General features: G+C 68.2%; 42 protein-coding genes and 2 tRNA genes (1 of these 44 running past the window's edge). 25 read left to right on the forward strand and 19 right to left on the reverse strand.

The window, feature by feature from the left end:
* Nucleotides 1-121 precede the first annotated feature (121 nt).
* The gene (locus ACE3N9_RS13365) at nucleotides 122-1369 is read right to left on the reverse strand and encodes an MFS transporter (protein WP_374284364.1); all 1248 of its coding nucleotides are present in this window, start codon (nucleotides 1367-1369) and stop codon (nucleotides 122-124) included.
* Between the two features lie 185 nt (nucleotides 1370-1554).
* Nucleotides 1555-3270: a DEAD/DEAH box helicase gene (locus tag ACE3N9_RS13370; protein ID WP_374284366.1), complete on the reverse strand. Its 1716-nt coding sequence runs from the start codon at nucleotides 3268-3270 to the stop codon at nucleotides 1555-1557.
* A 281-nt stretch (nucleotides 3271-3551) separates the two neighbouring features.
* Here ACE3N9_RS13370 and ACE3N9_RS13375 point away from each other — a divergent pair, with 281 nt between their 5' ends.
* Nucleotides 3552-4889 carry a M20/M25/M40 family metallo-hydrolase gene (locus ACE3N9_RS13375; protein ID WP_374284368.1) on the forward strand — a complete coding sequence of 446 codons (1338 nt, stop codon included), beginning with the start codon at nucleotides 3552-3554 and terminating at the stop codon, nucleotides 4887-4889.
* A 62-nt stretch (nucleotides 4890-4951) separates the two neighbouring features.
* Here the strand turns inward: ACE3N9_RS13375 and ACE3N9_RS13380 are convergent, their stop codons facing one another.
* Entirely contained in the window at nucleotides 4952-5437 is a 486-nt protein-coding gene (locus ACE3N9_RS13380; RefSeq protein WP_374284369.1) for an MmcB family DNA repair protein, read from the reverse strand.
* A gap of 62 nt (nucleotides 5438-5499) precedes the next feature.
* Nucleotides 5500-5931, reverse strand: a complete 432-nt coding sequence (locus ACE3N9_RS13385) for a hypothetical protein (protein ID WP_374284371.1) — start codon at nucleotides 5929-5931, stop codon at nucleotides 5500-5502.
* Between the two features lie 112 nt (nucleotides 5932-6043).
* On the opposite strand from ACE3N9_RS13385, the gene ACE3N9_RS13390 reads away from it, so the two are divergent.
* Together ACE3N9_RS13390 and ACE3N9_RS13395 are read left to right on the forward strand one after the other, a co-directional pair.
* Nucleotides 6044-6120, forward strand: a tRNA-Arg gene (locus tag ACE3N9_RS13390).
* A 29-nt stretch (nucleotides 6121-6149) separates the two neighbouring features.
* Nucleotides 6150-6223, forward strand: a tRNA-Gly gene (locus tag ACE3N9_RS13395).
* Between the two features lie 33 nt (nucleotides 6224-6256).
* Here ACE3N9_RS13395 and ACE3N9_RS13400 read toward each other — a convergent pair.
* The 5 genes from ACE3N9_RS13400 to ACE3N9_RS13420 are packed head-to-tail and all read right to left on the reverse strand — an operon-like array spanning nucleotide 6257 to nucleotide 11393.
* Nucleotides 6257-7363, reverse strand: a complete 1107-nt coding sequence (locus tag ACE3N9_RS13400; RefSeq protein WP_374284373.1) for a Gfo/Idh/MocA family protein — start codon at nucleotides 7361-7363, stop codon at nucleotides 6257-6259.
* Nucleotides 7360-8181, reverse strand: a complete 822-nt coding sequence (locus ACE3N9_RS13405; RefSeq protein WP_374284375.1) for a sugar phosphate isomerase/epimerase family protein — start codon at nucleotides 8179-8181, stop codon at nucleotides 7360-7362. Before ACE3N9_RS13405 ends, ACE3N9_RS13400 begins: the two co-directional genes overlap by 4 nt.
* Nucleotides 8178-9401: a hypothetical protein gene (locus ACE3N9_RS13410; RefSeq protein ID WP_374284377.1), complete on the reverse strand. Its 1224-nt coding sequence runs from the start codon at nucleotides 9399-9401 to the stop codon at nucleotides 8178-8180. The genes ACE3N9_RS13405 and ACE3N9_RS13410 overlap by 4 nt, the downstream gene beginning before the upstream one ends.
* The gene (locus tag ACE3N9_RS13415; protein WP_374284380.1) at nucleotides 9401-10636 is read right to left on the reverse strand and encodes a sulfotransferase; all 1236 of its coding nucleotides are present in this window, start codon (nucleotides 10634-10636) and stop codon (nucleotides 9401-9403) included. Before ACE3N9_RS13415 ends, ACE3N9_RS13410 begins: the two co-directional genes overlap by 1 nt.
* Complete coding sequence (locus tag ACE3N9_RS13420; protein WP_374284382.1) at nucleotides 10629-11393, reverse strand: SDR family NAD(P)-dependent oxidoreductase; 765 nt, start codon at nucleotides 11391-11393, stop codon at nucleotides 10629-10631. Before ACE3N9_RS13420 ends, ACE3N9_RS13415 begins: the two co-directional genes overlap by 8 nt.
* A gap of 67 nt (nucleotides 11394-11460) precedes the next feature.
* On the opposite strand from ACE3N9_RS13420, the gene ACE3N9_RS13425 reads away from it, so the two are divergent.
* Nucleotides 11461-12129, forward strand: coding sequence for a TetR/AcrR family transcriptional regulator (locus tag ACE3N9_RS13425; RefSeq protein ID WP_374284384.1), 669 nt, complete (start codon nucleotides 11461-11463; stop codon nucleotides 12127-12129).
* A 43-nt stretch (nucleotides 12130-12172) separates the two neighbouring features.
* Here ACE3N9_RS13425 and ACE3N9_RS13430 read toward each other — a convergent pair whose 3' ends face one another.
* The 3 genes from ACE3N9_RS13430 to ACE3N9_RS13440 are packed head-to-tail and all read right to left on the reverse strand — an operon-like array spanning nucleotide 12173 to nucleotide 16331.
* Nucleotides 12173-13750: a DHA2 family efflux MFS transporter permease subunit gene (locus ACE3N9_RS13430; protein ID WP_374284387.1), complete on the reverse strand. Its 1578-nt coding sequence runs from the start codon at nucleotides 13748-13750 to the stop codon at nucleotides 12173-12175.
* Entirely contained in the window at nucleotides 13747-14892 is a 1146-nt protein-coding gene (locus ACE3N9_RS13435; RefSeq protein ID WP_374284389.1) for an HlyD family efflux transporter periplasmic adaptor subunit, read from the reverse strand. Before ACE3N9_RS13435 ends, ACE3N9_RS13430 begins: the two co-directional genes overlap by 4 nt.
* Nucleotides 14889-16331, reverse strand: coding sequence for an efflux transporter outer membrane subunit (locus tag ACE3N9_RS13440; RefSeq protein ID WP_374284391.1), 1443 nt, complete (start codon nucleotides 16329-16331; stop codon nucleotides 14889-14891). Before ACE3N9_RS13440 ends, ACE3N9_RS13435 begins: the two co-directional genes overlap by 4 nt.
* 85 nt (nucleotides 16332-16416) lie before the next feature.
* Between ACE3N9_RS13440 and ACE3N9_RS13445 the strand changes: the two genes are divergently transcribed.
* Nucleotides 16417-17031: a TetR/AcrR family transcriptional regulator gene (locus tag ACE3N9_RS13445; RefSeq protein ID WP_374284393.1), complete on the forward strand. Its 615-nt coding sequence runs from the start codon at nucleotides 16417-16419 to the stop codon at nucleotides 17029-17031.
* Here ACE3N9_RS13445 and ACE3N9_RS13450 read toward each other — a convergent pair.
* Entirely contained in the window at nucleotides 17019-18518 is a 1500-nt protein-coding gene (locus ACE3N9_RS13450; protein WP_374284395.1) for an MFS transporter, read from the reverse strand. The two genes, ACE3N9_RS13445 and ACE3N9_RS13450, sit on opposite strands and share 13 nt — an antisense overlap.
* Before the next feature lie 92 nt (nucleotides 18519-18610).
* A complete protein-coding gene (locus ACE3N9_RS13455; RefSeq protein ID WP_374284397.1) occupies nucleotides 18611-19645 on the reverse strand; it encodes a LacI family DNA-binding transcriptional regulator in 1035 nt (344 codons plus the stop codon).
* Nucleotides 19646-19796: 151 nt separating this feature from the next.
* Here ACE3N9_RS13455 and ACE3N9_RS13460 point away from each other — a divergent pair, with 151 nt between their 5' ends.
* The 9 genes from ACE3N9_RS13460 (at nucleotide 19797) to ACE3N9_RS13500 (ending at nucleotide 34973) form a co-directional block, all read left to right on the forward strand.
* Nucleotides 19797-20828 (forward strand): acyl-CoA dehydrogenase family protein, encoded by a 1032-nt coding sequence (locus tag ACE3N9_RS13460; protein WP_374284399.1) that lies wholly within the window; start codon nucleotides 19797-19799, stop codon nucleotides 20826-20828.
* On the forward strand, nucleotides 20828-22036 hold the full coding sequence (locus ACE3N9_RS13465; RefSeq protein ID WP_374284402.1) for an acyl-CoA dehydrogenase family protein: 1209 nt from the start codon (nucleotides 20828-20830) through the stop codon (nucleotides 22034-22036). The genes ACE3N9_RS13460 and ACE3N9_RS13465 overlap by 1 nt, the downstream gene beginning before the upstream one ends.
* A 242-nt stretch (nucleotides 22037-22278) precedes the next feature.
* Nucleotides 22279-25002, forward strand: a complete 2724-nt coding sequence (locus ACE3N9_RS13470) for a TonB-dependent receptor (RefSeq protein ID WP_374284404.1) — start codon at nucleotides 22279-22281, stop codon at nucleotides 25000-25002.
* Nucleotides 25003-25097: 95 nt separating this feature from the next.
* Nucleotides 25098-26621, forward strand: a complete 1524-nt coding sequence (locus ACE3N9_RS13475) for a tryptophan halogenase family protein (protein WP_374284406.1) — start codon at nucleotides 25098-25100, stop codon at nucleotides 26619-26621.
* Nucleotides 26618-28438 (forward strand): alpha-amylase family glycosyl hydrolase, encoded by a 1821-nt coding sequence (locus tag ACE3N9_RS13480; protein WP_374284408.1) that lies wholly within the window; start codon nucleotides 26618-26620, stop codon nucleotides 28436-28438. Before ACE3N9_RS13475 ends, ACE3N9_RS13480 begins: the two co-directional genes overlap by 4 nt.
* Nucleotides 28439-28459: 21 nt before the next feature.
* Entirely contained in the window at nucleotides 28460-30085 is a 1626-nt protein-coding gene (locus tag ACE3N9_RS13485; RefSeq protein ID WP_374284411.1) for an alpha-amylase family glycosyl hydrolase, read from the forward strand.
* 5 nt (nucleotides 30086-30090) lie between these two features.
* Nucleotides 30091-32133 (forward strand): glycoside hydrolase family 97 protein, encoded by a 2043-nt coding sequence (locus ACE3N9_RS13490; protein WP_374284413.1) that lies wholly within the window; start codon nucleotides 30091-30093, stop codon nucleotides 32131-32133.
* Nucleotides 32134-32259: 126 nt separating this feature from the next.
* Nucleotides 32260-33807: an acetolactate synthase large subunit gene (locus ACE3N9_RS13495; protein ID WP_374284415.1), complete on the forward strand. Its 1548-nt coding sequence runs from the start codon at nucleotides 32260-32262 to the stop codon at nucleotides 33805-33807.
* A complete protein-coding gene (locus tag ACE3N9_RS13500; protein ID WP_374284417.1) occupies nucleotides 33807-34973 on the forward strand; it encodes an L-lactate dehydrogenase in 1167 nt (388 codons plus the stop codon). The genes ACE3N9_RS13495 and ACE3N9_RS13500 overlap by 1 nt, the downstream gene beginning before the upstream one ends.
* Here the strand turns inward: ACE3N9_RS13500 and ACE3N9_RS13505 are convergent.
* Both ACE3N9_RS13505 and ACE3N9_RS13510 read right to left on the reverse strand, forming a co-directional pair.
* The gene (locus tag ACE3N9_RS13505) at nucleotides 34970-36355 is read right to left on the reverse strand and encodes an FAD-binding oxidoreductase (protein ID WP_374284419.1); all 1386 of its coding nucleotides are present in this window, start codon (nucleotides 36353-36355) and stop codon (nucleotides 34970-34972) included. The two genes, ACE3N9_RS13500 and ACE3N9_RS13505, sit on opposite strands and share 4 nt — an antisense overlap.
* 45 nt (nucleotides 36356-36400) lie before the next feature.
* Nucleotides 36401-36706, reverse strand: coding sequence for an ArsR/SmtB family transcription factor (locus tag ACE3N9_RS13510; protein ID WP_374284421.1), 306 nt, complete (start codon nucleotides 36704-36706; stop codon nucleotides 36401-36403).
* 144 nt (nucleotides 36707-36850) lie between these two features.
* Between ACE3N9_RS13510 and ACE3N9_RS13515 the strand changes: the two genes are divergently transcribed.
* The 6 genes from ACE3N9_RS13515 to ACE3N9_RS13540 are packed head-to-tail and all read left to right on the forward strand — an operon-like array spanning nucleotide 36851 to nucleotide 43812.
* Entirely contained in the window at nucleotides 36851-37768 is a 918-nt protein-coding gene (locus tag ACE3N9_RS13515; protein ID WP_374284423.1) for an SDR family NAD(P)-dependent oxidoreductase, read from the forward strand.
* A gap of 10 nt (nucleotides 37769-37778) precedes the next feature.
* Nucleotides 37779-38945, forward strand: coding sequence for an acyl-CoA dehydrogenase family protein (locus ACE3N9_RS13520; protein WP_374284425.1), 1167 nt, complete (start codon nucleotides 37779-37781; stop codon nucleotides 38943-38945).
* Nucleotides 38946-38952: 7 nt separating this feature from the next.
* Nucleotides 38953-40155, forward strand: coding sequence for a CoA transferase (locus ACE3N9_RS13525; protein ID WP_374284427.1), 1203 nt, complete (start codon nucleotides 38953-38955; stop codon nucleotides 40153-40155).
* Nucleotides 40152-41363 (forward strand): acetyl-CoA C-acetyltransferase, encoded by a 1212-nt coding sequence (locus tag ACE3N9_RS13530; RefSeq protein ID WP_374284429.1) that lies wholly within the window; start codon nucleotides 40152-40154, stop codon nucleotides 41361-41363. The genes ACE3N9_RS13525 and ACE3N9_RS13530 overlap by 4 nt, the downstream gene beginning before the upstream one ends.
* A gap of 2 nt (nucleotides 41364-41365) precedes the next feature.
* Nucleotides 41366-42961 carry an acyl-CoA dehydrogenase family protein gene (locus ACE3N9_RS13535; protein ID WP_374284431.1) on the forward strand — a complete coding sequence of 532 codons (1596 nt, stop codon included), beginning with the start codon at nucleotides 41366-41368 and terminating at the stop codon, nucleotides 42959-42961.
* Nucleotides 42961-43812 carry a MaoC family dehydratase N-terminal domain-containing protein gene (locus tag ACE3N9_RS13540; protein ID WP_374284433.1) on the forward strand — a complete coding sequence of 284 codons (852 nt, stop codon included), beginning with the start codon at nucleotides 42961-42963 and terminating at the stop codon, nucleotides 43810-43812. The genes ACE3N9_RS13535 and ACE3N9_RS13540 overlap by 1 nt, the downstream gene beginning before the upstream one ends.
* A gap of 164 nt (nucleotides 43813-43976) precedes the next feature.
* Here ACE3N9_RS13540 and ACE3N9_RS13545 read toward each other — a convergent pair whose 3' ends face one another.
* From ACE3N9_RS13545 to ACE3N9_RS13555, 3 genes are read right to left on the reverse strand one after another with little or no spacing between them, the layout of a single operon-like run.
* Nucleotides 43977-44723, reverse strand: coding sequence for a sulfite exporter TauE/SafE family protein (locus tag ACE3N9_RS13545; RefSeq protein WP_374284435.1), 747 nt, complete (start codon nucleotides 44721-44723; stop codon nucleotides 43977-43979).
* Between the two features lie 2 nt (nucleotides 44724-44725).
* Complete coding sequence (gene thrS / locus ACE3N9_RS13550; RefSeq protein WP_374284437.1) at nucleotides 44726-46717, reverse strand: threonine--tRNA ligase; 1992 nt, start codon at nucleotides 46715-46717, stop codon at nucleotides 44726-44728.
* Between the two features lie 32 nt (nucleotides 46718-46749).
* Nucleotides 46750-48393 (reverse strand): alkaline phosphatase, encoded by a 1644-nt coding sequence (locus ACE3N9_RS13555; protein WP_374284439.1) that lies wholly within the window; start codon nucleotides 48391-48393, stop codon nucleotides 46750-46752.
* 108 nt (nucleotides 48394-48501) lie between these two features.
* Here ACE3N9_RS13555 and ACE3N9_RS13560 point away from each other — a divergent pair, with 108 nt between their 5' ends.
* The 5 genes from ACE3N9_RS13560 to ileS all read left to right on the forward strand — a co-directional run.
* The gene (locus tag ACE3N9_RS13560; RefSeq protein WP_374284441.1) at nucleotides 48502-49242 is read left to right on the forward strand and encodes an alpha/beta fold hydrolase; all 741 of its coding nucleotides are present in this window, start codon (nucleotides 48502-48504) and stop codon (nucleotides 49240-49242) included.
* 12 nt (nucleotides 49243-49254) lie between these two features.
* The gene (locus tag ACE3N9_RS13565) at nucleotides 49255-50088 is read left to right on the forward strand and encodes a hypothetical protein (protein WP_374284443.1); all 834 of its coding nucleotides are present in this window, start codon (nucleotides 49255-49257) and stop codon (nucleotides 50086-50088) included.
* Entirely contained in the window at nucleotides 50088-51068 is a 981-nt protein-coding gene (locus ACE3N9_RS13570) for an LLM class flavin-dependent oxidoreductase (protein ID WP_374284445.1), read from the forward strand. The genes ACE3N9_RS13565 and ACE3N9_RS13570 overlap by 1 nt, the downstream gene beginning before the upstream one ends.
* A 133-nt stretch (nucleotides 51069-51201) precedes the next feature.
* Complete coding sequence (locus tag ACE3N9_RS13575; RefSeq protein WP_374284448.1) at nucleotides 51202-55884, forward strand: NAD-glutamate dehydrogenase; 4683 nt, start codon at nucleotides 51202-51204, stop codon at nucleotides 55882-55884.
* Between the two features lie 57 nt (nucleotides 55885-55941).
* Nucleotides 55942-57671, forward strand: the 5' portion of a protein-coding gene (gene ileS, locus ACE3N9_RS13580) for an isoleucine--tRNA ligase (protein ID WP_374284450.1). 1288 nt of this gene lie beyond the right edge of the window; 1730 of the gene's 3018 nt are visible here — the first part of the coding sequence; the start codon lies at nucleotides 55942-55944; its stop codon lies off the right edge, out of view.

Here is a 57671-nt window from a genome sequence, read left to right on the forward strand (position 1 = left end):
CCGGCCCAACCACCCGTTTAAGGTACCCTGTGGGTGGTTGGGCCGGGGGAGCGGGCCGGCCAGGCCAGGAAAAGCCGGATGGCTTTTCCGCACCGCCGTGAGGCGGACAAAAACATCCCCCCTAAACCCGCCCCTCGTCCCGTCCGGGCATCGGCGCGAGCCAGCGCAGGGCCAGGCTGGCGAGCAGCAAGGCGGCCGACAGTTGCACTGCCCCGCTCAGCCCGATCAGGTCCGAGGCCAGACCCATCGCATAGGCGCCCAGCGCCATGCCGCCAAAGGTCACCGCCTGGTAGATCGCCAGGCAGCGTCCCAGGATCGCCTCGGGCGAGCGCAGCTGCATTGCGACGTTCAGGCTGGTCAGCACCGCCACCCAGGCCCCGCCCGCGACCAGGGTCAGTGCCAGCAGCGCCGGCAGGCTGGTGACGCGGCTGATCGGCAGCAGCATCATCGCAAAGATCAGCGTGGACATGCCGACCACCGCTTCACCGCCAAAGCGCCGCCGCACCGGGGCGATCCACAGCGCGACCACGATCGAGCCGATTCCGAACGCGCCCAGCGACAGCCCGAACTGGGTTTCGGTGCCGTGCAACTGTTCGCGCACCAGCAAGGGTTGCAGCCCGAGGTATCCGGCCGCGCCGAAGCCAAAGGCAAAGCCGCGCAGCAGGATCCGCCGCACCGGGCTGGAACTGGCGCAAAAGCGGATCCCCGCCAGAATCGAGGCGAACATCGGCTGGCGCTCGCGCACGGCTTGTTGAGGGTGCCAGCGCAGCAGCACCACGATCAGCGCCAGATAGGACAGCGCGTTGAGCGCAAAGGCCGTGGCCGTGCTGGCCAGCGAAATCAGCAGGCCGCCCAGCGCCGGGCCAACGCTGCGCGCCAGGTTATAGGCAATGGTGTTGAGCGAGATCGCCTGCGGCAGGTCGGCCGGGCCAACCTGCAAGCGCACCGATGCCTGCCAGGCCGGGCCGTTCAGCGCCGTGCCGCAGCCCACCGCCAGAGTGAAGGCGAGCAGCGAAAGCGGCCCGATCAGCCCCTGCCAGGTCAGCACGGCCAGCGCTGCCGACAGCACCAGCATCACCCATTGCGCCGCCAGCATCACCCGGCGGCGATCGTAATTGTCGGCAATCGCCCCGGCGATCACCCCCAGCAGCATCACCGGCAGGGTGACCGAGGCCTGGATCAGCGCGACCAGCTGGTGCGAGGTGGTCAGCTCGGTCATCAGCCAGGCCGCGCCGGTCGACTGGACCATCGAGCCCAGGTTCGAGGCCAGGTTGGCGGTCCAGATCGCGCGGAAGGCGGGAAAACGAAACGGGGCGAGCGGCTTGCCGGGGGCCGTCAGGCCATGGGGAGGGGCAGGCGTTTCGCTCACCCCATCGGGTTAGGCATAAGGGCGCGGGGATGCAAGGCGGGGGGTGGGGTGTGCGGGGGCACGCGCCGCTCTGCCCCGGCCACATAGGAAAAAGGCCACGGCGCTGACACTGCCCGGGGCAGCATCAGCGCGTGGCCTTCGTCATCCTCCGACTGAGCGGAGGTCAGACTTGATGTTCCGCGACGTTAGCCCGCGCGGCCGGTGCGGCCACGGTGCGGGGTGCGGCCGCCCTGCTGGCCTTGCGGACGGCCATCGCGGCGGCCTTCGCCGCGCTGGTCGAAGCGGCGGTTGCCGCGGTCCTGCCCGCCATCGCGGGGTGCGGCGCTGCGTTCACCGCCCCGTTCGCCGCTGCGCGGCTGGGCGTCGCGGCGGGGCATTTCGCCGAAGGCGCGTTCGCGGCGTTCGCCGCCGCGTTCCGGGCGGCCCTGGGCACGGTCGTCGCGGCGCGGGGCGGCGTCGCGGCGGGGCGCGTCTTCCACCCTGCCGCGGCCTTCATCGGCCAGCGGGTTGAACACGGGGCCGCGCGCGGGGGCACTGCCCTGGCGGTCGTTGCGCAGCCAGGTGTCGCGCGGCTGGCCGTTGCGGCCCTGCCCGCCCGGGCTGCGGTTGCCGGCGTTCGGACGGCGGCGTTCACCGCCGCGTTCACCGCCACCGCGCTGGCCGCCCCGGCCGCGCGCGTCGCGTGCTTCGCGGCGGGCGTCCTGTTCGGCTTCGGCGGGCTTGCGGCTGGGCAGCGGCAGCTGCGCGGCCTGCTTCTGGAAATCTTCCGGCAGCGGCTGGGTATCCAGCTTGACCCCGGTCAGCCGCTCGATGTCGCGCAGGTAGGGCTTTTCATCGGGCGCGCAGAAGCTCTGCGCCACGCCGTCGGCACCGGCGCGCGCGGTGCGGCCGATGCGGTGGACGTACTGTTCGGGCACGTTGGGCAGTTCATAGTTGAACACGTGGCTGACGCCGGTCACGTCGATCCCGCGCGCGGCGATATCGGTCGCCACCAGCACCGGGCACGAACCGTTGCGGAACGCCTGGAGCGCGGCGGTGCGCTGGGCCTGGCTCTTGTTGCCGTGGATCGCGAAAGCGCTGACCCCGGCGGTCGCCAGGTGGCGCACCACGCGGTCGGCGCCGTGCTTGGTGCGGGTGAACACCAGCGCGCGGTCGATGCTCTTGTCGGCCAGACCGGCGCGCAGACGCAGGGTCAGCAGCGCCTGCTTTTCCGCCTGGTTGAGGAAAGTGACATACTGTTCGACGCGTTCGGCGGTGGTCGCCTGCGGGGTCACTTCGACGCGCACCGGGTTATGGATGAACTGCTTGCCCAGGTCCGCGATCGCCTTGGGCATGGTCGCGGAAAAGAACAGGCTCTGCCGTTCCTTGGGCAGCATCGCGGCAACGCGCTTCAGCGGCACGATGAAGCCCAGGTCCATCATCTGGTCGGCTTCGTCGAGCACGAAGATCTCGACATGGCGCAGGGTCAGCGCACGCTGGTCGATCAGGTCGAGCAGGCGGCCCGGCGTGGCGACCAGCACGTCGCAGCCGGGCACCAGCGCGCGCGACTGCTTGCCCACCGGCACGCCGCCGAACACGCACTGGACCGACAGGTTCAGGTACTTGGCATAGCCGCGCATGTTCTCGGCGATCTGGGCGGCCAGCTCGCGGGTCGGGCTCAGCACCAGCATCCGGCAGGCCGCGTTCTTGCGGGGCTGCGGATTGGCGGCGAGGCGGTGGAGCGAGGGGAGCGAGAACGCGGCGGTCTTGCCGGTGCCGGTCTGGGCGATGCCCAACAGGTCGCGCCCTTCGAGCAGCGCGGGGATCGACTGGCGCTGGATCGGGGTGGGATCGGTATAGCCCTTGGTGGCAAGCGCACGGATGAGAGGCTCGGCCAGGCCAAGGTCGGTGAAATAGGTCATTTTCAAATTCCAAATATGAAGCGGCGCAGCCCACGGACACGGGTCCGCCAGGCGCGAAGCGAGGGTTCGTTTCGATGCGACCCTGCGTGAAGAAGGTGGCTTCAGCGATAAACGCGCAACCGCAGGTCCGGGGCGGTTGGGGTGGAAACGCCCAACCTCACGCTGCGCCGGATTGCGTCGGATCTGGGCCGATGCGCCGGTTGCTGGACAAGCCCTTTAGTATGCATTGCAGCAAAAAGCAAGAATATTGCGCTTCGCCGCCGATGGGCTAGGCTGGGGGGATGAACCGCACGCTGATCCTCGCCGCCGCCCTGCTTGCCACCAGTGCCCCCGCCCTGGCCGCCCCCACCCTTGCCGCTGCGCCCAGTCGGCAGGAGCAGGTGATGATCCAGACGGTCGATGCCGAACAGGGCCGCCATGTCGATCTGCTCGAACGGCTGGTCAACCAGAACAGCGGCAGCCGCAACCTCGATGGGGTGCGCAAGGTGCGCGACATGCTGGCGGGCGAATTCCAGGCGCTGGGCTTTGCCGTGCGCTGGGTGGACCAGGCTGCGGTCGGCCGCGCCGGGCACCTCATCGCGACGCACAAGGGCAAGCCCGGGCGCAAGCGGCTGCTGCTGATCGGGCATCTCGACACGGTGTTCGAACCCGACCACCCGTTCCAGAAGTTCGAGCGGCTGGGGCCGGACAAGGCGCGCGGCCCCGGCGCGGCGGATGACAAGGGCGGCGATGTCGCCATGCTTGCCGCGCTGCGGGCGATGCACAAGGCGGGCACGCTGAAGGACGCCAACATCGAAGTGGTGCTGACCGGGGACGAGGAAGACGCCGGGCTGCCCTTGGAAGCAGCGCGGGCCGATCTGGTCGCGGCGGGCAAGCGCGCCGATGTGGCGCTCGACTTCGAAGGGTTGGCGCGCGACGGCGGCAAGGACATGGGCTCGATCGCGCGACGCTCGGCCGGGGGGTGGAAAGTCACCGTCACTGCGAAAAGCGGGCATTCCAGCGGCATCTTCTCGGCCAGTGCCGGGGAAGGGGCGATCTATCCGCTCGCCCGGATCCTCACCGCCTTCCGCACGGAGCTGCCGGAACCCAACCTGACGTTCAACGTCGGGCTGATTACCGGCGGGGCCAGCGCGGAAATTGCCGCCAACGATGCCAATGCGAGCGCCGCGGGCAAAAGCAACATCATCCCCGGCGTGGCGATCGCTAGCGGCGATCTGCGCGCGCTGACCCCCGAATCGATCGCGCGGGCCGAAGCGAAGATGCGCGAAATCGTCGACCGCCCGTTCAACGGCGGCTCTGCCACGCTGACTTTCGATGGCAAGTATCCGCCGATGGCGCCCACGGCCGGCAACCGCGCGCTGCTGGGCAAGCTGAACGCGGTCAACGCCGTGCTGGGGCTTGAGCCGATGGGCGAGCTCGACCCGCTCAAGCGCGGGGCGGGGGACATCAGCTTCGTCGCTGCCGATGTCGACAGCCTGGTTGGCCTTGGTCCGGCGAGCGAGGGCGACCACACCAGCGCCGAGGTGGTGGACCTCGCCAGCCTGTGGCGGCAGGCGAAACGGGCGGCCTTGCTGATGACGCGGCTGTCGCGTGAACCTCAGGGGCGCCTCACCCGCTGATCAGGCGTCCCTAGGCCGGCTGGTGCGCGGTTTGTGCGGGCTGGTGCCTCCGTGCTGCGGTGTCAGATCAGACCGGCCAGACCGGGGTCGATCAACCCGTGGTGGCGGCGCAGCGCGGCGCGGGCAAGTCGTTCCATTTCCACCTTTCTGCGCGCCGCCGCCAGCGGCACCGTGGCCGCCGGACGCAGGATTTCGGCGTCATAGCCATCGGCCACGATCAGCCCGCAGCGCTCAGGCAGGAAGGCCGCGTCCTCCATGCAGGAACGGTCCAGGTGCGGGGCCAGGCCCCAATAGAACCGGTCACAATAATCCAGGTAATCCAGCCACTTGGCATCGCCCAGCAGGTCTCCCCGGGCCACCTTGATCTCGACGATCACCAGTTGCCCCTTGCCGTCGATCCCCATCAGATCGGCCCTCCGCCCATTGCGCAGCGGCATTTCCGGCAGGCACCAGATGTCATTGCGCGCAAACAGCCGCCCGATCCCCCGCGCCACAGCCTGCGCCTCGCGGGTGAAACTCTCGGCGGGAATCGGCGGATTGGCTGGCATTCCGCCAGTCTAGGAACGAAACAGGAACTTTGCAAGCCGGCCCGCTCGGGCCGCCCGCCGCGCTACATGAAGCGGCGCGGCTGAGCCGATTCGGCCGGCGGGCTGAAAGTCAGCAAGGCACTGCGCGCGGCGTGGAATTCCTGCCACAGCGCCAGCGCCGCCGGGGCCGGATTGACCCCCCGCGCATTGACCGCGAGCAGCGCCGCCAGCCCCGGTTCCATGATCGCCGACAGATCGTCGATGCCCTGTTCGGCCAACTCGCGCCGCCAGCCGCCGATATCACGCATCAGCGCCGGGAAATTGCGCACTTCAGGGCGCATCGGCTCGGCCGCGATGCCTGCCAGCATGGCGACGACATTGGCCGCATCGTGCAGCGCGGACCACTTCATGCTCATCGCGCTGGCCGAGGCCTGGCCGAATTCGGGCCGCCCCGATCCGGGCAGCGCCCCGCCGCTTGCCGCAAGGTTCGGGCCGAAGGTGGTTGGTGCGTTCATGCCGCGGGGATAGGCCGATTCGGCTTGCCAAATCGCTAACCGGGCCATTTGCGCGATGAAATAAGGGACTGGCGCAGCGGCGCGCGCGCTGCTAACCGCTCCCCTCCGGCAAGCACCCGTAGCTCAGCTGGATAGAGCGCTGCCCTCCGAAGGCAGAGGCCACAGGTTCGAATCCTGTCGGGTGCGCCAGCCGGGGCGAAAGCCGGCGCCTGCCGCACGCGGGTATAGCATAGTGGTAATGCTCCAGCCTTCCAAGCTGGCTAGAGGGGTTCGATTCCCCTTACCCGCTCCAAGCCCCCTCAAATAAGAACAAGCTGCAGGCCGTCTAGTCGACCGTCTGCCATTGCCTGGTCCTGGCCGATTCCCGCACGGCATCAAGCACGGCCTGCCCGCGCACGGCATCATCGAAGGTTGCGGCGCGCTCGGGAATGGCCGGTTCGCGGCCTTCGATCCGGGCCTTCATTTCGGCGAACAGCCGGGCGTAGGGCGGCACGTCGAAACCCATGGTGTGCCAGCGGTCCATCTCGGTCTGGATCAGATCGCCGATCGGGAAGGGCGTGGGCGGCGGATTGACCAGGTCGGCCGGCATCGGCACCTGGCGCATGCCCGCTGCGTCATGGATCCAGACTTCCTCAGGATCGCCATAGTTCGCGCCGCTCTGGATCCACACCCCGCCGCCGGTGCCGGTTACCTTGGTGCACATGGCAAAGCCGCTGCGCGATTCCTGCGCGGCGACGATCGTGCCCAGCACGCCGTCGCCGGCCTCGAACTGGACCGAATAGCAATCGTCGGCGCTGCGCCAGGGGCGTCCGGGGGCCAGGGTCTGGAGCTGGCCCGAAACCCGCGTGATCGGTCCGAACATGTAGTCGACCTGATCGAACATGTGGCTGCCGAACGCGCCCAGGAACCCGCCGCCCTGGGCCGCGTCCTCCCACCATGCGGCCATCGGTTCCTCGGGCGTGAGCGTGCCGGGCTGGTGGTAGATTCGCAGGAAGTGGCGCGGCGCCCCGATCGCGCCCGATTGCGCCACCCGCCGCAGCAGCGCCTGCGCGCTGTCGAAGCGGAATTCGGCGCCCAGCATGTGCAGCACCCCGGCGGCCGTGGCGGCATCACGCATCGCGCGCGCTTCGGCGGCATCCCTGGCAAAGGGCTTTTCCGACACGACGTGCCGCCCGGCGGCGATCGCTTCCATCACGAAGGGATAGTGTGCGTGCGGCGGCGTCGCGACGGTCACCAGCTGGATCGATGGGTCGGCCAAGGCCTCGGCGAGGCTGTCGGTCGCGAGGGGAATGCCGAGCGGCGCGGCGCGTTCGGCAACTCGCGCCCGGTCGCGCCCGACGATCGCCTGCACTTCGAACCCGGCCTCGCGCAGCGCGCGGGTGTGGGTGAACAGGCCAAAGCCGGTGCCGACTACAACTGCGCCAATCGTCATTTCGCCATCTCCAGACATAGATCCAGCGCAGCGGCGCAGCGCGCCAGCGCGGCTTCGGTATCGAGCGCGTCGAGTTCGGGGCTGAACACCTCGATCCCGATTGGCGCTGTGGTGCCGGTGGCGGCCAGCGCCTGCATGAAGCCCTGCAGATCGAGCTCGCCCGCGCCGGGTAGCAGGCGCCGCATCATGCCGGCGTTGAGGTCCGCCTCGGGCGCGGCCAGCGCATCGTTGAGCTGGACCGACAGGATCAGCTCGCCCGGGCACCGCGCCAAGTCGTCGAGCGATGAGCCCGAGCGGAAGAAATGCCAGGTATCGAGCATGATCCCGGCATTGGCGCGCTCGCTGCGCTCGACCAACTCGCGCGCCCGGGCAAAGTCATGGACGGCGCCAACGGGCACAGGCTCGATCGCCACGGTCAGGCTGTGTTCGGCGGCGCGGTCGCAGATTGCGGCAAAGGCGCGGGCCTGCGCGGCTGGATCCCAGTCCATGCCCAGCAGTTCGACCACCGAAGCGGTGTGCGCGCCGATTTCCGCACCCAGCGCGATAAACTTTTCGGGCGTTGCCCCGCGCACCGCGTCGGCCCAGCCGCCCGTTGCCTGGGCATGGCCGGGCAGCCAGTTGCCGATGCATTCCATGTCGGTCACCACCAGCCCCGCCTCGCGCACCGCCGCTGCCAGCGCGGAACGATCCGCGCCGGCCACATCGCCATGCCAGGCCGTGACGGCGGTAAAGCCAGCGGCGGCGGCCGGGGCGAGCCGCTCGGCCAGCGGCGTGCCCTGGCGGGTCCCGGCGAACAGGACGCGCTGCGACGGGTTCATCCGGCCACTTCTCCGCTGACCACTGGCTCGACGCCGTCAATTGCCGCTGCGCCGCGTGCCTTGAGGTCGGCCAGGGGCACTCGGCGCAGGCTGACCTGCGGCGGCTCGGCCCCGGCCTCAAGCCCGATGAACCGCAGGCTCATTCCGCCGTGGACATGATCGAATGGCGAGACGTGGTTGCCGCCGATCCCGGGGTCCTCGCTCGCGATCACCACCCGCACCGAGCCGTCGCCTTGCAGGCGGCAGGTGTACTTGGTGATGAAGCCCTGCCCGTCCTCGTAATTGTCGAGGTTCTCCTGCCAGATCGAACAGAGCTGGAAGATCCAGTAGGAACAGGGACTGGGCAGGAAATCGATCACCAGCGCCTCGTGCGCCTCGCACTGCCAGGTGCCGAAGCCGTGGTGACGATCGGGCACGCCGCCGTTGGACAGATAAACCGCGCGGTCGAACCGGATGCGGTTGGGGCGCTGTGCCAGGTTGTCCTGCCACCAGCGCCGGACCAGTTCGCCATAGCCGAGCACGGTCTGCGCGGCCTTGGCCAGCCCATCGGCCACTTCGCCGGGGCTGACGGCGCGCGGCCGGGCCCCATCGAGACGGCGGATCGAGAACTGCGGCGGCGCCGTCTCGTCGCGGTCATGATAGAGTGTGCGGACCAGCAGGCCGATGCATTCGGGCTGGATCGGCAGCCAGTCGGCAATGCCCGCGATCCGCTGCTGGCTGACCGCGATGGTGAAATTGCCCTGCGCATCGAAGTGGACCTGGTCCGACGTGATGAAGCCGGTGGTCTGGTAGGCGGTGGGGTCGAAGGTCTTGAGGCCTTCGATCCCCTCCGCGGTCCAGTCTCGGTCGCCGGGATGGGCCGGCTGGGATGAGTTCCAGCTGGCGATCACGAAATAGGGCAGGCCGCCCCGGTTGCCGGTGATTACATAGTCGTGACTGCCATCGACGAATTCGGCCAGCAGATGGTCCTGGTCGGGCGACTGGAAATTGATCGACTGCCGCCACGGCACGTCGCGCAGGCGCGGCCGTTCCGGTTCGCAATTCTCCAGGAAACGTTCGAGCCCGTTGCGCGTCAGGCGGGCCATGAAGCGGTACCATTCCGCCCGGTCCAGCTCGTCCACCTCGTTGCCGAAGTGCCCGACGATCCGGCCCGCCAGCTTGAGCTGGTCGCAGAATTCGTCCCATGCCGCCCCCGCGAGCAGCCTTTGCCTGGCTTCCATCAGAACACCTCCCGCTTGATCCCGAACCGCTGCGTGTAGAAGCCGAACCGTTCCCACAGGGCATCGGGGTCAAGCCCGAACTGCCCGCGCAGGTCATAGGCCGCGCTGCCATGCTTGCCGCGCGGGTTGGCCTGCATGTACCCCTCGATCCGCATGCGGGCGGCGGGGGTCAGTTCCAGTTCGGCCAAGTCGTAGACCCGCTCGATCGTGCCCATCTGGTCGGCCATGTATTCGTGGAACCGCACGTCGATCGCGCGCGGCAGCACATCGCGCTGGGCGACACAGCGGCGCAGCAGCACCTCGATCCGGTCGGTCCAGTAAGTGGCGAGCTGCGCCAGGTCGACCGTGCGGCGGATGCGGTCGCCATAGGCGATCATGGTAATCGCTGATTGCAGCACCGCCAGCGGATCGCGGTGGGTGACCATTACCGTGGCATCGGGGTGCACAGCGTTGAGCGCGGCCAGGTTTTCCATGTGCGGCGGCGATTTCAGCACCCAGCGATTGGGGCCGCGCACCCAGGTCAGATATTGCAGCAGCCGCCGGGCATAGCGGTAGTGCGGGGTCTGGTCGTGGCTCAGGTAATAGTCGCGCCAGCGGTAGGGGCGGCTGACCCATTCGCACAGATAGCCGCTGAAATCGGGGCCGTGCAGCTCGATATCCTCGTGGATGCCGTCGGGCGCCATTTCGTGCATGGTCGGCATCAGCGGCAGCATGGTTTCGAATTGCCCCCACATCGCCGTGCAGTCATGGCGGCGCGGATCGTCCTGCGGCGGCGGGGCGGGTTCGCTGCGCGCGACCGGCTCCATCGATTCCCACAAGGGCAGGCTGCGCATCCGATCATCGGCGGCGAGCAGATTGACGAGGTGCGTCGTGCCCGAACGCGGCAGCCCGGCGATCATGATCGGGCGGTCGATCGCGATTCCGGCGATTTCGGGATGGCGTTTCCACGCATCCTCGAAACGCAGCCGGGTGCTGGCCTGGCGGACGCAATCGGCCAGCAGGTTGGCCCGGCCCAGGGCGTTGAGCCCCTTGTCCTCATCGAAGCTTTGCAGCCAGACTTCGAGCCGTTCGACGAAATCCATCGCGCCAAAGTCGCTGAGGCCGGTCGCCACGCGCGCCGCGTCGAGCACGCCTTGGGCCGAATAGCTGACCGGCGGCGTGGCCGCGATCGCGCCTTCGATCATCGGCGTCAGCACCGGCTGGGCCAGATCGTCGATCCGCACGGCTTCAGCCATTGATCGTGTAGCCGCCGTCGATCATCAGCGTCTGCCCGGTGATCCAGGCGGCGGCGTCGCTGGCCAGGAACAGCACTGCACCGGAAATGTCATCGACCTTGCCCAGCCGGCCCAGCGGCGTGCGTTCCAGCGTCGGCCGCTGCCAGGCTTCGCCGCCCGGCGAGAACACCCCGGCGGTCATCGCGGTTTCGACCATGCCGGCGCAGACCACGTTGAGCCGTATTCCGCGCGGGCCTAGGTCGACCGCAAGGCCGCGCGTCATGCCCAGCAGGCCGGTCTTGCCCGCGCCGTAACCCAGCGTCACCGCGATCCCCATGAAGCTGGTGATCGAACCGAGCCCGACCACGCAGCCGCCGCCTGGCAGCTTGCTGGCCGCCAGCTTGTCGGCCAGCCGCGTCGCCAGGCGGAACGGGGCGGCGAGGTGGATCGTCAGCGCGCGTTCGAACACGTCGGGGTCATGCTCGTCCTGGCCGAGCGAGTAGAAGCTGAGCCCTGCGTTGTTGACCAGCACGTCGCAGGCGGTGGTCGCCGCGGCCAGCTCCTCAAGCGAATCGCGGCTTTCCAGGTCCAGCTGGCGGTACTGGTAGCGCGACAGGTCAGCCTCGTAATCGCTTGCCGTTGCCCTGGTGCCGGTGATCGTCACCTGCGCGCCGGCATCGGCAAAGGCCGCCGCCGTGGCCGCGCCAATCCCGCTGGTGCCCCCGGTAACCAGGACCTGGGCCCCCGCAAAGTCATAGGCAACATTCGACCACGCCATGGCTCATCCCTCCGCATGCCTGGTTCGTCCCTTGACCGGGATCGAACATTATGACTAAACATCATGTATGGTCAGTTTGAGTCAAGCGCCAATCGCGCTTCAGGCGAAATCGGCGGCGTCAGAGGGGGCGCGGCCCAACCGCGCCAATGCCCGTCAGCGCGCCCAGCGCGCGGAAACGCGGGACAAGCTGATCGAAGGCGCCAGCCGCGTGTTCACGGCGCTGGGCTATGCCAATGCCACGATCGAACACGTGCTGGCCGAAGCAAAGGTCAGCCGGGCTTCGTGCTATGCCCATTTTGCCGGCAAGGCAGAACTGGTCGCGGCCATTGCGGAACGCTTTTCGCCGGTCTGGCAGCCGCTCTATGCCGAACTGGCGGCGATGCAGGATCCCGCGCCGGCCGCCCTGCGGTCATGGTGCGAACGTCATGTCAGGCTTTACCGGGAACACCACGACACCTGCATCATTCTGACCCAGGCAGCGGCCATCGAACCGGAGCTTTATTGGCAACTGGCCCGCTACCAGGAGGAGATCATCGATCTGCTGGCCCGCTCGAATCCGCGGCTGGCGCATCTGGCGACTGACCGCGACGCCCGCACCCGCGCGGCGCTGGTCCTGTCGAACATCGACCACACCTGCTATTTCCTTGCGGTGCGCCGCTGGGCGGACGATCCATCCGCCGGAATTTCCGCCATTGCCGACGCCCTGGGGCGTTTCCTGGACGAAGAAGCGCGGTAGCGCCCCGGCCAGCCCTGATCGGCTCATTCCGGGGAGCGCAGGTTCAGTGCGCCATCGGCCCACCGCTGTTTGGCGGCGCGGGGCGCGGGGTCAGCCACACCAGCCAGGCGGCGACGAACAGGATCACCGAACTGATCGCGAAAACGTGGTTCGAACCGATCGTGGCGGCCTGGGCTTCGACCAGCCGTTCGATCACCACGCGGGCCTGCCCTTCGCTCATCCCTTGCGCCTGGAGCTGCGCCAGGGTGCCGTCCGCCCCGTTGAGCGTGCCGGCCAGCTGAGCGCGGGTCTCGCGGCTGGCATCGTCCCAGATCGAGGTCGACAGCGCGGTGCCCGCCGCGCCGCTGACTGTGCGCATGAAGCTGAGCAGGCCGGCGGCCGAAGCGACCTCGTGCATTGGCACCGACGTCAGGGCCAGAGTCATCAGGCCGATGAAGAAGAACGGCATCCCGAAGCCTTGCAGCAACTGCGGCAGGGCCAGGTCCCAGAAGGTCATGTCGGTGTGCCACTGCGTGCGCCACAGCGAAATCAGCACCAGCCACAGCATCCCGCAGGTGATCAGCAGGCGCATGTCGACCTTTTCAAACAGCTTGCTGGCCACCGGCCCCATCAGCACGGCAAAGATCCCGACCAGCGCCATCGCGTGCCCGGCCTCGCTGGCGGTATAACCCATCACCGACTGCATCCACAGCGGGATCAGCACGATCATCGCGAACAGCCCGCCAAAGCCCAGCGCCATGGCGATCAGCCCGACCCACAGGCTGCGGTGCCGCAGCACCCGCAGGTCCACCACGGGGTGCGGGTCGGTCAGCTCCCAGATCACGAAGGCACCGAACGCGACCACCGAGGTCACCGCCAGGGTCACGATCATCGCCGAGCCGAACCAGTCATGCTCGCGCCCCAGGTCCAGCACCAGCTGCATGCAGCCGACGAACAGCACCAGCAGCACCAGGCCGATCACGTCGATCCGTTCCAGCCGGGTCGGCGTTTCATAGCGCGCCACCAGCCGGACGATGATCGTCACGCAGACCGCCACGATCGGCAGGTTGATGAAGAAGATCCACGGCCACGACCAGTTGTCGGAAATGTAGCCGCCGACCACCGGGCCCAGGATCGGCGCGAAAATGGTGGTCACCCCCCACAGCGCGTTGGCGGCGGTCATCTTGTCGGGCGGGAAGATGCGCAGCAGCAGTGTCTGGGTCAGCGGCATCAGCGGACCGCCGCACAGCCCCTGCAGCACCCGCAGCACCACCAGCAGCTCGATCGTCCGCGCGATCCCGCACAGCACCGAAAAGGCTGCGAACCCGCACAGGCTGAACAGCAGCGTGCGATAGGTCCCGAACCGCGCCGCCAGCCAGCCGGTCAGCGGCACGGTGATCGCCTCGGCCACGGCATAGGACGTGATCGTCCAGGTCCCCTGCGAGGGCGAGATCGCCAGCCCGCCCGCGATGTGCGGGACCGAGACGTTGGTAATCGTCGTGTCGAGGATGACGATGAAATTGGCCAGCGCCAGCCCGAAGGCGGCCAGCCACAGCGCGCCGCCGCTCAGCGGCTGGGTGACCGGTTCAAGCGCCGGACCGGCGGACGGCGCGGCGGCGGGGCTGGCGGCGGGCGCGCTCATGGCTCGCGGGTATCGATCACCACGTTCATCGACAGGCCGACCCGCAGCGGGTGGGCCTTGATATCGGCCTGATCAAGCGCGATGCGCACCGGCAGGCGCTGCACCACTTTCACCCAGTTGCCGGTCGCGTTCTGCGCCGGGATCAGGGCAAAGGCCGCCCCGGTGCCGCCGGCAAAGCCCTTGACCGTGCCGTGGAACACCACGCCGCTGCCATAGAAGTCGCTGGTCAGTTCCACCTTCTGCCCGGGGCGGACCTTGCGCAGCTGGCTTTCCTTGTAATTGGCATCGACGAACACGGCGTCGAGCGGAACCAGCGTCATGATCGGGGTGCCCATTTGCAGGCGTTGCCCCACCTGGACGTTGCGGTTGGTCACCACCCCGGTGATCGGCGCGCGGATCACGGTGCGTTCCAGCGCCAGCTGGGCGGCGGCGACGCGCGCTTCGGCGGCGCGAACCTCGGGCGCGGTATTGACGCTGACCCCGGCGGTCACGGCCTGGCTCGCCTGCAGTTCGCCCAGCGCGGCCTGGCGGGTCGCCCCGGCTCCGGCGGCGGCGGCATCGGCCTGGTTCAGCTGGGCGCGCGCGGCTTCATAGGCGGCGCGGGCGCTGTCGAGTTCTTCCTTGCTGACCGCGCCGCTGCCGACCAGGCCGCGGCGGCGCTCATAGGCTTCGCGCGCGCGGTCGAAATCGGCCTGCGCGGCGGCGCGGCGGGCGGCGGCCTGGCCGGCATCGGCCCCGCGCGCCGCAACCATTGCCGCAGCCGCGCCGGTGCCGGCTTCGGCCTGGCGGAAGCCCTGGCGGGCGCGGGCCAGCTGCGCTTCGGCGCTGGCCAGTTCGATCCGGGCATCGGCATCGTCCAGCACCACCAGCACATCGCCCTTCTGGACCAGCTGGGTGCCGCCCGCCTTCACATCGCGTACCGCGCCCGAGGTGAGCGGGGTAACCACGGCGATGTCGGCGCCGACATAGGCGTTGTCGGTGTGGACGCGGTCGCGCTGGGTGATCACCCACCACACCGCCCACAGCGCGGCGATCACTGCCAGGATCAGGGCGAACCGGCCCAGCAGCTTGCGCCGGCGGTCGGACTGGTCGGCGCTGGCGACCTCACTTTGCGTTTCGGGGATGGCGGCCGGTTCGGTCATGGCAGGGGTTTCTCCGCGGCGGAGGCGGGGGCGGCATATCCGCCGCCCAGCGCCTTAACCAGCATCACGTCAATCTGAAAGCCGCGCGTCTCAAGCTCGGCCACAGCCAGGCTTGCACTGCGGGCGCTGTCCTCGGCGGCAAGGACCTGGAGCAGGTTGGCCAGCCCTGCGCGATAGCGCAGGCGGGCAAGGTCGGCCGCTTGCCGGGCCGCGGCGGCGCCGATGCGGGCCTGGGCCAGCTGTTCGCGCTGGGTGCGCTGCTGGGCCAGGGCATCGGCCACTTCGCGGAACGCGCCGACCAGTGCGCCGTTATACCGCGCGACCGCTTCGTCATAGCCCGCGCGGGCGGCATCGTGCCTGCCCTTGAGCTGGCCGCCAGCGAACAGCGGCAGGCTCAGCGCCGGGCCGAAATTGGCAAAGCTTGACCCGCCGTCCAGCAGCTGGTCGATCCCGAGCGATTGCAGCCCGGCCACGGCGGCCAGGTTGATGTCCGGGAAGAAGGCGGCGCGCGCGGCGCGGACCCGCTGGGCGCCGCTTTCGGCGCGCAGGCGGGCGGCGGTCAAATCCGGGCGGCGGGCCACCAGGCTGGCGGCCAGCGCATCGGGCGCGCGCACAGCGCGGCCCAGGTCAGGTGCTGGCTGGGGCAGGCGTTCGGCCCGGCCCGGCCCGGCGCCCAGCAGCGCAGCGATGCGCCCCCGCACCAGCAGTCCGGCCTCATCCAGCGCGGCCACGGCGCGGGCCGATCCGGCGCTGCGGGCCCGGGCCAGGGCGAGGTCGGCCTGGTTGTCCAGCCCCTGGCGCTGGCGCTGCGCGGTCAATTCCTCAAGCTGGCGGTCGGCATCGAGCGTCGCCAGCGCGATCCGGCGGCTGGCTTCGACCCGGGCGAGGTCACCCCAGGCGAGCGCAACGCCGCTGGCCAGCAGCAGCCGGGCCTGGGCCAGATCGGCGCGGGCGGCCTGCGCCTCGCCCCGGGCGGCGGCCAGCTGGGCGCGGCCCTTGCCCCACAGGTCAAGGTCCAGCCCCAGGCTGAGCGCCAGCTTGCCGGTATCAAGCACGCCCTTGGGCACGAAGGCCGGGGGGATGCCCAGATTCTCGCTCTGCTTGGTGCCGCCAATGCTGGCTTCGGCGCCTATTGCCGGCAGCAGCGCGCCGCCTGCCTGCGCGGTCATCGCATCGGCCGCGCGCACCCGCGCGGCGGCCACGGCCATGTCGGGCGAGTTTCGCAGGGCTTCGTCGATCAGCTGGTCCAGTGCCGGATCGCCCCAGCCGCGCCACCAGGCCTCGGCCGGAAAGTCCGCCCCTTCGCCCGCGAGCAGGGCCGAATCGGCCTGCGGCGGGGCACTGGCGAGCGGCGTGCTGGCCAATGGCGGCGGCGCACCGCAGGCCGACAGGGCCAGCGCCGAAGCGAGGACAGCAAGAGTGCGCGAACCGTACTGCATGGTACGGCCCGTGCCCCGGATCGCCCCAGCTTGTCAACCGGAATGATACTGCGTAGTACGGTTGAGGAGCTTTTCGGGAGGAACTGTGGCAGGCAAGGTGCAGACCAGCAGCGAGGCACGGCGGCGCGCAATCGTCAGCGCCGCGCGCGCCGCGTTCCTGCGCCATGGCTATGGCAATACCAGCATGTCCGCGATCGCCGCCAAGCTGGGCGGATCGAAGACCACGCTGTGGAGCTATTTCCGCAACAAGCGCGAATTGTTCGACGCGGTGGTCGACGATCTGGTCGAACGCTATGGCGATGCCCTGCGCTTGCCGCTGCGCGCCGAAGCAGACCCGCGGGAAACGCTGCACGCCTTTGCAGTGTCGATCATCACCACGGTCACGCGGCCGCAGATCGTGGCCTTGCACCGGATGGTCACGGGTGAAGCCGGGCGCTTCCCGGAACTGGGCCGGGCGCTGGTCGAACGCGGGATGCGGCGCGGTCAGGCGCGCTTGGCCGAATGGATCGCGCAGCAGATGGATCGTGGCACGCTGCGCCGGGCCGATCCCTTGCTGGCGGCGACCCATTTTGGCGGGCTGTGCCAGTCCGGCGCGTTCCAGCACTACCTGCTGGGCGCGAGCGAGCGCCCCACTCCCGCCGAAATCGCGGTCGAGGCAGAGGCGGCAACCGACGTGTTCCTGCGCGGCTACGCGGCCTGAGCCTGCTCGGCGCGCAGCGTCAGGGTGACCAGCGCGGCCAGCACCAGCGTTCCGGCGGCAAAGGCCATGGTCCAGATCGGCTCGCCCGGAAAGAACGCGCGCATGATCGATCCCAGCACGGTTGCCACCAGCAACTGCGGCAGCACCACGAAGACGTTGAACAGCCCCATGTATATGCCCAGCTTGGCCTGCGGCAGGTTGGACGCCAGGATCGCGTAGGGCATGGCCAGGATCGACGCCCAGGCCATGCCGATGCCAACTTCGCACAGCAGCAGCTGTTCGGGCGTGGCGGCCAGGAAGAACCCGGCAAAGCCCAGCGCCCCGGCCAGCAGACACAGCGCATGGGTGCGCAGCTGGCCCATCCGGCGCGACAGCCACGGCAGGACCAGCAGCGCGGCCACGGCCGCCACGCCGTTATAGACCGAGAACAGCACGCCCACCCAGTTGCCCGCGTCCTGGAAGGCGGCGCTGGCGGCATCGGCGGTGCCGAACCAGCGCTGTGCCACCACCGGCGTGGTGTTGATCCACATGATGAACAGCGCCGACCAGCTGAAGAACTGGACCACAGCCAGGCGGCGCATCAGCCGGGGCATGCCGGCGAAATCGCCGACGATGCTGGCGAGCATCGCCTGGCCGCGTCCGGCGCGGGCCAACAGGATCGCGGCGATCGTCGCCGCGCCATAGGCGGCGAGCAGCGCGGCCAGCAGGTAGACTTCCTTTTCCAGCGACCATGCTTCCACAGCGCCGGCCACCAGCGCGCCCGCCATGATCCACACGGCTCCGCCCAGCGGGCTGCGCGCGGCCAGCGCGGTGCTGGCTGGCGCGGCGATCCCGGCATGGGCTGCGCCGAAGCCGGCCAGCTCGGTCGGCGAATATTCGCGCGTCGTCAGCACCGTCCAGGCGACAGCGGCAAGCAGCGCCGCGCCGCCCGCCCAGAACGAATAGCGCACCGTATCGGGGATCGTGCCGGCGGGCGCCTGGTTCGCCACGCCCAGGTGATCGAGCAGGAAGGGGAACAGCGATCCTGCCACCGCGCCCGCGCCGATGAAGGCGGTCTGCACCCCGTACCCCACGGTGTGCTGATCGGGCCGCAGCATGTCGCCCACGAAGGCCCGGAACGGTTCCATCGAGATGTTGAGGCTGGCATCCAGCGTCCACAGCAACAGCGCCGCCATCAGCAGCGTGGCGCTTTGCGGCATCAGCACCAGCGACAGCGCGGCCAGCAGCGCGCCTGCCAGGAAATAGGGCCGCCGCCGCCCCAGCCGTCCCAGCCAGGTGCGGTCCGACAGGTGGCCGACGATCGGCTGGACCAGCAGCCCGGTCAGCGGCGCGGCCACCCACAGCGCGGGCAGGTCATCGAGGCTTGAGCCGAGGGACTGGAACACCCGGCTCATGTTGGCGTTCTGCAGGGCGAAGCCGATCTGGATCCCGAAAAAGCCGAAGCTGATGTTGCACAGCCCGGTCCAGCTTTGGCGCGGTTTTTCCATCGCGTGTCCTCTTCCCCCTCGCGTGGGGGCACGGTTTGCACGCCGCCGCGCAGGCGGCAACACGCATACGAATACGCAAACGGGCGGGCCGCTCAGCCCGCGGCGCTTTTGCGGATCACCAGGCTGGCGGGCAGGGTGCGCGGCGGCGGCGGGCGGTCCTCGATCTGCGCCAGCAGCGTTTCGACCAGCAGTTCGCCCGCGCCTTTGAGGTCCTGCATCACCGTGGCCAGCGGGGGGTTGGTCATGCTGGCGGCGGGCAGGTTGTCGAACCCGATCACCGCGACATCCTCGGGCACGCGGCGGCCAGCCTCGGCCAGGGCGCGCAGCGCCCCGATCGCGATCAGGTCGCTGGCGGCGAAAATGGCGTCGAACTGGTGCCCGGCGCCCAGCAGCGCGGCGGCCGCCGCCTCGCCCGAATCCTCGTGGCTGATCGCATCGGCCTGCAGCGCCGGATCGGGCGCGATCCCCGCATCCTGCAAGGCCGCGCACAGCCCGCGGTACCGCTCTGCGAATTCGGGATAATGCTCGTCCGCCTGGCCCAGGAAAGCGATCCGCCGCCGCCCCAGCGCCAGCAGGTGCTCGCCCGCCATCCGCCCCGCGCCGATATTGTCGGACCCCACCGTGGCGCCGACATTGTCATCCCCGACCGATCCCCAGCGGACGAACTGGGTGCCCTGTTCGACCAGGCCAGCGAGGCGGCTTTCGTAAAGCGTATAGTCGCCATAACCGAGCAGGATCAGCCCGTCGGCACGGTGGCTGTCCTGGTAGCGGACGTGCCAGTCATCCTCCATCTTCTGGAACGAGATCAACAGGTCCAGCCCGCGGTTGGCGCATTGCCGGGTGATCGATCCCAGCATGGCCAGGAAGAACGGATTGATCTTCGAATCGTCCGGGGTCGCCTCCTCGAAAAACAGCAGGGCAATCGTGTTCGAGCGCTGCGAGCGAAGCGACGAGGCGTTCTTGTCGACGGAATAGTTCAGCTCGCGCGCGATCGCCTCGATCCGCTGGCGGGTCGCCAGGCTGACCGATTTCGACCCGCGCAGTGCGCGGCTGACCGTTGGCTGCGACACGCCCGCGCGATAGGCGATGTCGAAACTGGTCGGCTTGTTCGACCGCTTGCGCCCCATGCTCTCTCCCTGCCCGGTCCTTGCTGGGCAGTTATCCCAGCAGCCTATGCCACCGCTTGCGGCGGGGCAAGCAGGGGCGGGATTCGCCGCCGATTTAATCGCGCGCTTAAACCCGATTGAAATTCTTGCGCAGCCCCGGCACAAGCAGGGCATGGACTTCGATCTTTCCGAAACGCAGCAGCTGTTCCGCGACACCACCTTGCGGTTTTGCGGCCCTGGCGATACCGCCGCCCGTCACGCCGCCCGGCGCCAGCCCGGCGGGCTCGACCGCGCCCGCTGGCAGGAACTGGCCGGGCTGGGGCTGATCGGCCTGGCTGCGGGCGAGGGCGATGGCGGACTGGACGGATCGCTGGGCGATTGCGCCACCGTGGCCCAGGCCCTGGGCGAAGGGTTGGCAGTGGAACCCTGGCTCGAATGCGGCTTCATCCCCGCGCGCCTGCTAACGGGCAATGCGCTCGCAGCCGGAGTGATCGCGGGCACTGCGCTTGCCACCCTGGCCTTTGCCGAACCGGGACGCCGCTTCCGCACCGATCCGGCGCTGGAAACGGCGGGAGGCAAGCTATCGGGCGCCAAGACCTTCGTCCCTTGCGGCGGCGCGGCCGACCTGTTCCTGGTCACCGCCCGGCATGAAGGGCGCAGTGCCGTGTTTGCCGTACCGCGCGATGCGGCGGGGCTGACGGTGCAAAGCTATCCGGTGGCTGATGGCTCGCACGCGGCCCAGCTGGTGCTGGACGGCGTCGCCCACGGCGAACCGCTCGCGGCGGACATTGACGCCGTGATCGACGAGGCGCGGCTTGTTGCCGCCGCCGAACTGGTCGGCCTGGCGCGGCGGCTCCTGGCCGATACGCTGGAATATGTGAAAACGCGCGAACAGTTCGGCCAGCCGATCGGCCGTTTCCAGGTGATCCAGCACCGGCTGGTCGATGCCTATGCCCGGGTCGAGGCGGCGCAGTCTGCGCTTTACCGCGCGCTGCTCAAACCCGGCGCACCGCCAGCGGCGGTCAAGGGCTTCATTGCCGATGCGGCGCAGTGGGTCGGCCAGCAGGCGGTGCAGCTGCACGGCGGCATGGGCATGACCGATGAACTGGCAATCGGCCACGGGCTCAAGCGCATCGTGCTGCTGGGCAAGCTATTTGGCGATGCGGCGGGCGGAATTGCCGCCTATGGACGGGAGGCTGCGTGATGGATCTCGATTTCACGCCCGATGAACTGGCCTTCCAGGCCGAAGTGCGCGCCTTCCTGGCCGAGCGGCTGTCACCCCGCCTGCGCGAAGCGGCGGCCAACACGCCTTCGGTCTTCGTCGAACCCGACATTACCCGCGAATGGCAGGCGGAACTGCATGCCAAGGGCTGGCTCGCCACGCTCTGGCCCCGCGAATTCGGCGGTCCGGGCTGGACGCCGGTGCAGAAATACCTGTTCGAAAAGGAATGTGCCGATGCCGGCGCGCCGGCCCTGCCGGTGCAGGGACTGAAGCTGGTCGGCCCGGTGATCTGCAAGTTCGGCACGCCGGCACAGCAGGCCCGGTTCCTGCCGCGCATCCTGTCGGGCGAGGATTACTGGTGCCAGGGCTACAGCGAGCCGGGTGCGGGCTCGGACCTGGCCAGCCTGGCCTGCCGGGCGGAACGGCGCGGCGACAAGTACGTGATCAACGGCACCAAGATCTGGACCACCCACGCGCACCACGCCAACTGGATCTTCGCGCTGGTCCGCACCGATGCTTCGGCGCGCAAGCAGGACGGGATCTCGTTCCTGCTGATCCCGATGGACCAGCCCGGGATCACCGTGTCGCCGATCGTCTCGATCGCCAACGACCACGAACTGAACCAGACCTTCTTCGACAATGCCGAAACCGGGGTGGAAAACCTGATCGGCGCCGAAGGGCAGGGCTGGACCATTGCCAAGTACCTGCTGGAAAACGAACGCGGCGGGTCCTGCGCGGCCCCGTTCCTGCTGGCCGAACTGGGCCGGATCGAGCGCGCGGCGCGCGATGTGCCGGCCGATCATGGCGGAACGATGCGCGATGATCCGCACTTCGCCCAGCGCCTGGCGCAGCTGCGGCTGGAGGCGGAAGCCTTTGAAATCACCGAGCTGCGCATCCTGGCCGATCTGGCCAAGGGGCGTCCGGCCGGGCCGCAGACTTCGCTGATCAAGCTGGTTGGCGCGAACCTGCGCCAGGCGGTCGATACGCTGGCGGTCGACCTTTATGGCTACGAGGCGATGCAGCTGCCCACCGCCCGCCCGCTCTATGGCAATGCCGCGCCCGAACCGATCGGTTCGCGCGAGGCGCAGCTGGCCTTGCCCAGCTGGCTGAACGACCGGGCCTGGACCATCTTCGGCGGGTCGGACGAAGTGCAGAAGACGATCATCGCCAAGCAGGTGCTGGGGCTCTGACCCACATCGGTGCGGGATCAATCGATTGTAAGTGACGCTTACGAATTGCGTGACATTCGTGTCACAGCGCTCCCCTTCGCATATTATGCGTATACGTATGCCTTCTTCCAGTGCGGCTCCGCAGGCTTCTATTCCCGCGCCCCAGCAGGACGAAACCGGGCCAGATCCCGGATCGTCGGCCAGACAGGGGGTTGGGCACCGGGGCCTTTTCACAAAGCCGGTGCGTTTAGGGAGAGTGCACCGTGACACTTCGCACCAAGATTTCCAGCGGGCTGGGCGTTTCCGTCCTGGCCCTTGCGGTCAGCGCCGTGGCGCTGCCGACCATCGCCCAGGCGCAGGACGCCGCTGCCGGCAACCAGGACGATGCCATCGTCGTGACCGGCTTCCGCGGCTCGCTCGATTCGTCGGCGGCGCAGAAGAAGGCCAGCAGCTCGATCGTTGAAGTGATCGCGCCCGAAGACCTTGGCAAGCTGCCCGACCTGTCGATCGCCGAATCGCTGTCGCGCCTGCCGGGCCTCGCCACGCAGCGCCTCGATGGCCGCGCCAACGTCGTCTCGATCCGCGGCCTGGCCCCGGATTTCACCACCACGCTGCTCAACGGGCGCGAACAGGTCAGCGCCGGCAACAACCGCGGGGTCGAACTTGACCAGTATCCGACCGAACTGCTCAACGGCGCGGTGGTCTACAAGACCCCCGATGCCAAGCTGATCGGCCAGGCGCTGGGCGGCACTGTCGACATGAAGACCGTCCGTCCGCTGGCCTATGGCAAGCGGCAGGTCGTCGTCGGCCTGCGCGGCGAGCTGAACGATCTGAACAAGCTCAACCCCGACGTGTCGAACAAGGGCTACCGCGCCAACGTGTTCTACGTCGACCAGAACGACGATGAAACGATCGGCTGGGCGATCGGCTATGCCCGCATGCAGTCGCCGACCCAGGAAGAACGCTGGAACGCCTGGGGCTACCCCGACCTCAATGCCTCGACCAAGGTGATCGGCGGCGCCAAGCCCTATGTGAAGTCAAACGAGCTGAAGCGCGACGGCCTGATGGGCGTGCTCGAATTCAAGTCGGATGACGCCTTCCACACCACGTTCGATGGCTACTGGTCGAAGTTCAAGGACGACCAGCGCCTGCGCGGCATCGAACTGCCGCTGCAGTGGTCGGGCGCGCAGCTCCAGCCGGGCTACAGCTCGTCGGACGGCCTGGTCACCGCCGGCACCTACAAGGGTGTCGAAGCGGTGATGCGCAACGACGTGGTGCACCGCGATGCCGAAATCTGGGCGATCGGCAACAACACCCAGTTCCAGGCCAACGACACGCTGACCTTCGACCTCGACCTCAGCTATTCGAAGCTGAAGAAGACCGAAGAAAACCTCGAAATCTACCTCGGCACCGGCCGTGGCGGCGGCGTCGGGGCGACCGACACGCTGGGCTTCACCATGCCGGCCAGCGGCGGCGTGATCAGCTTCAAGCCGACCATCAACTATGCCGACCCGGCCCTGTTCACCATCACCGACCCGCAGGGCTGGAACAGCTGCGGCGGCGCGGTGCCGAACTGCCAGGACGGTTTCGTCAATCGCCCGACGATCAAGGACCGGCTGCAGTCGATCCGCCTTCAGGCCGTGCAGGCGCTCGATGGCGGCCTGATCGACAGCATCACGGTCGGCGCGAACTATTCGGACCGCCGCAAGCAGCTGATCGACGAAGGCTTCGTGCTGACCAACAAGAACTACCCGGCCAGCCCGGCGGTTCCGTCGAGCTACCTGTTCCAGCCGACCAGCCTGGATTTCATCGGCATCCCGGGCATGGTCTCGTTCGATTCGTGGAAGTACTACAACGACGGCAACTACAAGCTGACTAGCGAAGCGTTGTGGACGCCGGGCCGCCTGACCAACAGCTATGTCGTGCGTGAAAAGGTGCTGACCGGCTTCGTCCAGGCCAGCATCAACAGCGGCGGGCTGAAGGGCAATGTCGGCGTGCAGGTGGTTCACACCAACCAGCAGGCCGATGGCTTTGCCGCCACCAACCCGGGCACCGGCACGATCTCGAAGCCGATCACCGACGGCGCGAAGTACACCGACTTCCTGCCCAGCCTGAACCTGTCGTATGAAGTCGCCCCGCAGACCCTGGTGCGTTTCGGCGCCGCCCGCATGCTGGCCCGCGCCCGCATGGACCAGCTGAACCCCGGCGTCGGCTACAGCTTCAACGCGGCCAACAACGTTGCCGGTGCCAGCATCACCCGTTCGCCCTGGTCGGGCACTGTGGGCAACGCCAAGCTGCGTCCGCTGATGGCCGACACCGTGGACATGGCGGTCGAAAAGTACTTCGGCCGCGGCGCCTACGTCTCGGTTGGCGGGTTCTACAAGCATCTCGAAAACTGGATCTACCGCCAGGATTCGACCTTCGACTTCACTGGCACGCCGACCCCGGGCAACGTCACCCCGACGTTCAACCAGGGCCTCGTCTCGCAGTGGCAGAACGGCAAGTCGGGCAAGGTCTATGGCTTCGAAGGTTCGCTTTCGCTGCCGTTCAGCACCTTCTCGACCGCGCTTGACGGCTTTGGCTTCCTGGCCAGCGCGTCCTACACGGACAGCAAGGTGACCGAGGGCGGCGCCAAGCCGATCTCGATGCCGGGTCTGTCGCGCTGGGTCGTCAACGGCACGGTGTTCTATGAAAAGAACGGCTTCCAGGCGCGTGCTTCGGGCCGTTACCGCTCGAAGTTCCTGGCCGAAGTCTCGGGCCTCAGCCTGGCCCGTGACCGGGTGATGGCCGCGCAGGAATTCGTGGTCGACGCGCAGGTCGGCTACACCTTCCAGAGCGGTTCGCTCGAAGGGTTGGGCGTGCTGCTCCAGGTCAGCAACCTGACCAACGAGCGGTTCCTGACCTACTACAACGACGATGTCCGCCAGGTGCGCGACTATCAGAACTATGGCCGCAACTTCATGCTTGGCGTTACCTACAAGTTCTGATCGGAACGGCGGGTCCGGCGCCTTGCCGGACCCGCCATTTCCAGCACCGCCAATTTGCGTCACTATCGCGGCGCTGGAAGCAAGGGGGATGGCCGATGAGCGATAATCGCCTGCGCGAAGTGGTGATCGTCGGTGGCGGAACGGCCGGCTGGATGGCCGCCGCGGCGCTTGCCGCGACCATGGGCGAACAGCTGTGCATCCGCCTGATCGAAAGCGACGAGATCGGCATCGTCGGCGTGGGCGAAGCGACGATTCCCGCGATCCGCCTGTTCAACGGCCTGGTCGGCATCGACGAGGACGAATTCATCCGTGCCACCCAGGGCAGCTTCAAGCTGGGGATCGAATTCCGGAACTGGGGCCGGATCGGCGACAGTTACATGCATGCCTTCGGCCAGATCGGCCAGAGCCTCGACCTGATCGAGTTCTGGCAATACTGGCTGCGCGGCCGCCATGAAGGCGTGGCCGGGCCGCTGGGGCACTATTCCTTCAACGAAACGGTGGCGCGCGACGGGCGCTTTGCCCGCGTGCCGCGCATTCCCAATTCGCAGCTGGACGGCCTGTCCTATGCCTTCCATTTCGATGCCGCGCTCTATGCGCGGTTCCTGCGCGGCCGGGCCGAACGCGCCGGCGTGGTGCGCACCGAAGGCCGCATCACCCAGGTCAATCGCGACGGCGAAAGCGGCTTCGTCCGCTCGGTCACGCTGGCCTCGGGCGAGGAAATCGGCGGCGAACTGTTCATCGATTGCTCGGGCTTTCGCGGCCTGTTGATCGAGCAGGCGCTGGAAACCGGCTACGTCGACTGGAGCCATTGGCTGCCCTGCGACCGGGCGATCGCCGTGCCGACCGCCAATGCCGGTCCGCTGCGCCCCTATACCCAGTCGATCGCCCATCCCGCCGGCTGGCAGTGGCGCATCCCGCTGCAGCACCGCACCGGCAACGGCCACGTCTTTTCCAGCGCCTGGATGGACGAGGACGAAGCGACGCGCATCCTGCTCGACACGGTCGAGGGCGAGCCGCTGGCCGAGCCGCGCACCATTTCCTTCCGCACCGGGATGCGCCAGCAGGCGTGGAATCGCAACGTGATTGCGCTCGGGCTGGCCTCGGGCTTCCTCGAACCGCTGGAATCGACTTCGATCCACCTGGTCCAGAACGGGATCGCCCGGCTGATCTCGCACTTCCCGGACCGCAGCTTCGCCCAGGTCAACATCGCTGCCTACAACCGCCGGATCGCCTACGATTACGAGCGGATCCGCGACTTCATCATCCTGCACTATACCGCCAACCAGCGCGACGAGCCGTTCTGGCGTCATCTGCGCGAAATGGACCTGCCCGACAGCCTGCGTGACAAGATCGAGCTGTTCAAGGCGACCGGCCGGGTGTTTCGTGAACAGGAAGAGTTGTTTACCGAAGTGGGCTGGTTCCAGGTGCTGGTGGGGCAGAACATCCTGCCCGAGACCTGGCACCCGCTGGCCGATGTCCTGACGTGCGAGGAGCTGGCCGGGTTCCTGGCCGATCTGCGCACGATCATCACCGCGCCGGTCTCGCGCCTGCCCAGCCACGACCAGTTCCTGGCGCACCTGCGCGCCGCCACCCAGCCGCAAGGGGCTTCCGCCGCATGATCAAGGCCCTGTTTCATGCCGCAGCCGCCATGGCGCTTGCGGCCCCCGCCCTGGCAGCGCCGCCCGCGCCTGCCCCCGCCGCATCTGATTTCCGCGCCCGCCAACCGGAACAGGAAGTGGTCTATTTCGTCCTGCCCGACCGCTTCGAGAACGGCGATCCCGCGAACGACAAGGGCGGCCTGACGGGCGACCGGCTGAAGACCGGTTACGACCCGACTGCCAAGGGGTTCTACCACGGCGGCGACCTCAAGGGGCTGACTGCCCGGCTCGACTATATCCAGGGCCTCGGCGCCACGGCGATCTGGCTTGCCCCGGTGTTCCAGAACAAGCCGGTGCAGGGGCCGAAGGGCGATGAAAGCGCGGGCTATCATGGATACTGGGTGACCGATTTCACCCGGGTCGATCCGCACTTCGGCAGCAACGCCGATTTCAAGGCCTTTGTCGATGCTGCGCACGCGCGCGGGATGAAGGTCTACATGGACATCATCATCAACCACACGGCAGACGTCATCCAGTACCGCGAAGGCGGCGACTATGCCTATCGCGGCAAGGCCGACTATCCGTTTTCGCGCAAGGGCGGGCTGAACGGACCGGCGATCAACCCCGGCTTCAACGGCGATGCCGATCCCCGCGCCGAGAACTGGGTCAGGCTGACCGATCCATCCTTTGCCTATACCCCCTTCGTCCCCAAGGGCGAGGAACGGGTCAAGGTCCCGGCATGGCTGAACGATCCGATTTACTACCACAACCGCGGCAATTCGAACTGGGTCGGGGAAAGCTCGACCTATGGCGATTTTGTCGGGCTGGACGACCTGGCGACCGAGCATCCCCGCGTGGTCCAGGGCATGATCGAAATCTACGCCAGCTGGATCGACCGGTTCGGGATTGACGGCTACCGCATCGACACCGCGCGGCACGTCAATCCGGAATTCTGGCAGGCGTTCGTTCCGGCCATTCTGGAGACGGCGCGGCGGCGCGGCATTCCCAACTTCCATATCTTCGGCGAAGTGGCCACCGGCGAGGTCGATCCGGCGCTGACCGCGCGCTGGACGCGCATCGCGGGCCTGCCAAGCAATCTCGACATGGCCTTTGCCGCCGCCGCGCAGCGCATCGTCTCGGGCAAGGCCGGGACCGATGTGATGGCCCGCCTGCTCGAAGACGATGCCCTGTACGAAGGCGGCGCGCCGGCCGCGAACCGCCTGCCGACCTTCCTCGGCAACCACGATTTTGGCCGCTTCGCGATGTTCGTGAAGCAGGCCAATCCCGCTATCGGGGACGAGGAGCTACTGGACCGCGCCGTGCTGGGCCACGCGATGATGCTGACCCTGCGCGGCGTACCGGTGATCTATTACGGGGACGAGCAGGGCTTCATCTCCGATGGCAACGACCAGCTCGCGCGCGAGGACATGTTTCCCTCAAAGGTCGCGGTTTATAACGACAACAAGCTGATCGGCTCTGCGGCCACCACGGCGCAGGCCAATTTCGATCCCGCGCACCCGCTCTACCGGCTGATCGCCGAACTGGCCGAAGTGCGTAAAGCGACGCCCGCGCTGACCCTGGGCCGCACGGTGATCCGGTCGTTCTCGGACCAGCCGGGGCTGCTGGCGGTGTCGCGCTTCGATCCGCAGACCGGGCGCGAAGTGGTGCTGGCCTACAACACCTCCACCCGGCCGCTGTCGCAGGCAGTGGCAATCGAACCGGCCAGCATGGCCTTCACCGCGCTGGCCGGACAGTGCCCGGTCGCGGTCAATGCGCCGGGATCGATCACTATCACCCTTCCCCCGCTGGGTTTCGCCGTTTGCGCGGCCCGCGATTGATCCCCGTTTCGAGTAGCCTTGATGAACCGCCTGTCCCGCCAGCAAGTCCAATCGCGCGAAACCACCGATCCGTGGTGGCGCGGGGCGACGATCTACCAGGTCTATCCGCGCAGCTTTGCCGATGCGGACGGTGACGGGATCGGCGACCTGCGCGGGCTGACCGCGCGGCTGGACTATATCGCCAGCCTGGGGGTGGACGCGATCTGGCTGTCGCCGTTCTTCACCTCGCCGATGCACGACTTCGGCTATGACGTGGCCGATTACTGCGATGTCGATCCGATCTTCGGCACGCTGGCCGATTTCGATGCGCTGGTCGCCGCCGCCCACGCGCGCGGGCTGAAAGTGACGATCGACCAGGTCTATGCCCATACCAGCGACCAGCACGCCTGGTTCGCGCAGAGCCGCCAGAGCCGCGACAATTTCAGGGCCGATTGGTATGTCTGGGCCGATGCGAGGCCGGACGGTTCGCCGCCGTCGAACTGGCAATCGGTGTTCGGCGGCCCGGCCTGGACCTGGGACGCGCGGCGCGGGCAGTATTACCTGCACAATTTCCTCAGCAGCCAGCCGCAGCTCAACGTGCATCGGCGCGACGTGCAGGACGCGCTGCTCGATGTTGCGCGGTTCTGGCTCGATCGGGGCGTGGACGGCTTCCGGCTCGATGCGCTGAACTTCGCGATGCACGATCCGGCGCTGACCGACAATCCGCCCGCCCCGGACGATGGCACGCCGCGCACCCGCCCGTTCGATTTCCAGCTGCACCGCCATAACCAGTCACATGCCGACATCCCGGCCTTCATCGAACGGATCCGCACGGTGCTGGACGATTATGGCGCGGTGTTCACCGTGGCCGAAGTGGGCGGGGCCGATGCCCTGGCGGAAATGCACGCCTTCACTGCCGGGGATGCGCGGCTCAACAGCGCCTATGGCTTCAACTTTCTTTATGCGAGCCAGCTGACCCCGCAGCTGGTGGCCTCCGCGCTGGGCGAATGGCCCGACCGGCCCGGCACCGGCTGGCCCAGCTGGGCGTTCGAGAACCACGATGCGCCGCGCGCCCTGTCGCGCTGGTGCGCGCCCGAGCAGCGCGATGCTTTCGCGCGGCTCAAGGTCATGTTGCTGGCCGCGCTGCGCGGCAACGTCATCCTCTACCAGGGCGAGGAACTGGGGCTGACCCAGGTCGATATTCCCTTCGACCAGCTGCAGGACCCCGAAGCGATCGCCAACTGGCCGCTGACCCTGTCGCGCGACGGGGCCCGTACGCCCCTGCCGTGGACCGCGCAGGACGAGCATGGCGGCTTTACCAGTGGCCAGCCGTGGCTGCCGCTCGGCGCCGAGAACATGGCCCGCGCGGTTGACCGGCAGGAGGCCGATCCGGCCTCGCTGCTCCACCTCACCCGCCGCATGATCGCACTGCGCGCGGCCCATCCGGCGCTGCGGACCGGCACTTGCGAAGTGCTGCTGGCCGATAGTGCCCGGCTGGTGCTGCGGCGCGCGGCCGCAGGGGAAACCATTCTGGCCGTGTTCAACCTGTCCGACGCCGATGCCGCCTGGCCGGCCGAAGCGGGCGAGGGCGGCGAGTTGATCGAAGGCGTGAACGGGGCACAGCCCGGCCGCCTGCCGCCCTTCGGGGCCGTTCTTGTCGGGAGATGACTGCAATGAAGCCGATCCGTTTCGCGCTGGGCCTGGGCCTGGCGCTCGCCGCCGCTCCTGCCCTGGCCCAGCAGGCCCCGGCCGCACCGGTCTCCGCGACCTCGCCCGATGGCACGCTGCGCGTCACCCTGACCATCGATGGCGATGGCCGCGCCGCCTATGCGATCAGCCGCAAGGATAAGCTGATCCTCGCGCCGTCGCGGCTGGGCTTCCTGTTCACCGATGTCGCCAAGATCGACCGCCGGCTGGTCGTCACTGGCACCGAGGTGCGCGACGCCGATGATGCCTGGACCCAGCCGTGGGGCGAATGGGCCAGCATCCGCAACCGCTTCCGCGAGCTGAAGGTCCACCTCAAGGAAACCAGCGCGCTGGCGCGGGTCTTCACTGTCACCTTCCGGCTTTACGAAGACGGGGTCGGCTTTCGCTACGAATTCCCTGAGCAGCCGAACATGGCCCGCACCAACGTGGCCGAGGAGTTGACCGAGTTCGCCTTTGCCCAGGACGGCACCGCCTGGTGGAAGCCCGCCTTCCTGTGGAACCGCGAGGAATACCTCTACAACAAGACCCCGCTGTCCGCAGTGGGCACGGCGGACACCCCGATCACGATCAAGCTGGCGGACGGCACCCACGTGGCGCTGCACGAAGCGGCGCTGGTCGACTATTCGGGCATGGCCGTGGCCCGCAGCGAAGGCACCACCCTGCGCGCCGCGCTGACCCCCGGTGCGGGCGAGGCCAAGGTGCGCAAGCAGGGCGCCTGGACCACCCCCTGGCGCACTCTGATTGTCGCCGACGATGCCGCCGGGCTCTATCACAGCCACCTGATGCTGAACCTCAACGAGCCGAACAAGCTGGGCGACGTCAGCTGGTTCAAGCCCGGGAAGTTTGCCGGGGTGTGGTGGAACATGATCAAGGGCGAATGGTCCTGGGCGCGCGGGCCAAAGCACGGCGCGACCACCGCCAACGTCAAGCGCTACATCGATTTCGCCGCCGCCAATGGCATTCCGCACCTGCTGGTCGAAGGCTGGAACGTGGGCTGGGACGGCGACTGGTTCGGCAACGGCAACGACATGGACTTCGCCCGGCCGACCGAGGATTTCGACGTCAAGGCGCTGGTCGCCTATGGCAAGCAGAAGGGCGTGCGGCTGATCGGCCACCACGAAACCGGCGGCGCAGCCAGCCATTACGAGAAGCAGTTCGACAAGGCGTTCAAGTTCGCCGCCGACAACGGCTACATGGTTGTCAAGACCGGTTACGTTACCGATGCCGGCCAGATCGAGCGGGTCGACGCCGACGGCAAGGCCTACCGCGAGTGGCACGAGGGCCAGTGGATGTCGAACCACTTCGTCCGCGTGGCCGAGGCTGCCGCGAAGTACAAGGTCGCCTTCGACAGCCACGAACCGATCAAGGGCACCGGGCTGCAACGCACCTATCCCAACTGGGTCGCGCGCGAGGGGATGCGCGGGATGGAATACAATTCGTGGGCCGGCAAGAACCCGCCCGAACACGAAGCCAACCTGGTCTTCACCCGGATGCTCGAAGGGCCGATGGACTTCACCCCCGGCATTGTCAGCCTCAAGGGCGAGAAGGACAGCAACATCCTCTCCACCCTGGCCAAGCAGCTGGCGCTTTACGTGGTGATCTATTCGCCGGTGCAGATGGTGGCCGATACGCCCGAAAACTATGCGAAGTTTCCGGGGCCGATGAAATTCATCCGCGACGTGCCGACCGACTGGCAGGACAGCCGCGTGCTGAACGGCGAGATCGGCGATTTCGTGACCATCGCCCGCAAGCAGCGCGGCGGCGAGGGCTGGTACATCGGCGCGGTGGGCGACGAGCAGGAGCGCGCCAGCGCGTTCAAGCTCGACTTCCTCACTCCCGGCAAGCGTTACAAGGCCGAGATCTACCGCGATGGCGATCAGGCCGATTACCGCACCGACCGGCGCCATGACATCGTGATCGAAAGCCGCCTGGTCACCAGCGCCGATACGATGAACCTGCGCATCGCGCCGGGCGGCGGCTTTGCGATCCGGCTGGTCCCGGTGAACTAGGGTCAGGCCCGGACTGCGCCATCTGGCCTTGCCGTAACGGCAGGGCCAGGGCGCCCGCTGCGGGGGGATTGACAGCGCGGCAGGAGGCTTCAACCTGCGTCCCAAGCCAAAAGCAGGGAGCGGGACATGAACGGGGCCGAAGCATTCATCCAGACGTTGAACACCTGCGGGGTCGAGGTCTGCTTTGCCAATCCCGGCACGTCCGAAATGCAGCTGGTTGCCGCGATCGACCGGCAGGACGGGATGCGCGCGATCCTGGGGCTTTTCGAAGGCGTGGTGACCGGCGCGGCGGACGGCTATGGCCGGATGGCTGACAAACCGGCGGTGACCCTGCTGCATCTGGGACCTGGGCTGGGCAATGGTCTTGCCAACCTGCACAACGCCCGCCGCGCCGCCAGCCCGGTGATCAACATGGTCGGCGATCACGCGACCTATCACCTGCACTATAACGCCCCGCTCACCTCGGACGCCGCCGGGGTGGCGCGGCCGATGTCGGACTGGGTGCGCACCAGCACGTCGCAGCGCGATCTGGCCCAGGCCGGGGCCGAAGCCTTCGCCGTGGCGCAAAGCTATCCCGGCAAGGTGGCGACCGTGATCGTGCCGGCTGACCACGCCTGGAACGAAGGCAGCGCGGCGGTTGCCCCGCCCGCCGTACCGGCCCGGGCGCAGGTCCCTGCCGAAACGATTGCCGAAGCCGCCGCAGCGCTGCGCGATTGCGCCGGTCCCAAGGCGCTGATGCTGGGCGGGCGGGCGCTGCGCGCAGCGGAGCTGGTCCAGGCCGGGCGGATCGCGGCGGCCACGGGCGCGCGGCTGATTGCCGAAACCTTCGCCACCCGCCACCAGCGCGGCGCGGGCCGGGTCGCGGTGGAAAAGCTGCCCTATTTCGGCGAACAGGCCGAAGCCTATCTAAAGGACTTCGAAGCGATCGTCTTCGTCGGGACCGAGCCGCCGGTCTCGTTCTTCGCCTATCCCGGCAAGCCGAGCTTCCTTTCGCCGCCAGGGGCCAGGCTGGTCCGCCTCGCTTCGCTGCGCGAGGACGCGATGCAGGCGCTGTCCGGCCTTGCCGCGGCGCTCGATGCTCCGGCGCAGCCCGCGCTGGTCCAGGACAAGACCAGCTTTCCCGCCGAACCGGGCCGGATCAACAGCGCCAACCTGGGCGCGATCCTGGCCGAGCTGCTGCCCGAAGATGCCATCGTTTCGGATGAAAGCGCGACCTCGGGCGGGGCGGCCTTTGCGATGTGCGCGGGCGCGGCGCGGCATGACTGGCTGCAGCTGACCGGCGGCGCGATTGGCCAGGGCCTGCCGTTGGCGGTGGGCGCGGCGGTGGCCTGCCCGGATCGCAAGGTGATTGCGCTGCAGGCCGATGGCGGCGGGATGTACACAGCCCAAGCACTGTGGACCATGGCGCGCGAGCAGCTCGACGTGACCACGGTGATCCTCAACAACGGGTCCTACGCGATCCTCAACATCGAACTGATGCGGGTGGGGGTGCAGAACCCCGGGCCCAAGGCGCTGTCGATGCTCGATCTCAAGCATCCGGCGCTGGACTGGAGCAGGATGAGCGAAGGCATGGGCGTGCCCGCCGTGCGCGTTACCACGGCCGAGGAATTCCGCGCGGCGCTGGCGGAGGCGCTCCAGCACAAGGGGCCGCGCCTGATCGAAGTCCTGCTGTAATGGGCGATTCGCTCAACCTGCTGCCCGCCAGCTTCGCCGATTTCCGCCGCGACGCTGAAAAGCGCCTGCCGCGTTTCCTGTTTGATTACATCGACGGCGGGGCCGGGGCCGAAGTGACCCTGCGCCGCAACACCGCCGATTGGGAAGCGGTGCAGCTCAACCAGAAGGTGCTGGTCGACGCGTCGAAAATGGACTGCTCGGTCGAGCTGTTCGGGCAAAAGCTGGCCATGCCGCTGGTGCTGGCCCCGGTCGGCATGGGCGGGATGACCGCGCGGCGCGGTGAGGTCCAGGCCAAGCGCGCGGCCGATGCGGCCGGCATCCCGTTCTGCCTGTCCACTGTCGGCATCTGCCCGATGGAGGAAGTGGCGCAGGTCTCGCAACGGCCGTTCTGGTTCCAGCTCTACATGCTGAAGGACCGGGGGATCGTGCAGGAAATCCTGGCGCGCGCGCTGGCGCATGGGGTGACCACGCTGGTCTTCACCATCGACCTCGCCGTGCTGGGCACGCGCTACCGCGACATCCGCAGCGGCATGGCCGGGGGGCTGGGGCCGTGGGGTCGGTTCCGCTCGGGCGCGCTCGACTATGCGCTGCACCCGGGCTGGGCGATCGACGTGGGCCTGCGCGGCGGGCCGCACGGGTTCGGCAATATCGCCATGTATGTGAAGCAATCGAAGAACCCGCGCGATTACCTGCACTGGACCGGCACACAGTTCGACAGTTCGGTGACTTGGGCCGACATCGAATGGCTGCGCCAGGTCTGGCCGGGCAAACTGGTGCTGAAGGGCGTGCTCGACGTTGCCGATGCGCGCCAGTCGGTCGCGGTCGGTGCGGACGGGATGATCGTGTCGAACCACGGCGGGCGGCAGCTTGATGGGGTTGCCTCAACCGCGGCCATGCTGCCGCGCATTGCCGATGCGGTGGGGAGCGAAACCACGCTGCTGGTCGATGGCGGGATCCGCAGCGGGCAGGACCTGGTCAAGGCGCTGGCGCTGGGGGCCAGGGCGGCGCTGGTCGGGCGGCCGTGGGTCATGGCGCTGGCCGCCGGCGGGCAGGCGGCGCTCAGCCGGATGCTGGGCCTCTACAAGCAGGACATGCGCACCGCGCTGGGCCTCACCGGCCTGCCCAACGCGCGCGACGTCGGCCGTTCGGCCCTGCTCGGCGGCTAAGCCAGCACCTTGCCGGGGTTGAGGATCCCCTTGGGGTCCATCGCAGTCTTGAGCGTGCGCATCAGCGCGATTTCCTCGGGCGAGCGGCACAGGTGCAGCCAGTCGCGCTTTTCGAGGCCAATGCCGTGTTCGGCGCTGATCGAGCCGCCCAGCGCGCCGAGCGGGGCATAGACCAGTTCCTCGATCCGGTGGCGCGTCTCGTCCGTGAACGGCTGCGCGCCCAGCATGATGTGCAGGTTGCCATCGCCGATGTGGCCGAACACCACGATCTTGGTCGTCTCGCCAAATTCGGCGCGGGCTTTGGCCTCCAGCTCCGCGGCATAGCGTTCCATCGCGGTGATCGGCAGGCTGACGTCGAATGTCGCTGACGGCATGCAGTAGTGATACAGCCCCTCGATATCGTCGCGCACCTTCCACATCGCCTCGGCCTGGGCCTGGCTGGCGGCGATCACCGCGTCTGCGGCGATGCCCGCCTCCAGCACATCACCCAGCACGCGTTCGAACAGCGCGCCGTCGCCATCGGGATCGTTGCCGCTCATCTCGAGCAGGGCATAGTGCGAATGACCGGCGGGCAGCGGCGCATTGTGGCGCCCGGAATTGACGGCCAGCGGCTCGTAGAAGTTGGCCCACATCACTTCGAACGCGGTCAGGCCGCTGCCCAGCCGCTTGCCCAAGGTGACGAACAGGTCCTGCACCGCGCCGAAGCTGTTCAGCGCGAGCATCGCCGTATTGGTCGATTGCGGCGCGCTGTGCAGCCTCAGCACCGCGCGGGTGACGATCCCCAGCGTGCCTTCGGTGCCGATGAACAGGTGCTTCAGGTCATAGGCGGCGTTGTTCTTGATCAGGGTGTTGAGCGCGCTGACCACCGTGCCGTCGGCCAGCACGGCTTCGATCCCCAGCACGTTGTCGCGCATCATGCCGTAACGGACCACCGAATTGCCCCCGGCATTGGTCGAAATGCCGCCGCCGATCGTCGCCGTCCCGCGTCCGCCCCAGTCGACCGCAAAGCGCAGGCCGAGTTCCTCGGCCGCTTCCTGCGCCGCCTGCACCGGAATCCCGGCCTGGACGGTCATGGTCCGCCCCACGGGATCGACCGCTTCGACCGCGCGCATCCGCTCGAGCGAGATCTGGATGTCGTCTGCCGTGCAGTCCGCGCCGTGGACCAGCCCGGTCAGCCCGCCGGCCGCGACCACGCCCTGCCCGGCGGCGTGGCACAGCTTCATCACCGCGCTCAATTCCGCCGTGCTGGCAGGCCGCACAACGGCCTTGGCCTGGCAGGTGGTCAGGCCCAGCCAGTCGGCCGCGCGCATCGCCGCGTCCTCGCCGGTCAGCAATCCCTTGGGGCCAACGATGGCGGCGATCTGGTCTAGCAACTGGGTCATGCCGCCAGATTAGGCAAATTTGGCGGCCGGTCTAGGGTCCTGACCCTAGCTGTGATCGCAGATCTCGCACAGCGCGTGGATGATCGCGCGGACCTGCGGGTCCTTGAGGCTGTAATAGCGGATCTGCGCCTCGCCCCGCGCAGCGACCACCTGTTCCTCGCGCAGCATGGCAAGATGCTGCGAAACGGCCGATTGCGACAGTCCCGACAGTTCGACCAGCTCGTTCACCGAAGCCTCGCCCTCGTCCATCCGGCACAGCATCAGCAGGCGTTCGGGGTGGCTCATGATCTTGAGCCGTTGCGCCATCGCGCTTGCATTAGCCTTGAGTTCGGAGAGATCAGACGGTTTCATAGCGCAGGAGAACTATTGGATTCGCCGCAAGGTGCAAGACAAACCATTGTTTTTTTCATAATTGTGAAAAATGCTCCGGAATATTGAAATATCGCGGGGCGCGATCTAGGCCGCCGCCAGCTCCAAGAGGAAGAGGATTCGCGGATGTCGGGCATGCTTGAAGGCAAGGTTGTCGCCATTACCGGCGCGGGACGCGGCGTTGGCCGTGAAATCGCGCTGCTCTGTGCGAAGCATGGCGCGGCCGTAGTGGTCAACGATCCGGGCGTGGGCGGCGGCGGCGAAGGCGGCGATGCCGGACCGGCGCAGGACGTGGTCAACGAAATCCTGGCCATGGGCGGCAAGGCCCATGCCAACCTCGCCAGCGTGGCCGATCCGGTCGGCGCGGCCAGCATCATCGAGGATGCGGTCCAGCGCTTTGGCCGGATCGACGCGGTGGTCAACAATGCCGGCATCCTGCGCGACACCATCTGGCACAAGATGAGCCACGAGGACTGGCGCGCGGTGATCGACGTCAATCTCAACGGTCCGTTCAACGTGTGCAAGGCGGCGACCCCCTATTTCCGCGAACAGCAGTCGGGCAGCTTCATCCACTTTACCTCGACCTCGGGCCTGATCGGCAACGTGGGCCAGGCGAACTATTCCGCTGCCAAGCTGGGCCTGGTTGCGCTGTCGCAGTCGATCGCGCTCGACATGGCGCGCGCCGGGGTCCGCTCGAACTGCATCGCGCCGTTCGCGTGGAGCCGGATGACCGCCTCGATCCCCGCCGAAACGCCCGAGCAGAAGCAGCGGGTCGAGCGGATGAAGAGCATGAGCGCCGACAAGATCGCGCCGCTGGTGGTCTATCTGGCTTCGGACGCATCCAAGGACGTCACCAACCAGATCTTCTCGGTCCGCAAGAACGAGATCGTCCTGTACAACAAGCCGCGCCCGGTCCGCTCGATGACCAAGGTTGAGGGCTGGACGCCGGAAACCATCGCCGAGGAGCTGATCCCCGCGTTCAAGCCCAGCTTCGCCCGCGCCGACGAAGTCAGCGCGCACGTTTTCCCCTATGACCCGATCTGAGGAGCGCCCCATGACCACCGGAATGGACGCCGACGTTTTCGAACAGTTCATCGAACAGCTGCACCGCTATGTCCGCGAGCGGCTGGTGCCCGCTGAAAAGGAAATCATCGAAACCAACCTGATCCCCGATGATATCCTGAATGAAATGCGCGAAATGGGCCTGTTCGGCCTGACGATGCCCGAGGAATTCGGCGGCGCGGGGATGAACGTCACGCAGTATGCGCGCACGATCCACACCCTGTCCTATGCCATGCCGGCGTTCCGCTCGATCATCTCGATCAATATCGGCATGGTCTGTTCGGCGCTGAAGAACGGCGGGACCGAAGCGCAGAAGGCCGAGTGGCTGCCGCGCCTTGCCGCCGGTGAAATCGCCAGCTTTGGTCTGACTGAACCCGGTTCCGGCTCGGACAGTGCGGGCATGCAGACCATGGCCGTGAAAACCGGCAACGGCTGGGTGCTGAACGGGACCAAGCGCTACATCACCAACGCGCCCTTCGCCAAGGTCGCGCTGATCATGGCCCGCACCAGCAAGGAAGCCCTGCCCAAGAACGCCCACGTTTCGGCCTTCCTGGTGCCGATGGACACGCCCGGCGTGACCGTGGGCAAGAGCGACAAGAAGATGGGCCAGTCGGGCAGCCACATCGCCGACATCATCCTCGACAACGTTCAGCTGCCGGCCGATGCCCTGCTCGGCCTGGAAGAAGGCAAGGGCTTCGTCACCGCGATGCAGAGCCTCGACAACGGGCGCATCTCGGTCGGCTCGGCGGCCACCGGCTATGCCCGCCGCGCGCTCGATTCGGCGATCCGCTATGCCAACGAACGCAAGGCCTTTGGCGAACCGATCGCCAACTTCCAGCTGATCCAGCAGATGCTGGCCGACAGCGAGATCGAGATCTACGCCGCCGAAAGCATGATGGCCGACGTCACCGCGCGCGCCGACGCGGGCGAGAACGTGCTGCGCAAGGCCGCCGCATTTAAGGTCTTCGCCAGCGAGATGTGCGGCCGCGTGGTCGACCGCGTGGTGCAGGTCTATGGCGGCGCGGGCTACCTCGCCGAATACGATGCCGAACGCTTCTTCCGCGATGCGCGCATCTACCGCATCTACGAAGGCACCACCCAGATCCTCCAGCTCCAGATCGCCAAGCACATGCTGCGCGAATGGGCGGCGCAGGGCTGATCGGGCGGTGTACCAGCTGCTCTCCGGCCTGTCGGTGATCGAGGCGTCGTCGTTCGTCGCCTCGCCCACCGCGGGTCTCTATTGCGCCCAGTTCGGCGCGGAAGTGATCCGCGTCGACCAGGTCGGCGGCGGTCCGGACTTTCGCCGCTGGCCGGTGACGAGCGAGAACAACTCGCTCTACTGGGAAAACCTCAACCGCGCGAAGAAGTCGGTCGCGCTCGACCTCGGCCGGCCCGAGGGGCGCGAGCTGCTGCAGGAACTGGTCCGCGCGACCGGGCAGTTCATCACCAATTTCCCCGCCGAAGGCTTCCTCAGCCACGCCAAGCTGGCCGAAGGCCGCGCTGACCTCGTCACCGTGCGGGTGATGGGCTGGGCGGACGGCGCCCCGGCACTTGACTACACGGTCAACAACGCGGTCGGCTATCCGATGGTGACCGGACCGGGGCCGGAACCGGTCAACCACGTGCTCCCGGCGTGGGACCTGCTCTCGGGCGCCTATGCCGCCTTTGCGCTGCTCGCCGCGATCCAGCGCCGCAGCCAGACCGGCGAAGGCAGCGAAGTGCGCATTCCGCTGTCGGATGTTGCGATCGGCACGGTCGCCAACCTCGGCGGGATCGCCGAAGTGCTTTATTCGGGCGAGAACCGCCCGCGCCTCGGCAATGCGGTCTACGGGCTGTTCGGGCGCGATTTCGTGACCCGTGACGGCCAGCGCACGATGATCGTGGTGGTCACCCACCGCCAGTGGGCCAATCTGCTCGGCGCGCTGGAACTCGGCGACGCCGTGGCCGCAATCGAGGCCGCGCGCGGAGTGAGCTTCGCCAAGGACGATGGGCTGCGCTTCGCCCACCGCGATGCGCTCTACCCGCTGTTCGAACAGGCGATCGGCGCGCGCAACCATGCCGATCTGGCTGCGGCGCTCGACGCCGCCGGGATCGTCCACAGCGCTTATCGCACCATGCTCGATGCGGCGCAGGACCCCCGGCTGGTCGCGGACAACCCGATGTTCAGCGCGTTCGATGCGAACCCCTCGGGCTTCACCTATCCAGCCGCTGGCGCCTTTGGCACCATTCCCCAGCAGGAACGGCAAGCGCCGCAGCCCGCTCCGCGCAACGGTCAGCATTCGGAAGAAGTGCTGGCCAGCCGCCTCAAGCTCTCCTCGGGCGAGATCGCCCGCCTGATCGACTCCGGAATAGTAGGAACCCAGCCATGACCCTTCGCCGTGCCGCCATCGTCGCCCCGATCCGTACCGCCGTTGGCAAGTTCGGCGGAGCGCTGTCCAATGTCGCCGCCGGGGAACTGGGCGGGATCATCCTGAAAGCGCTGATGGAGCGCACCAAGATCGATCCCGCGCGGGTCGACGACGTGGTGTTCAGCCAGGGCTATGGCAACGGCGAAGCGCCGTGCATCGGGCACTGGTCGTGGCTCGCCGCCGGGCTGCCGCTCGAAGTGCCGGGCTACCAGCTTGACCGCCGCTGCGGTTCGGGCCTGCAGGCGATCGTCAACGCCGCGATGATGGTCCAGACCGGGATGAGCGACGTGGTAGTTGCCGGCGGCTGCGAGTCCATGTCCAACGTCGAGCATTACACCACCGACGTGCGCAAGGGCGTGCGCTCGGGCAACCTCACCCTGCACGACCGCCTGACCCGCGGCCGCGTGATGAGCCAGCCGGTCGAACGCTTCGGCGTGATCACCGGCATGATCGAAACCGCCGAAAACCTGGCGAAGGACTGGAACATCAGCCGCGAGGCGTGCGACGCCTATGCCGTGCGCAGCCACCAGCGCGCCGCCGCTGCCTGGGCCGAAGGCAAGTTCGCCGATGAACTGGTGCCGGTCACGATCCCGCAGAAGAAGGGCGATCCGATCGTCTTCGCCCATGACGAAGGCTACCGCGCCGACGCCACCATGGAAACGCTTGGCAAGCTGCGCCCGCTCGAAGGCGGGGTGGTGACCGCCGGCAATGCCAGCCAGCAGAACGACGCCGCCGCCGCTTGCCTCGTGGTGGCCGAAGACAAGCTGGAAGAACTCGGCCTTGAACCCATCGCCTACTTCCACAGCTGGGCTGCTGCCGGCTGCGATCCCAGCCGCATGGGTTACGGCCCGGTCCCCGCGACCGAACGGCTGTTCGCCCGCAACGGCCTGTCGTTCGATGACATCGGCCTGATCGAGCTGAACGAAGCCTTCGCGCCGCAGGTCCTCGCCTGCCTCAAGGGCTGGGGCTGGTCGGACGATGACAGCCGCCATGACATGCTCAACGTAAACGGTTCGGGCATTTCGCTGGGCCACCCGATCGGGGCGACCGGCGGGCGCATCCTTGCCAACCTGACCCGCGAAATGCAGCGCCGCGACGTGAAGTATGGCCTCGAAACCATGTGCATCGGCGGCGGGCAGGGCATCGCCGCAGTGTTCGAGAAGGCGTGAGCATGAGCCTCGATTTCGGTCACCTGCTCGGCGCGGCGCAAGGCTACCGCGAACAGGCCAAGGCCGCCTTGGCGGACCGGCTGGCGCAGCGCCCGATTGATGCTGAACAGCGCGCCGCGCACGGCTTTGCCTGGATCGCGACCAGCGTTGCCGCGCTTGAAGCGGTGATCGGCTGGCTCGAAGCGAATCAGGGCGGGACCGAGCTTGACCGCCAGGTCGCGCTGCTCGCCTTTGCCGAAACGCTGGGTCAGCTGTGCGGCGGCCTGCCGATGGGCCAGAACGAGTTGCTGCGTCCGGGCGACCTGGGCCTTGGTGAAGCGGGCCGCGACCTCGCCCATGCCTGCCGCGACCTGATCGAGGTGGACCATGCCGCCACCCGCGCCCAGGTGGCGCAGGCGCTGGCCGCCGGGCAGTGGCCGAGCGAGCAGTTCAACGACGGCGAACTCGACGCGATCCGCGACCAGTTCCGCAAGTTCACCGATGCCGAAATCCTGCCCCATGCCCACAAGTGGCACCTGGCCAATGATTTGATCCCCGATGCCACGGTCCAGGCGATGGCCGACCTTGGCACCTTCGGGGTCTGCATTCCCGAGGAATTCGGCGGGCTGGGCCTGGGCAAGCTGGTCATGTGCCTGGTCACCGAAGAACTGTCGCGCGGCTGGATCGGCGCGGGCTCGCTCGGCACCCGCAGCGAAATCGCGGGCGAGCTGATCGTGATGGGCGGCACCCCCGAACAGAAGGCGCAGTGGCTGCCGCGCATCGCCAGCGGAGAAGTGCTGCCGACCGCCGTGTTCACCGAACCCGATGTCGGCTCGGACCTCGGCTCGCTTCAGACCCGCGCCCGTTTCGATGGCCAGAACTGGGTGATCGACGGGGCGAAGAACTGGATCACCCATGCCAGCCGCAGCGACCTGATGACGCTGCTGGCGCGGACTTTGCCCGATGCGAAGGGCTATGCCGGGCTGTCGATGCTGCTGGTCCCCAAACCGCGCGGGACGGACAGCGATCCCTTCCCCGCCGCCGGCATGACCGGCAGCGAGATCGAGGTGCTGGGCTATCGCGGAATGCGCGAATATGCCTTGCAGTTCGACGGGATGCAGGCCCCGGCCGATGCCCTTTTGGGGGGCGAGGAAGGCCAGGGCTTCAAGCAGTTGATGCGCACTTTCGAAGGCGCCCGCATCCAGACCGCCGCCCGCGCCGTGGGCGTGGCCCGCCGCGCGCTCGAACTGGCACTGGACTATGCCCTGAACCGCAAGCAGTTCGGCCAGGCGATCGTCCACTTCCCGCGCGTGTCCGACAAGCTGGCGATGAGCCTGGTCGATTTCGTCCTCTCGCGCGAGCTGTCCTATGCTGCCGCCCGGGCCAAGGATTCGGGCAAGCGCTGCGACATCGAGGCCGGTATGGCCAAGCTGCTTGGCGCGCGCGCGGCCTGGTCCAATGCGGACGCCGCGCTGCAGGTCCACGGCGGCAACGGCTATGCGATGGAATACGAGATCAGCCGCGTGCTGTGCGATGCCCGCATCCTCAACATCTTTGAAGGCGCCGCGGAAATCCAGGCGCAGGTGATCGCGCGCGGGCTGGTCGGAGGACGCAACTGATGAGCGACTGGCAGGACTGGCTGGGCCGCAGCGAGAGCCGCACCGACCGCGTCGATCCCGGCATGGTCACCCGCTGGCTGGCGACGCTGGACCGCGCGGCTCCGGCCGGCGGACTGGTGCCCCAGGCGCTGCACTGGTGCCTGTGCCTGCCCGATGCGCCCACCGCTGCCCTTGGCGAAGACGGCCACCCGCGCCGCGATGACAGTCCCGATAGCTTCCTGCCGCCGCTGCCGCTGCCGCGCCGGATGTGGGCGTCGAGCAAGGTCGAATTCGTCGCTCCGCTGCGCGTCGGCGAAGCGGTGACGCGCAGCTCGCGGGTGGCTTCGATCACCGAGAAGAACGGCGGCTCGGGCCGGCTGGTGTTCGTCGATGTCGAACACGAAACGCACGGCGAAGCGGGCCTTGCCGTGCGCGATGTGCAGTCGCTGGTCTACCGCGAACCCGCCGCGCCGGGCACGCCGCCCGCCCCGCCGCCACTGGGCGAAGGGCGCTTCGATTCCGCTGGCTGGGACGCGCACCGCGTGGTTGCGCCCGCCGAACCGCTGCTGTTCCGCTTTTCCGCGCTGACTTTCAACAGCCACCGGATCCATTACGATCTGCCCTATGCGACACAGGAAGAAGGCTATCGCGGCCTCGTCGTCCACGGTCCGCTGACCGCGACGCTGCTCGCCGATCTGGCCCAGCGGCACTTTGGCGACAACGCGCTGAAGCGTTTCGCCTTTCGCGGGGTCAGCCCGGCGATCTGCGGCGAGGAGCTGCACCTGGTGCTGAAAGGCGCGGGCGACGCGGTGGAACTGGGCGCATTTGCCGCCGACGGCCGTCAGGTGATGAGCGCCAGCGGGGCGGTGTAACCTTTCGTTTACGCAGCGGTGCGATAAGGGGGCATGGCTCAGACGCTTGCCCTTGCGATGTCCTCTGCGCGGCTCCCCGCCCCGCTTGAAGCGCTGCGCGCAGCGCTGGTCTGCGCTTGCGGTCTGGCCCTGGCCTGCGCGCGCCTGCCGTTCTAAACGCCGGTCTAGCTGCCGAGCAGCCGCCACAGCGCGGCCAGCGCCGAAATCCCCAGCACCAGCCCGGTAAAGCTGCGCCAAAGCGAATCGCTGACCTTGCCGAAGGCGAGATGCCCCAGCCAGTTGCCCAGCAGCACCGCCGGGAACAGCACCAGCGCCAGCAGCGGTTCGCGCACGGTCGCCACCCGCAGCGCCATGGCCGAGCCGACCCCGGCGATTGAAGTCGCCATGAAGATCGTCATCATCGAGGCGCGCGCCAGTTGCGGCGGGATCGCGCGGCGCAGGTAGTATGGCACCACCGGCGGTCCCGGCATCCCGGCAAAGCCGGTCAGCACGCCTGACAGCAGCCCGGTGCCTCCGGTTTCCAGCGTGCCGGGGGCATGATCGGCCGGGCGCTTGGGCAGCAGCACCAGCACGAACGAGCCGAGCGCGATCAGCGCGATCAGCAGCCGCGCCAGCGCCGGATCGGCCACGGCCAGCAACCAGACGCCGAGCGGCGTCGCCACCACGGCCAGCGCAGAGATGACCAGCGCGCTGCGCTCGCTCTGCCCGATGATCTTCCTGATGCCCACGAGGCCGATCATCAGCCCCAGCCAGTTGGCCACCACCACCGCCTCGCTCGGGGGGACGGCCAGGCCCAGCACCGGAACCAGCAGGATCGCCATGCCGAAGCCCGCCAGCCCGCGCACGAACGCTGCCCCCAGCGCGGCGGCCAACGCCACGGCAATCTGCGCTTCGGTCAGCCCCCCCAGCAAGTTCAGCGCAGGTCCGGCGGCGTGGCTTCGCCCTTCAGCAGCGCGATCGCGTCCGCCAGCGGCATGACCTTCTGGTGTTCGGCGCCCAGGGTGCGGACGGCGACGGTGCCTTCCTCGGCCTCGCGCTTGCCGACGACCAGCAGGTGCGGAACCTTCTGCAGCGAATGTTCGCGCACCTTGTAGTTGATCTTCTCGTTGCGCAGGTCGGTGTCGGCGCGGATCCCTGCGGCTTTCAGCTGCTGCGCCACTTCGGCGGCATAGCCATCGGCGTCGGACACGATGGTAGCCACCACGGCCTGGACCGGGGCCAGCCACACCGGCAGGCGGCCGGCGAAGTGTTCGATCAGAATGCCGATGAAGCGTTCATAGGACCCGAAGATCGCGCGGTGCAGCATCACCGGGCGGTGCTTTTCGCCGTCCTCGCCGATGTAGGTCGCATCGAGGCGTTCGGGCAGCACGCGGTCGGACTGGATCGTGCCGACCTGCCAGGTGCGGCCGATCGCGTCGGTCAGGTGCCATTCCAGCTTGGGGGCATAGAATGCGCCTTCGCCGGGCAGTTCCTCCCAGCCGTATTCCTCGCTGGCCAGGCCCGCGCGGACCACCGCGTCGCGCAGTTCGGCTTCGGCCTGGTCCCACATTTCCTCGGTGCCGAAGCGCTTTTCGGGGCGCAGCGCCAGCTTGATCGAATAGGTAAAGCCGAAGTGCTTGTAGATCCGGTCGGCCAGGGCGCAGAAATCCTGCACTTCCTGCACGATCTGATCCTCGCGGCAGAAGATGTGCGCATCGTCCTGGGTGAACTGGCGCACCCGCATCAGCCCGTGCAGCGCGCCGTGCGGTTCGTTGCGGTGGCAGCAGCCGTTTTCGTAGATGCGCAGCGGCAGGTCGCGGTAGCTCTTGATCCCCTGGCGGAAGATCAGGACGTGCGCCGGGCAGTTCATCGGCTTCAAGGCCATCCAGTCCGCATCGTCGGACACGATCGGGCCTTCGTCCTCGGTGTTCGGCACTTCGTCGGGGATGACGAACATGTTCTCGCGGTACTTGCCCCAGTGGCCGCTTTGCTCCCACTGGCGCGCGTCCATCACCTGCGGGGTCTTGACCTCGCGGTAACCGGCCGCATCGATCGCGCGGCGCATGTAGGCTTCGAGTTCGCGCCAGATCAGGTAGCCCTTGGGGTGCCAGAACACGCTGCCGTGGGCTTCCTGCTGGAGATGGAACAGGTCCATTTCACCGCCCAGCTTGCGGTGATCGCGCTTGGCGGCTTCTTCCAGCCGGGTGAGGTGTTCGGACAGCTGCTTCTTGTTGAGCCAGCCGGTGCCGTAGATCCGGCTGAGCATCGCGTTCTTCTGGTCGCCGCGCCAGTAGGCGCCCGACACGCGGGTCAGCTTGAAGGCGGCGGGATCGAGCTTGCCAGTGCTGGGCAGGTGCGGCCCGCGGCACATGTCGAGCCAGTCGTCGCCCGACCAGTAGACGGTCAGTGCCTCGCCGCCGGGCAGTTCGGCGGCCCATTCGGCCTTGAAGCTTTCGCCCTGCTGCTTCCAGCGCGAAATCAGCTGGTCGCGGCTCCACTCCTCGCGGCGCAGTACCTTGTCGGCCTGGATGATGCGGCGCATCTCGGCCTCGATCGCGGGCAGGTCTTCCTCGGTGAAGGGGCGATCCTTGGGCGCGAAGTCGTAGTAGAACCCGTCGTCGGTGCTGGGGCCGAAAGTGATCTGCGTGCCGGGAAACAGCGCCTGGACCGCTTCGGCCAGGACGTGGGCATAGTCATGCCGGGCCAGGTCCAGCGCATCGGCCTCGTCGCGCGCGGTGACCAGCGCCAGCTCGCAATCGCGCTCGAACGGGCGGGTCAGATCGCGCAATTCGCCGTCGATCCGCGCGGCCAGCGCGGCCTTGGCCAGGCCCGGGCCGATCGCGGCGGCCACATCGGCAGGAGTGGAGCCGACCGGCATTTCGCGCACGGAACCATCGGGCAGGCTGATCTTGAGAAGTTCGGACATGCCAAGGCCCTTAGCGGGCGCGGGCGTTTCCCTCAACTGCTCTCGAACTTGCGCTGTCCGGCCAGCACAGTCATGCGCTGAACCCCGGCCAGCTGGGTGCCGCGCTGGCGGACCGTGGCCATGAAGCGCCACTCGCTGCTGGCGGCCCTGGGGGTCAGTTCGACCGCCATGTAACCGCGCCGGCTGGTGTCGCACCATTTGAGCTGCGGGTTGGCGGCTACGCTGTCACGCGCCAGTTCATCCGGCTTCATCCACCACAGCGAGTTTTCCGCGCCGGGCGAGGAAACCGAATGCCCGGCCATTTCCACCCCCACGCGCTTGCCCTTGCGATCAAGGTCAAAGGCCCAGGCGTTGTGGCTGTCGCCGGCCAGCACCACCAGGTTGGCATCGGCCGCCAGCGCCGCCTTGAACAGGCGGTCGCGCGCGGCGGGATAGCCGTCCCAGGCATCCATGTTGAGCGGCACCCCGGCCTGCCCCGCCGCGACCGAGGCCTGCAGCCGCGCCTTCAGCCAGTCGGGCGCCTTGGCGCTCATCCCGTCGAGCACGCGCGGGGTCATCTTCAGCTGGCCCATGATGACCTGCTGGCCCAGCACCTGCCACGGCTTGTGCGCCCGGGTCGATTCCTTCAGCGCCTTGGCCAGCCAGGCTTCCTGCTGCGCGCCCAGCAGGGTGCGGCCCGGATCCTTCAGCGGCCCGTCGCGGAGCCGCACCAGCGCTGCCTGCAATTGCTCGCCGCTCAGCCCCTTGGTCACCTCGGTCAGGTCGAGCGATTCCATTCGGGCGAGGTGACGGCTTTCGAGCTTGAACAGGGTGGCAAGGTCGCCGATCTCGTACTTGGCCCAGTAATCGTCGGACACCGGCATCCATTCGCGGTAGGCCTTCTCCGAGGCGGCCTTGCGCGTGGGCCAGTCACCCTCGTTCGCCTGGTGGTTTTCGGCGCCGCCCTGCCAGGTGTCGTTGGCGGTTTCGTGATCGTCCCACATCGGCACCATCGGCCAGAGCTGGTGCAGGCGTTGCAGGTCGGGATCGGCGCGGTAGGTGGCAAAGCGTTCGCGGTAGCCAGCCAGGGTCGCCGCTTCGTCCACCGGCAGCACCCGGCCCTCCACGGTCTGCTTGGCGCTGGGATAGGTGCCGCGGGCATATTCGTAGAAATAGTCGCCCAGGTGCATGGTCAGGTCGAAATCGCCCGCCTCGCAGGCATGGGCATAGGCGTTGAACCAGCCGAAGCCGTAGTTGGAGCAGGAAAACACCGCGATGCGGAACCGGCCGACCTTGCCCACCGGCAGGGTCCGGGTGCGCCCCGTGGCTGACTTGTCGCCATTCGGCGCGATGAAGCGGTAGAAATACCACTTGCCCGGCTCCAGCCCGGTGGCCCAGGCCTTGGCGCAGCAATCGTTGGCCGGGCTGGCGGTGCAATCCCCCGCAGCGACGATCCGGGCGAAATCCTCGCCCTCTGCCAGTTCCCACTTGAGCGTGGTTTCCGCCGCCGCGGCATAGCGGGTCCACAGCAGCACCCGGTCCGGCCCGGGCTCGCCGCTGGCGACGCCGTGGGTGAACCCGCCACTCACTGCCGCGCGCAGCGGTGCGGACAGGCCCGCCAGGCCCAGCGCGCCCAGCTTGAGCAGGCTGCGCCGGTCGGCGGCAAGGCCCGGGGCGGGCGGGGGCGGCTGGGTCATGGCGGGTCTCCCTGATCTTTGTCCGCAGGTTAGCCGCGAATTGTGACAGCGCAATGCCATGTCGCCGCGGGGCTGACAGGGCGCGCGGGCGCGGGCATGAAGGCTGGCATGACCGACGTAAATTATCTCGATTGTTCGCGCGGGCGGCGGCTTGCCTACCGCCAGTTGCCCGGCACCGGCCCAACGCTGGTGTTCCTGCCCGGCTACATGTCGGACATGGCCGGGGGCAAGGCCACGGCGCTGTTCGACTGGGCCGGGGCGCAGGGCCGGGCCTGCCTCTTGCTCGACTATTCGGGCTGCGGGCTGAGCAGTGGGGACTTTGCCGACCAGACGATCGGCGGCTGGGCGGACGATGTGCTGACGCTGATTGACGCGCTGGTGGAAGGGCCGGTGGTGCTGGTCGGCTCGTCGATGGGCGGGTGGCTGATGTTGCTCGCCGGGCAAGTTCTGGTCGCGCAGGGACGATTGGCCGGACTGGTCGGGATCGCCGCCGCGCCGGACTTTACCGAATGGGGCACCACCGCCGAACAGAAGGCCGAACTGGCAGCGGGGTGCACCGTGTTTGAAGAAAATCCCTATGGTCCCGAACCGACCCCGACCCATGCCCGGCTATGGGCCGATGGGCAGGCGCGGAGGGTGCTGGACGCGGGGCCGATTCCGATCGATTGCCCGGTGCGGCTGCTGCACGGCCAGGCCGATCCCGACGTGCCGTGGGAACTGTCGCTGCGGATCGCGGCGGCGCTGCGTTCAGCCGATGTGCAGGTCACGCTGATCAAGGACGGGGATCACCGCCTGTCGCGTGACGGCGATATTGCCCTGCTGCTGCGCACTGTCGCCGCGCTGCCCTGATCCGGAGTGCCCATGCCGCTTGCCGCCCTGTTGTTCCTGCCGCTCGCCCTGCAGGCCGGAAACGCCCCGCCGCTGCCCCGCGCCCCGCTGGAAATCCCGCGCCGCAAGACCGATACGAAAACCGAGGCGCTGCCGCCCAGCCGGCTCCAGCAATGCCTGGACCTGTCGCGCACCGCCCCGGTTGCCGCAGTAGTTCAGGCGCGGGCCTGGCTCGACACGGCCAAGGGCTCGGCCCGGGCCGAACCGGGCCGGTGCCTGGGTGTGGCCCTGTCCGCGCAGGAGCAGTGGGACGAAGCCGCCGCCGCCTTCCTCGCCGCGCGCGATGCCAGCGCCGCGAACGAGCGGGTGGAGATCGCCCGGCTGGGCGGGATGGCCGGCAATGCCGCGCTGGCGGCGGGCAAGCCCGACATGGCGCTGGCCGCGCTCGACCGGGCGCATGGCGATGCGCTGGGGGCGGGGGACGCTGCCCTTACCGCGCTGCTGTCGATCGACCGTGCCCGCGCGCTGGTCGCGCTGGGCCGCGATGGCGATGCCGCCGCCGCCCTGGCCGAAGCGCGCAGCGGCGCGCCCGCCGAAGCGCAGGGCTGGCTGCTCTCCGCCACGCTGTCGCGCCGCCAGGGCAAGCTGGCCGAAGCGCAGACGCAGATCCAGCAGGCCGCCACGCTCGCCCCGCTCGATCCCGAAGTGGGGCTGGAAGCGGGCGTCATCGCCGCGCTGGGCGGGCGTGACGAGGCGGCGCGGAAAAGCTTCACCTCGGTGATCCACGCCGCGCCCGGCAGCGATCTGGCGCGCCGCGCGCAGCAATATCTTGACCAACTGGGGCCCGCCGCCGCACCATCGCGGTGATGATCCCGCTGTCCGTCCTCGATCTCGTCCCGGTGCGTCAAAACGGCACCGTGTCCGAAGCCCTGCACGATGCCGCCGCGCTGGCCCGCTGCGCGGAAGCGGCGGGCTACAAGCGGTTCTGGGTGGCCGAACATCACGCGATGGACGGGATTGCCGGGGGCGCGACTGCCGTGGTGCTGGCGCACATCGGCCAGGCAACCTCCACCATCCGGATCGGTTCGGGCGGGATCATGCTGCCCAACCACAACCCCTGGGTGATCGCGGAACAGTTCGGCACGCTCGATGCGCTGTTTCCCGGGCGCGTCGATCTCGGGCTGGGCCGCGCGCCGGGGGCCGATGGCCGACTTGCCCAGGCGCTGCGCAAGGACCTGATGCGCTCGGCCGAGAATTTCCCGCACGACGTGGTCGAACTGCGCGCGTTGCTGACGGGCGAGCCAGAACTGGCGATGCGCGCCACCCCCGGTTACGGCGCGCAGGTCGAAATGTGGATGCTCGGCTCCAGCCTGTTCGGGGCGCAGCTTGCCGCGATGCTGGGGCTGCCTTATGCCTTCGCCTCGCACTTCGCGCCCGATCACCTCGATGCCGCGCTGGCGCTCTACCGCAAGGAATTTAGCCCCTCGCAGTGGCTGGAACGGCCCCATGCCATGGCGGCGATGACCGTGATCGCGGCGGACAGCGACGAGGAAGCCGTGCTGCTGGCCAGTTCGATGGACCAGAGCTTCGTTGCCCTGCGCAGCGGCACTCCGGGGCGGCTGCAACCGCCCGTGCCGGGTTACCGCCAAAGCCTGCCGCCGTCGGCGCTCGCCATGCTGGAACACATGCGCCAGGCCAGTGCGGTCGGCTCGCCCGCCACGGTGCATGACCGGATCGCCCGGTTCGTCGAGCGGACCCAGGCTGACGAGCTGATCGTCGCCGGGGCGACCTATGACCCCATCGCCCGCCACAAGTCGCTCGAACTAACGGCAAAAGCGCTGAACTAGGGTGCTTTCCCTAGCGCCAACTGGTTGCAACGGAGACCACTTGCGCTTAGACTGCGTAAAAATGCTACAAGCAATAGCAATTTTATAACAGGCAGGAGCGGCGGAGCAGACCGCCGACAGGAGAGTGCAAGCGATGAACGCGAAGCCCGCCGATCACGGCGCCGACCAGCAGTTGTCCCAGGCCCTGGCGCAGCGGATCGCTGCCGCCCTGCTGCCCGGTGACCAGCCCTTCACCCCCGAAGCACTGGCCAGCGTTGCCGATTTCGTGCTGGCCGCCGCCGCCACGCGCCAGGGCAGCGAACCTGCGCTGGCAATCGAGACCGTCTCGGGCGCGGCGGGCGAACGCTTCATGCGGATCGCGGTGATCAACGACGACATGCCGTTCCTGGTGGATTCGATCGCCACCACCATTGCCGCCCACGGCCTGGCGATCGACCGGCTGGTCCACCCGGTGCTGCCGGTGCGGCGCGATGGTGACGGCCGGCTGACCCAGGTCGTCGATGGCGAGGCTGCCGGCGAAAAGCGCGAATCGATGGTCTACCTCGAAACCGAACGCGCCGATGCCAAGGTGCGCCGCCAGGTGGAGCACGCGCTGGAAGCGACCCTGGCTGATGTCCGCGCCGCCGTGGCCGATTGGCCGGCGATGCAGCAGGCCATGGCGCAGGACGCCGATGCCTGCACCGACAGTGAAGGCGCGGCGCTGCTGCGCTGGTTCAAGGACGGCATGCTGACCCAGCTCGGCCACCTGGTGCGCCGCCGCGACGGCAGCCAGACCGGCGCGCTGGGCATCTGCCGCAAGAGCGCGAAGGTGCTGCTGGGCCCGGTGTCGTGGGAGCGCGCTTTTGCCTGGTTCGACGGCGCGAAGAAGGGCGCCCGCGCCCCGCTGGTGGTCAAGAGCAACCGCATCAGCAATGTCCACCGCCGCAGCCCGCTCGACCTGTTCATCCTGCCGATCTACGAGGATGGCCAGCTGACCGCGCTGTCCGCCCACGCCGGGATCTGGACCAGCGCCGCGCTGGGCGCACAGCCCACCCAGGTGCCCCGGATCCGCGCGCAGCTGGCCGAACTGACCCGCCGCTTCGGCTTTGCCCCGCAGGGTCACGCCGGCAAGGCGCTGGTCCATGCGCTGACCGCGCTGCCGCACGACCTGCTGATCTGCTTCGACGATGCCGATCTCGAACGCGTTGCCACCACCACGATGAGCCTGACCGACCGGCCCCGCGCCCGGCTGGTGATGGTCACGGCCCCGCTGGACCGGCACGCCTATGCCTTCGTCTGGCTGCCGCGCGACATCATGTCGACCGGGACGCGGTTACAGGTCGCGGCGATGCTCGAACAGGCCTGCCAGGCCCCGGTGCTCGACTGGACGCTGCAGGTTGAAGGCAGCCTTGCGCTGCTGCGCTTCGTGCTCGACCTGCCCGAAGTCTTCGTCCTGCCGGACGAGGCCGCGCTTGATGCGCGGCTCCAGGCCATGCTGCGCGGCTGGGCCGAAGCGGTCGAGGCGGAAATCGCCCAGGGCGAGGACGCTTCGCGCGCGGCGGCGATTGCCGCGCGCTTCGCCGAAAGCTTCCCGCTGTCCTACCGCAGCGAGTTCGGCCCAGCCGAGGCCGCCGCCGACATCGCCCGCCTGCGCCGCCTGGCGGCCGAGGGCGAGGACGGCCCCCGCCGCGGGGTGCGGATGCTGCTGCGCGGTACGGATCAGGGCGATGAACTGCATCTCAAGCTGTATCAGCGCCACGGTGCGCTGGCCCTGTCCGATGCGGTCCCGGCGCTGGAGAACTTCGGCTTCCGCGTGATCGAGGACCTGCCGACCGAGCTCGACCAGGGCCGGATGGGCACGATCCACGATTTCACCCTGGCCCTGCCCGCCGGGGTCGAGGCACCCGCCCTGCTGGCGCGCGCCGCGACGATCGAGGCGGCCTTGGCCGACGTGCTCAACGGCGCGGCGGAGGATGATCCGTTCAACCGCCTGATCACCACGGTCGACCTGTCGGCCCGCGCGGCCAACTGGCTGCGCGCGTGGTATCGCTATCTGCGTCAGGCGGGGCTCAACTATTCGGTGCCGACCGCGGTGGATGCGCTGCAACACGCCCCGGTGGTGACGCGCGGGCTGGTCGCGCTGTTTGTCGCGCGCCACGACCCGCACTTCAAGCGTGACCGCGGCGAGGCCGAGGCCGAGGCGCAGGAGACGATCCGCGACGGCCTGTCGCGCGTCGCCGCGATTAATGATGACCGGCTGCTGCGCCAGTACCGCGCCGTGGTTGAAGCCATGCTGCGGACCAATGCCTTTGCCCCGGCGGGGGCCGAGGCGCTGGCCTTCAAGCTCGATTCGGCGCTGGTTCCCGGCCTGCCCCGCCCTGTGCCCTGGCGCGAGGTGTTCGTCTATTCGCGGCGGGTCGAAGGGATTCACCTGCGCGCCGGGCCGGTGGCGCGCGGCGGGCTGCGCTGGTCCGACCGGCGCGACGATTTCCGCACCGAAATCCTGGGGCTGATGAAGGCCCAGCGGGTCAAGAACGCCGTGATCGTGCCGACGGGCGCCAAGGGCGGGTTCTATCCCAAGCAGCTGCCCGATCCCGCGCGGGACCGCGATGCATGGCTGGCCGAAGGCAAGGCCAGCTACCAGCTGTTCATCCGCACCCTGCTGTCGATCACCGACAACATCCAGGGCGCCAAGGTTGCCCATCCCAAGGGCGTGGTCGTGCGCGACGGGGAAGACCCGTACTTCGTCGTCGCCGCCGACAAGGGCACCGCGACCTTTTCCGACACGGCCAACGCGATTGCCGATGAACACCACTTCTGGCTGGATGATGCCTTCGCCAGCGGCGGCTCGAAAGGTTATGACCACAAGGCCATGGGCATCACCGCCCGGGGCGCGTGGCTGTCGGTGCGGCGCCATTTCCTCGAACTGGGCGTCGACGTGCAGACCGATCCGGTCCGGGTCGCGGGCTGCGGCGACATGTCGGGCGACGTGTTCGGCAACGGCATGTTGCTGTCGAAGGCGATTCGGCTGGTCGCAGCGTTCGACCACCGCCACATCTTCCTCGATCCCGAACCCGATGCGGCGAAAAGCTGGGCCGAACGCGCGCGCATGTTCGCCCTGCCGCGCTCGAGCTGGGACGATTACGACAAGGCGCTGATTTCAGCGGGCGGCGGCGTCTTCGCCCGCAGTCTCAAGGAAATTCCGCTCAGTGCGCAGGTCAAGGCGATGCTGGGGCTGGAAGTCGATGCGATTGATCCCGACAGCCTGATCACCGCGATCCTCAAAGCGCAGGTCGATCTGCTGTGGTTCGGCGGGATCGGCACCTATGTGAAGGCGGCACACGAAAACAACGTCCAGGTGGGCGATCCGGCCAACGACGCGCTGCGGATCGATGGCGGGCAGGTGCGCGCCCGCGTGATCGGCGAAGGCGCGAACCTGGGCTGCACCCAGGCCGGGCGGATCGAATTTGCCCTGTCCGGGGGGCGGATCAACACCGACTTCATCGACAACAGCGCCGGGGTCGATTGCAGCGACAACGAGGTCAATATCAAGATCGCGCTGGCCGGGGCCAAGCGCGCCGGGCGGCTGGACGAGGACGGGCGCGTCAAGCTGCTGGTGAAGATGACCGATGAGGTTGGCGAACTGGTGCTGGAGGACAACCGGCTCCAGGCGCTGGCGCTGTCGATCGCCCAGGCCGGCGGCGCGGCGGCCACGGCATCGCACCTGCGCCTGATCGAACAGCTGGAAGCGGGCGGGCATCTTGACCGCAAGACCGAAGGCCTCGCCGAAGGCGACGTGCTGGCCCGCCGCGCGGCGGACGGCATGGGGCTGACCCGGCCGGAACTGGCCGTGCTGCTGTCCAGCGCCAAGCTGGTGCTGCAGGACGCGCTGGAACACAGCGTACTGGTGGACGATCCGGGGCTGGAAGCCGACCTGCTCGGCGCTTTCCCGCAGCCGATGCGCGGCGCGTTCCGCGAGGACATCCTGGGCCACCGCCTGCGCCGCGAAATCATTGCGACCAAGCTGGCCAACCGCCTGATCAACCGGCTGGGGCTGATCCACCCGTTCGAGCTGGCCGAGGAAGAGGGCGTGACCCTGCCGCAGGTGGTCGCCGCCTTTGTCGCGGCGGAACGGCTGCTCGGGCTGGACGCGGTGTGGCAGGCGCTGGAAGACACGGCGATGCCCGAAGCGGCGCGAATCCAGCTGTTCGACCGCGCGGCGGCCGCCACCACCGATCACATGGCCGACCTGCTGCGGGTCGGGCTTGGCACGCTCGAGCCCTCGCGGCTGGTTGCGGAGCTTGGGGCGGGCGTGGCGGAACTGCGCAGTTCCGCCAATGGCTTGCTTTCGGGCGAGGCCTTGGCCCAGTCGCAGCGGATGCGCGCCGATCTGGCCGCGCTCGGCGCGCCGGACGCCGAAGCGGGCATGGTTGCCACGCTGTATGACCTGGACGGCACGATCGGGCTGGCGCGGCTGGCGCAGGACAGCGGCCAGTCGCCCAGCGCGATCACCCGCGGCTTTACCGAGTTGGGCGCGCGCCTCGGGCTCGACTGGGCGCAGATGACCGCCGCGCGGATGAGCCCGTCCGACCCGTGGGAACGCCTGCTGGTCAACGGCCTGGCGCGCGATTTCCAGCAGATGCGGCTGGATTTCCTGCGCCGCGCGATGGGCCGGGATGGCGACGCCTTGCAGGCGGTGGAACGCTGGGCCGGGGCGCAGGACGGCGCGATCCGCCAGTTCCGCGCCATGGTCGCCCGCGCGCAGGCGGCGGTGCCGGTGGCTCCGGCCATGCTGGCCCAGGTCGCCAGCCAGGCGCGCAACCTGCTGGGACGATAGCCGGCGATGCCATCAGAAATTGCGCAAAGCCGCCACCCCGGCTAAGGCCCGCGCGCTATGACTGAACAGCGCGACTATCGCTCCACCGTCTTCCTGCCGAAGACGGACTTCCCGATGAAGGCCGGTCTCCCCCAGAAGGAGCCGGGCATTCTGGCGCGCTGGCTGGAATCAGACCTCTATCGCAAGCTTCGCGAAGCCCGCGCCGGGCGCGACAAGTTCATCCTGCATGACGGTCCGCCCTATGCCAACGGCGACATGCATATCGGCCATGCGCTGAACCATATCCTCAAGGACATGGTCTGCCGCACCCGCAACCTGCAGGGCTATGATGCGCCCTATGTGCCGGGCTGGGATTGCCACGGCCTGCCGATCGAATGGAAGGTCGAGGAGCAGTACCGCAAGAAGAAGCGCAACAAGGACGAGGTTCCGGCCGAGGAATTCCGCGCCGAATGCCGCGCCTATGCCCAGGGCTGGGTCGACGTGCAGCGCGAACAGCTCAAGCGGCTGGGGATCATGGGCGACTGGGACAACCCCTACCTGACCATGGATTTCCAGGCCGAAGCGACGATCGTGGCCGAACTGCTGAAGTTCGCCGCGAACGGCATGCTCTATCGCGGGGCCAAGCCGGTGATGTGGTCGCCAGTCGAAAAGACCGCGCTGGCCGAAGCCGAGGTCGAGTACGAGGACATCACCTCGACCCAGATCGACGTGGCCTTTGAAATCACCGAAAGCCCGGTCGCGGCGCTCAAGGGCGCTTATGCGGTGATCTGGACGACCACGCCGTGGACGATCCCGACCAACCAGGGCCTGGCCTATGGGCCGGAGGTCGAATACGTGGTGGTCACCAGCCGGCTGGCGGTGCGCGATGGCGCTACCCCGCTCGCCCGCTACACCCAGACCAACGCGGCGCTGGCCAGCCTCGACAACGGCCGCTTCCTGGTGGCGGCGGACCTGGCCGAAGCTTTCGCCGCGCGGCTGGCGCGCGATGCCGGGCAGTTGTCCGAAGGCGCGCTGGAACTGACGGTCGAACAGGACGCGGACCGGATCCCCGGCGCGCAGCTGTTCGGCACCGTGGCCCGCCACCCGTTGCACGCGCTGGGCGGCTTCTTCGCCCGCCCGCGTCCGTTCCTGCCGGGCAGCTTCGTCACCACCGACAGCGGCACGGGCCTGGTCCACATGGCCCCCGACCACGGCGAGGACGACTTCCTGCTGTGCAAGGAACATGGGCTCGAGCCGGTCTTCGCGGTCGAAGGCGACGGCAAGTACCGCGCCGACTGGCTGTGGCTGGGCGGCGAAGGCAGCGTCATCAATCCCAAGTTCAACGCGCCGGACGGCCCGATCTGCACTGCGCTGCGCGAAGCCGGCGCGCTGCTCGCGGCCAGCGCCGATTACAAGCACTCCTACCCGCATTCGTGGCGGTCCAAGGCCAAGGTGATCTTCCGCTGCACGCCGCAGTGGTTCGTGCCGATGGACAAGATCATGGCCCATATCGAACCCAAGAGCGGGGCCGAGCAGGGCTGGGAAGCCGAAGGCGGCGCGATCAACCCGGTTGAGGAACAGCGCGCCGATGCGCCGACGCTGCGCCAGGCGGCGATGCAGGCGATCGCGGAAACGCGCTTCGTCCCCGAAAAGGGCCGCAACCGCATCGGCTCGATGGTCGAAGGGCGGCCTGACTGGGTGCTCTCGCGCCAGCGCGCCTGGGGTGTGCCGATCACCCTGTTCGTGAACCGCAAGACCGGCCAGTACCTCAACGATCCGGCGGTGAACGACCGGATCATCGCCGCAGT

Origin of the sequence: Novosphingobium sp. (genome assembly GCF_041905565.1) — a bacterium.
Taxonomy (GTDB): Bacteria; Pseudomonadota; Alphaproteobacteria; order Sphingomonadales; family Sphingomonadaceae; genus Novosphingobium.

Coding starts and splice junctions, on each gene's coding strand:
- ACE3N9_RS13400 (WP_374284373.1), bottom strand. CDS start 7,363: ATGACGATTGGCGCAGTTGTAGTCGGCACCGGCTTTGGCCTGTTCACC.
- ACE3N9_RS13460 (WP_374284399.1), top strand. CDS start 19,797: ATGGACTTCGATCTTTCCGAAACGCAGCAGCTGTTCCGCGACACCACC.
- ACE3N9_RS13420 (WP_374284382.1), bottom strand. CDS start 11,393: ATGGCGTGGTCGAATGTTGCCTATGACTTTGCGGGGGCCCAGGTCCTG.
- ACE3N9_RS13385 (WP_374284371.1), bottom strand. CDS start 5,931: ATGAACGCACCAACCACCTTCGGCCCGAACCTTGCGGCAAGCGGCGGG.
- ACE3N9_RS13440 (WP_374284391.1), bottom strand. CDS start 16,331: ATGCAGTACGGTTCGCGCACTCTTGCTGTCCTCGCTTCGGCGCTGGCC.
- ACE3N9_RS13380 (WP_374284369.1), bottom strand. CDS start 5,437: ATGCCAGCCAATCCGCCGATTCCCGCCGAGAGTTTCACCCGCGAGGCG.
- ACE3N9_RS13455 (WP_374284397.1), bottom strand. CDS start 19,645: ATGGGGCGCAAGCGGTCGAACAAGCCGACCAGTTTCGACATCGCCTAT.
- ACE3N9_RS13415 (WP_374284380.1), bottom strand. CDS start 10,636: ATGGCTGAAGCCGTGCGGATCGACGATCTGGCCCAGCCGGTGCTGACG.
- ACE3N9_RS13535 (WP_374284431.1), top strand. CDS start 41,366: ATGAGCCTCGATTTCGGTCACCTGCTCGGCGCGGCGCAAGGCTACCGC.
- ACE3N9_RS13425 (WP_374284384.1), top strand. CDS start 11,461: ATGGTCAGTTTGAGTCAAGCGCCAATCGCGCTTCAGGCGAAATCGGCG.
- thrS (WP_374284437.1), bottom strand. CDS start 46,717: ATGTCCGAACTTCTCAAGATCAGCCTGCCCGATGGTTCCGTGCGCGAA.
- ACE3N9_RS13515 (WP_374284423.1), top strand. CDS start 36,851: ATGTCGGGCATGCTTGAAGGCAAGGTTGTCGCCATTACCGGCGCGGGA.
- ACE3N9_RS13430 (WP_374284387.1), bottom strand. CDS start 13,750: ATGAGCGCGCCCGCCGCCAGCCCCGCCGCCGCGCCGTCCGCCGGTCCG.
- ACE3N9_RS13530 (WP_374284429.1), top strand. CDS start 40,152: ATGACCCTTCGCCGTGCCGCCATCGTCGCCCCGATCCGTACCGCCGTT.
- ACE3N9_RS13560 (WP_374284441.1), top strand. CDS start 48,502: ATGACCGACGTAAATTATCTCGATTGTTCGCGCGGGCGGCGGCTTGCC.
- ACE3N9_RS13480 (WP_374284408.1), top strand. CDS start 26,618: ATGATCAAGGCCCTGTTTCATGCCGCAGCCGCCATGGCGCTTGCGGCC.
- ACE3N9_RS13375 (WP_374284368.1), top strand. CDS start 3,552: ATGAACCGCACGCTGATCCTCGCCGCCGCCCTGCTTGCCACCAGTGCC.
- ACE3N9_RS13370 (WP_374284366.1), bottom strand. CDS start 3,270: ATGACCTATTTCACCGACCTTGGCCTGGCCGAGCCTCTCATCCGTGCG.
- ACE3N9_RS13495 (WP_374284415.1), top strand. CDS start 32,260: ATGAACGGGGCCGAAGCATTCATCCAGACGTTGAACACCTGCGGGGTC.
- ACE3N9_RS13410 (WP_374284377.1), bottom strand. CDS start 9,401: ATGGAAGCCAGGCAAAGGCTGCTCGCGGGGGCGGCATGGGACGAATTC.
- ACE3N9_RS13555 (WP_374284439.1), bottom strand. CDS start 48,393: ATGACCCAGCCGCCCCCGCCCGCCCCGGGCCTTGCCGCCGACCGGCGC.
- ACE3N9_RS13475 (WP_374284406.1), top strand. CDS start 25,098: ATGAGCGATAATCGCCTGCGCGAAGTGGTGATCGTCGGTGGCGGAACG.
- ACE3N9_RS13500 (WP_374284417.1), top strand. CDS start 33,807: ATGGGCGATTCGCTCAACCTGCTGCCCGCCAGCTTCGCCGATTTCCGC.
- ACE3N9_RS13570 (WP_374284445.1), top strand. CDS start 50,088: ATGATCCCGCTGTCCGTCCTCGATCTCGTCCCGGTGCGTCAAAACGGC.
- ACE3N9_RS13490 (WP_374284413.1), top strand. CDS start 30,091: ATGAAGCCGATCCGTTTCGCGCTGGGCCTGGGCCTGGCGCTCGCCGCC.
- ACE3N9_RS13540 (WP_374284433.1), top strand. CDS start 42,961: ATGAGCGACTGGCAGGACTGGCTGGGCCGCAGCGAGAGCCGCACCGAC.
- ACE3N9_RS13405 (WP_374284375.1), bottom strand. CDS start 8,181: ATGAACCCGTCGCAGCGCGTCCTGTTCGCCGGGACCCGCCAGGGCACG.
- ACE3N9_RS13565 (WP_374284443.1), top strand. CDS start 49,255: ATGCCGCTTGCCGCCCTGTTGTTCCTGCCGCTCGCCCTGCAGGCCGGA.
- ACE3N9_RS13505 (WP_374284419.1), bottom strand. CDS start 36,355: ATGACCCAGTTGCTAGACCAGATCGCCGCCATCGTTGGCCCCAAGGGA.
- ACE3N9_RS13485 (WP_374284411.1), top strand. CDS start 28,460: ATGAACCGCCTGTCCCGCCAGCAAGTCCAATCGCGCGAAACCACCGAT.
- ACE3N9_RS13510 (WP_374284421.1), bottom strand. CDS start 36,706: ATGAAACCGTCTGATCTCTCCGAACTCAAGGCTAATGCAAGCGCGATG.
- ACE3N9_RS13450 (WP_374284395.1), bottom strand. CDS start 18,518: ATGGAAAAACCGCGCCAAAGCTGGACCGGGCTGTGCAACATCAGCTTC.
- ACE3N9_RS13520 (WP_374284425.1), top strand. CDS start 37,779: ATGACCACCGGAATGGACGCCGACGTTTTCGAACAGTTCATCGAACAG.
- ACE3N9_RS13435 (WP_374284389.1), bottom strand. CDS start 14,892: ATGACCGAACCGGCCGCCATCCCCGAAACGCAAAGTGAGGTCGCCAGC.
- ACE3N9_RS13465 (WP_374284402.1), top strand. CDS start 20,828: ATGGATCTCGATTTCACGCCCGATGAACTGGCCTTCCAGGCCGAAGTG.
- ACE3N9_RS13575 (WP_374284448.1), top strand. CDS start 51,202: ATGAACGCGAAGCCCGCCGATCACGGCGCCGACCAGCAGTTGTCCCAG.